Raw genomic sequence first — 57,671 nt, 5'->3', positions numbered from 1 at the left:
ATATTGTGTGCCGATGGTGCAAGACTAGCTGCTGAAATGATTTGTTTCACATCAACGGTTGGAATTTTTTTACCGTCAAAAAACTTGACTGCATGACGAGATTTATTAAGCTTTACATAGTCCATGATTTCCCTCTTCTCATATACTAAATCCAACAGGATTTTATGCCACAAGTGTCCATTCGTTCTACCTCCGCTTCGCTACACTATTGATTTCACTAACCGACTGAGTGGAATAACTAGCATATCCGTAAAACAGCTATCCTATCGGAAGTTCAAATCGCAATCTGCAAAAGCAACAAGATAAAATGGCTAATGGCAACTGTAATTGGCGTGTCATGGCAATATTTTTGCGCCATGAAGTTGTGGAGCAGCATCAATCCGTTATTGATTTTTACGACGGATTAGCTATAGTATTTAGTATTCTGCCTTTATTTTAGCAAATTTTTCTTATTTTTGCATGGGAAACCCCATTTATCAAGAAAAGGCTTTCTTTTGATTACCATTTTGAGATAATAGTTTATCTAATTTCTAAAATATCCTGTTGGGGTAAACGATAACTTGCTTGCCCTTTCTCATCAGATGAGCCAAGTGTAATCAGAAGTTCAGGAATATAACGCGGATTAATATCCAAAATTTCATTGATTTTCTTTGAGCGATTAAAACCAAGTAAAATATTTCCTTCATAGCCTATATCTTTTATTGCATACATCAGATTCATTGTAACCAAGCCAGAATTAATCGCCATATATTCAAGCATATATTCTTTGCTAAATGTTGAGACATAAGCTGGATAGCGCTCTAAAAGACGCTCACGCTCAATATCAGAAGCTTCATCTCCCATCCGTTCTGCAATCAAATGCAATCTGGATGACCAGTTCGTATCTGCAAATAACATAACGACAGCGCCAGCTGTTTCTACTTGTTCTCGATTGCTTGGATTGACTTCCAAAAGAAGCTTTCTTCTAGCTTCGTCACTTTCAACAATTACAAAATGCCAACTTTGAATATTGATACCACTTGGGGCTAGTGCTGCAGTATCAATGATTTGACGTACATCTACTGTCGGAACTTTTTTACCATCAAATTTTTTTACAGCATGGCGACTCTTGGTTAATTTTTGAAATTCCATAAGATTGGCTTCTCCTATTTCTACACTGAACTTATAAATATTATTAAAACTCACATATTTCAGATTATTTTTAATAGTTATATTCTATCAAAAGTAGTTTATTTTGTCATAGCTGTGAATTACAAGAGTTTCACTTTCAAATAAGATTGTGAAGTCAAACTCGTTCTGCTTTTGACTGCGAACCTAAATTAAATTCGTCGTAAACGCCAAATGCTTGACAGGGATTGCGTATGAAGCAAACGAAGCTTGTATCAAGACGTAGGGCAGAGCTGACTTCACGCGTCTAATATAAAATAATCTCCACCCACCGTTTTATCAATAACAAAAAATTCTGTCAGCATACTGACAGAATTTCATTGGCTTTACGCAAGTTTCACTTTATCTTTTTTAATTTGTTTTGAACGCAATTGACCACAAGCAGCATCAATATCTGTTCCATGTTCTTGACGAACAACACAATTGATTCCATTTTTCTTTAAAACGTCGTAAAATTTCGTCGTATCATCTTTGGTGGAGCGCTCATACTTGATATGTTCAGCAACAGGATTATATGGAATCAGATTGACATAGGAAAGTTTATTTCTTGGTTTAATCAAGTCTGCAAGTTCCTGAGCAATCTCTGGGCTATCGTTTTCCCCAGAAAGCATAATATACTCATAAGTCACACGACGATTTGTCGTTTCTGTATAATAATCAATCGCATCAAATAATTTTTCCAGTGGTGCGTTACGAGTCACACGCATCAACGATGTCCGTAACTCATTATTTGGCGCATGAAGTGAGATTGCTAAATTAATTTGCAAATTTTCATGAGCAAACTCACGGATTTTTGCTGGCATAAAGCCACAAGTTGATACGGTAATGTGCCTTGCACCAATCGCCAGACCATTGTCATCATTGATAACACGCAAAAAGTTCATCAAATGCTCATAATTATCAAAAGGTTCACCAATCCCCATGACAACCACGTGTGACACTCGTTCATCTAGTCCGCGCTCATCAAAATATTTTTGCACCAGCATGATTTGACTCACGATTTCTCCTGCTGTCACATCGCGCTCTTTTTTCAGAATCCCTGAAGCACAAAACGTGCAACCCATGTTGCACCCCACTTGTGTAGTCACGCAAACAGACAGACCATAAGATTGACGCATCAATACTGTTTCAATCATCATACGATCAGGTAGCATGAAGAGATATTTAACTGTTCCATCGGCAGATTCTTGTACGACAACCTGCTCCAGTGGGTTCAGGATAAAATTCTCATTGAGTTTCTCAATAAATCCTGCGGACAGATTTGTCATTTCTTCAAAAGTTTGAACACGTTTACGGTAAAGCCAGTCCCAAACTTGTGTCGCACGAAACTTCTTCTCACCATGCTCAATTGCCCATGCAATCAATTGTTCACGCGTTAAGCCATAGATTGAAGGGCGCGTTTCTTTTTGGATATTTTCAGTCATTTTATCTTTCTTTTATCACAGCCAATTTATCTCATTCTACTTTTCATTTGGCAATGACTCATTCATTTTTATCAAAAATTTTTTCTATCAGTATACTGACAGATGCTAATAAATACACTGACAGAAATCTGTCAGCACACAAGACTCTATTTTAATCTAAAAATTTGAATTTGACAAGAGCAATTCATTCCGTCAGTAAAATTTTTGAGTGCAATCACTTTCTATAGTTAATCCATTGTAAAAATCGGCAACGGATTGACGTTGCGGTCTAACTTCCTAGCGCCTAGCGCAGAAACATTTCCATGACACGCTACTTGTGGTGACCCCTTTAAACTTCAACGGGATTTTAACGTGGAACAAAACTACTCTTTTTTCCCACGTGTACGAATGACAAAACCTTGTCCTACTTGCTCTTTACTCTTCACTTCAGATTTAACTTTTGGCTTTGTACGATGATTCACTGTAAATTTACTATCAGTATGTGATTTTCCTGATGTTTGCTGACGAACAGTTCTGTCAGTAGATTTTGTCGCTCTGTCAGTAGATTTTTCACGCATTTTAAAACCTTTTCTGCGTTCTTCAGGCTTTTCAATACGATTTTCCATTGTGTTGATTTTTTCCGAAATTTGTCCATCACGTGCTCGATTTTTATTACGATTGCGTCTGCGACGTGGTTTATCAAGTTTTTGTTTAATCTCTTTTTCAGTAAAAATCTTTTCAGACGTAAAAGCCTCTGTCCGTTTTGCATCACGCGTACGAATACGGCGCAGAACAAAATAAGCACAACCATAATTACAATACTCGTTGATATAATCTTCAAGATGGTCAATTTTGTTATCGGCTTCCATTTTTTTCCGACTGGCAGAGAAAAAACCTTTTAACCTTAATTGCTCAAAGCCCCAATCTCCCACAATATAATCATACTTATCTAAAACATCAGAAAACCGTTGTTCCAATTTTTCCGTATCAAAAGCTTCACGATAATTCCGTACGACATGAAAGGTCTTGTCTCCGACCAACACCACATCACCACTAGCGATTACGTGCTCGCCAGGATACTTATTATAGTTTAATTTACTTTCGTCTATTTCTTTAGGCATCTACTTTTTCTCTTCTTTTTTTAAATGTTCAGCTACAATTTCTCGCAAAAAATATGGGAATAAAATTTCTGATTGACCTAATTTTTTAAGTAAAGGGAAATACCAAGCAAACAAATACTGGTCTGGCATGGCGACTTGATAAATTTTGTCACGCTCTAATCTCGCACCCTGTATAAAAAATTCACCATTTTTAAAATCAATTCCCTCAAAAATCAACTGTCCGAAAATTTTCCCACGGAAGCCCATACCTTGTATTCTTTGAGTCACGAGAAAAGCTGAAACATCAACCATCTCAGTTAACACTAGCTCAAGCTCCGCTCCAGTAAAACTAAAACGGACTAAACGAATAGAGTGAGGCAAAAATTCATGCAAATTATCTAAAGTTAAGCGTGCAGGCAATAAATCAGTAACAAGCAAACCCGAATTCATCACACAAATCCCAGTTTGGGCATAATCAGAAAAAATCTTCGCAAAGTACCTACTCCCTGCAAAATCAGGAGATTGGTTCGTTAATGGAGACTCTAACTCCACTACCTGCGTTCCTTGCAAAAGCTTATGACCGCGTAATTCCCAGCCATATATCTCCACAGCATCCGACTTACGACTAGGTAAGGTATTCGTTGCAATTGTTTCAATCTGCGCATCCACAAGGCGATTTTGCTCATCAAAAGCCAAGTCAATTTGTCCAATATGTTCCCCATATTTCCCTGCTGCAGCAAGTAATGTTTTATTAACCTGTGCGCCATGTTCAAACAAATGATGCGTATGACTGCCAATAATCAGATCAATATCATAGCACTCCGCAATTTTTTCGTCAAAATTCTTCCCTAAATGTGACAACAAAATTGTAAAATCACAATCCACAGGTAAAATCTTATCTAAAACATCAAAAGGATTAGACAATTTCCACCCAGCAGAAGGATAAGCTCGCTCATAAGGTGCCGTCATTCCAATCAAACCAATGCGCAACCCAAATGAAGTCGTCACGATCAATGGCTTAGAAATTGCAAAATCCGTCTCCAAATTTGCCAATAACACAGGAAAATTTGCCTCATCATATAAATGCGACAACATCTCATGCGTCAATCCCAAACCTTCATTATTCCCCACTGTTGCTGCCGTCAAATCCAAACGATTCATCAACTCAACATTAATATGTCCCGCCGTTGCTTCAGTAAGTGGATGCACACGGTCAACATTATCCCCCAAATCAAAACGTAAAGTTTCTACATTTTCTTTAGATTTTTCGGCAAAAAAACGCTCAATTACTGGAAATTTTTCCAAGTGAGAATGTAAATCATTCAAATGGAGAAGACGCAGATTATTCATAGGTCTATTATAGCACATTTCACCGACCACTCATCCCCCATTTCCCAAAAAATTACTGACAAAAAAGCTGTCAGCATACTGACAGCACTCATTCTTTGATTATGACTCATTTTTCACAAGTAATTTAACCAAATTATACACCGGTAGAACCAAATCCACCTGAACGGATACCTTTTTCAACATCATCATCGCCATCGGCGACTAAGAATGGCATAAATACTCCTTGCACGATGCGCTCCCCTTTTTCAACAACGACTTCATGCTCCGTAATATTACGCATTTGCATGAACATATGCCCTTCATTCTCAGGATTATTATAGTAATCTTTGTCAATAACACCAACAGAATTAATCAAGATCAAGCCCTTTTTTCGAGGATTACTTGATCGGCTATACATATAAAGTACTTCACCAGTTTGCATATAGGTCTTTAGTCCCGTTGGAATCAATTTGATTTCACCAGCTGCTAGAGAAACTGTTTCTGCCGCCTCAATATCATAACCTGCCGAATGTTCAGTCGAACGCTTAGGAAGGTTAATTCCTTTATTTTCATAACTGCTGACAATCTCAAAACCACGTGTTTTCATTCTAAACCTCTCAAAATCTTTTTATCTATTATAACATAAATCAAAAAAGCACCCCTAGGTGCTTCATTCTTCTTAAATCTCATCTCCATTAGTTTTAATCACGTGTTGATACCAATAATAAGAATCTTTCGGAATGCGTTTTAAGCTTCCTTGCATCGTCTCATCTTGGTCAACATAGACAAAGCCATAACGTTTTTGATAACCATTAAGCCAAGAAAGAAGGTCTGTATAAGACCAAGTATGATACCCAATCACAGTTGCACCATCTGTAATTGCTTCTTTGATTGCTTTCACATGGCTTTCAAGATATTTGATTCGATAATCATCATGGATTTTTCCATCTTCAAGTTTGTCATACTCCCCTAAACCATTCTCAGTAATCATGACTGGAATACGATAGCGAGAAGTAATCCGGCGAAGCGCAATTCGTAGACCTTCAGGGTCAATTTCCCAATCCCAGTTTGTACGTTCGACAAAAGGATTTTGCACTTTTTTATGCAACCCTGGAACACCTGATTCTTGGGTTGTTCCTTTTTTACCTGTCGTATTAAATTTCGCAGCACCAACACCACCGTCTATTGGATTCCATGCATTAGTTGCTGTTTGATAGTAATTAATACCGAGGAAATCTGGTTTTGCTGATTTTAAAAGTTCAGCATCCCCTTCTTCAAATTCAGGAGCCAATCCTTTTTCACGCAAATAAGCCATTGCAGCAAGTGGGTATTCTCCATAAAGATAGACATCCATCCAAAAGTGACTATAAAGTTCTTCGGCATTTTCAGCTGCAAGAACATTCAATGGATCAGAATCTTTAGGATATTGTGGTGTATATGCAAAAGATGGTCCAATTTGTCCTGGAATCTCCAGTTCATGAAATTTATTAATGACTGCTGCGTTGACCAGATTTGCAATATGATTGACTTGATAAAATAACTTAAGGTCTGTTTTCCCTGGTGGGTGTGTCGCAATCGCCCATCCTTGATTCGTAAAAATATTTTGTTCATTTAGAGAAACCCAATATTTGACTTTACCCTTAAAGGCTTTAAACAAAACTTCAGCATAGTTTACAAAATCACCGATGATTTCGCGAGATTCCCAGCCTCCATACAAATCCTGCAAGGCTTGCGGCAAGTCCCAATGATAAAGAGTAACAACAGGCTCAATGTCATTTGCAATCAACTCATCAATTAAATTTTCATAAAAAGCAAGACCTGCAGCATTCACTGCTCCGCGTCCATCAGGAATAATCCGTGTCCAAGCAATTGAGAAACGGTAAGATTTTAATCCCATTTCTTTCATCAAGGCAACATCTTCTTTGTAGCGGTGATAATGGTCAACTGCTACATCACCATTGGTTCCCTTGAAAGTTTTACCTGGAATACGTACAAAGTTATCCCAAACACTTGCTTTTTTTCCATCCTCAAAGGGTGCTCCCTCAACTTGGTAGGCAGCAGATGCCGAACCCCAAAGAAAATCTTTAGGAAAAGCATTCAATTTTTCATGTTCCATCTTCTACTCCTTTTTTATATTAGTCGTGTAAAGTCAATTTTGCTAAGAGTAGCTCAAGCAAAAGTAAAATATATGGCTTCACAAGCTTAGCATTTCTTTTATTATAACACGTTGGAAACGTTTTCTAGTGTTACATATTGCGGAACTTGTTTTTAATTTATCTATACAACGTTCGGAAGAATTTGAGGTAGGGGATTTCATATATTATTGCAACATCCACTAAAAAAAGCGACTCTTTTGAAAGTCACTTTTTATAAATTATTTTCTTGATTTTATTTTTGTTTCTTTATGCTCTTGTAGCTTCTCTTGTTCCAACTTCGCTGCTTTCTTTTTATTATTACGCGCTACAATCATCATCACAGCGCCTAATATAATAACCACCAAGCCGAACCAATTTCGATAAGCTGTGAGCAAAAGCCCTAAGCTAATAAAAGCAACTCCCCATGTACTCATGCGACTACCACGTTGAAATAGAGCACTGGCCCCCACTCTGTTCCCTTGATAAGTGCTTTCACCTCAACTGCCGCAGCATTCAGGTCTTCTGTTCCTTCTGGAACTTCAAAAGAAAGCTTAATGCCCTGTTTTTTTACAAAATGGTATCCTTTGGATTCCAAAAGTGCGATAATTTCTTCTTGTCTTTGAGCGAGATTTACAATAATCATAATAATTTCCTTTCTGCGGAGTTTTTTACCGCTAACTAATAAATTGATTTAGTTTTTATTAAATATGATAAGGTTTTATCAAAATCTTATCATATTTAATAAAAAATGTATAGAGCAAGGAGATTCCTTGCTCTATAACAGAGTTCAAATTAGTCAAGTTCTGCTTCTTCCATCTTGTTAGCAGCAATAACAAATGGTGCCCAGATGAAGAAAGTAATTGCCAAGTTGATGACAGCAATGATAATCGCACGCCAGTCAAAACCTGTCGCCATGAAGGCATTCATGATTGGTGGTGTTACCCATGGTACTGCAAGTACGACAGGGTTAACCAGTTGAAGCGCTGTTGCAACATATGCAACGACAACAGCTACAAGTGGAGCCACAACGAATGGAATAGCAAAGATTGCATTCAATACAACTGGTAAACCAAAGAGAACTGGTTCATTGATATTGAAGAGACCTGGTGCAAGTCCTAGACGACCAACGATTTGGTAATCTTTACGTTTAGAGAAGATAAGGATAGCAAGAACAAGGGTAATTGTACCACCTGAACCACCAAACCATGCGAAGGCATCCCATGAACCACGGACCCAGATGTTCACATATTCACCATTGATAGCGTGCGCACGTGAAGTTGCTCCATTAGCAACCAAATGTTGGATACCTGATGTATGAATCTTGTTCCACAAGTTCATGTTGTCAAGTCCAAGAGGTCCCCAGATACCATCAAGTGCTGGTGACAATACATTTGGACCATGAATTCCGAAGAACCAGAAGATTGATACAAAAATCGTGACAATCAGCACGGAAATAATGTTTTGTGACAAGATTTGGAATGGTTGAGCGATATATTTTTGAATTAGGAAGACGAGTGATTCGCCTGAAAGTGTATTTACAATGTAGTAGATAATACCTGCAATATAAAGTGCTGCGATTGTAGGAATGATAGCCAAGAAAGCTTTTGCTACTGCAGGTGGTACTGATTCTGGCATTTTGATTGTGATGTCGGCAAGCATTAATTTTGCATAGATGATGACTGCGATTGCACCCATAATCATAACAGTGAAATATGCTCCAGCATCAAGTTGCCCAGCCGCAAAACCAGGTTTCCATGTAGCGATAAATTGGTTTGACAATACAGTGTTGACAGCATCATTAGCTTTTGAAGCACCTGTTGCTTTATCCATTCCACCAATATTAGCAAGTGCTGTAGTGAAACGACCAAATTGGTTTGGTAAGCCCATCATCAATGTTGCTGTTGATACAATACCACCAGCCAAGTCATTGACTCCATAAGCACGCGCCAAGTTGTAACCCAAGAAAAGGCAAAGATAAGACCGATAACTGTTAGGGTACCTTGGTTAACAAGTCCTGAGATGTTGTTTAACTCTTTGAAAACAGGTGTATTTGCCAAAGTCCACCCTGTACCAGCTGCTGCTGAAGCCGCTGCCTTAGTTGGTCCTTGAATCATCTGTTGAAGAGCTGATGGGAATGTTGTAACGATAGCTGAGATTAACGCAGCCATTGCACCAGCAAGTGTTGCTGGCAACATTCCAATGAATGAGTCACGCAGCGCAACCAAGTGTTTTTGAGACCCGATTTTTGCCGCAATTGGGACGAGATATTTCTCCATCCACGCAGTAATTCCGTTCATGGAATTTCCTCCTTTGAAATTAATAATAAATTACTCAAAAAATATTTTTGAACGAGGTTAAGTTTCTGTCAGTACTGACAGAAAGAGATAAGGGACTGTAAGTATTTCTCTTTTGCTTTGCAAAAGAGAAAGGGTACCCTTTCAAGTTTTATAAGAGCCGTCAATACTGACAGCCAACTTTGAAGATGGTTCACAACTTATTTTGAAATTCAAAACAGATTTAGTTGGTGAAACACTTTATTTTCTAATTACTTTCGATAAATTTGAAAGAACTCCACGGTTTCAAGAAATCAAGTAAAAAGAGCTCATCATCAGAAATACGTCCCACAACATTCACACGTCCATCATTTTCCATTTCACGTAGAGCAATTTGGGTTTCACCTTTATATTGCCCATAACCATTGTTGTCAACAATAACATCGCCTCGTTGAATGGTGTAATTATCATGTGGTGGAAAATCAAGGTCTTTATAAATAACACGTGTCATGGTGGAGCGAAGCATATAGGCTGATTTATCACCACGGTAGCTGTGAGTCGCTTCGTAAAGACATTTACGTTCTGCTTCAGTAATCGTTTCACGTGGAACAACTTTAAGTTCTGGCATGGCAGCATTAAATGCTTCGCTCATTGCTCTCAGTTCTTCTTCACTTGCATAAGCATTAGCGATAGTGACGTCATTAATCCCTCCGAGAAGTTTGTAATGCTTCACTTGTGTTGCAATGTCAAGGTCGCGGTGATCTTCAAGGGTACATAGTCCATCTTGAGTTGGCCACGGTCCAAATGTTGCTGCGTGAGAATTAACAAATGCCATTGTATTGAGATTGTAGCCATTAAACTTCTCTGTACATTTCACATAGTGATTAAACTCAAGTCCTGTGTAACGATGTGGGTAGAAGTTGTGACTGCCAAGAAGTTTTTCTGTATCAGGAGAATAATCCATAATACTATCAACATAAGTTGTTCCTTGACTCATATTGATTTCAATCTTGATGCCATAAGGATTACGTGTCATGCGCGCTTCCTCAGCTCCTGTAAATCCGATGTCAAGACGAACACCGTCTGCCCCCATCTCATGGAAAAAGCTCAGGTCATCATAGCTGATATCAAGCTGTTTAAATAGACTCGGATTGATGTCAACCATCACTTCCATATCAAGTCCATTCGCGTAATCTACAACTTTTTTAAAACTTGCAAGGACAGTATCTTTATCACCATCAATCTCAAGTAATGAAGTAAAAACACGCTTGAAGCCATATTTATGAGCAAGATCAAGATAGGCTTTATCTGCTTCAAAGGTTGAACGTTCTGGATAAACGGAAACTCCTAATTTTCCCATTTTTTCTCCTTTTCTTTAAGCTGTAAAGAGCGTTTGCCCTAACGTCATGAAAAATAGAAAACCGTAAACTCATACTTCCAACAAAAGTCTAAAATTTATCTTTTTTTCGACCTCAAACACCCTGAAATCAATTATAAAATCTAATGTATTTTTTATTTCATTTTTAACCTGAAATAAATCTTAATTCTATGATAAGGTTTTCAAAGCAAAATTGCAAGCGTTATCCATGCCAAAAAAACATGTTTCTCAAATTGAAACAATACAGCAAAAATCTTATTTTTATATAGGTTTAGCGCTTTCTTCTTGAGCTTCCTAATCTTCAACGAAAATCTGACTATACCAATATCGTTTGGTAATATACTTGTAATAATGTAAAATTAGACACTTTTCAATAAAATCAGTTTCTTATTTTTCTCGCTCGCCAATTAAAAAAATTCTTCGCTCAAACAGCAAAGAATTTTTCAATTTTCGAAATTAATTAAAATCCTGAATTTGTCAATAAAAAAGTTGATAGTTGCTAATTAAAAATATTCACGAAGAATGGCATGATTTTCGCGTAATACTTTTGCTGTAAATTCACCTATTGTCATTTTCTCTGGGTGTCCTGTTCCTACAACTTGATTATTTTCTGGGATAAGTTCATCTACGATTTCTGCGGCAAAATTTGGCTGACCATTTATCTTCAAAAATTCATGCAAATTTACGATACGCGCCTGCATATAAGGAATAAGCTGGATTGTTGCACGCGCTGGCTCTGGCATATCGTACTCAAGTTGAGTATCGCTGGTAGCAACCCACGACACCTTATCAAAACTTCCTGCATGACTATAAACAAAATGGTATAAGCCTTGCTTTGCGGATTCTGTCAAAAAAATCAATTCACGAATAACAAAAGTCATTTCTGAAAACTCATAAATAAGGTAGCCCATAGCCTTCCCCTCTTCACGATAGATTGCAAAATACGGCTGAGACTTGTGGTTGAAATAATAATCCCATAAATGCGGTGGACGAATGAGTGAGCCTTGATTGTAAGCTTGCTGATGAATTTCTGTCAGTACTGACAAAAGCGAATCAGCAGAATCATCACTAATAGCAGACTCTGTCAGCATTTCTCTCTTCATTTCACCTTTTGTTTTTTGACCTTTAGGAAAATCTACTGCTTTCATCATATAAGATTTTTGGTCAAAAGCATATGAATAACCGAATTTACCATAAAATTGATAAGAAAATGGTGCAAGATAAGAAAGAGCCGTGCCAGCTTCATAATTTTCCTGCAAAAGTTGGGTCATTAACTGACGAATAGCCCCATTCCCCTAGCTTCTGGATAACTTGCGACATAACCAACTCCTGACATTTTGAGTTGTTGCTTTTTCCAAAAAACTTCAAAGTGCGTGTCAATGACCATTGAGGTCAGTCGTTCACTTTCACGGTGCTGATAAGCTTTTGAAAATTCTAGGAGTTTGTAGAATGCTGCCTCACGTGCTGCTGTCAAAGGCTTATGGAAAGCATAAATCGTCAAATCTAACAGTTCTTTTTTTTCTTTTGTATTCGTATTCATAAATTCATTTTAACACAATATTTTGCCGATTAAAACTCTTCCTCGGTATAGCTAAAAAATAATAACCAGTTCCAAAAATAATCTTTGGACTGGTCATTTCTATACAGGTATAATTTTAAATTGTAATTTCGATTTCATTTTTTTCTGGATCAAGCACTACCGCTTCATAATAACCATCACCTGTTGTTCTCGGACCTGATTTTATCGTAAAACCATCTGTTTGAAACTGCTGGGCAAGTTGATTGACACGATCTTTTGACCCCACAGAAATAGCCAAATGTGCATAACCCGTGCTGACAACATTTCTGTCAGTACTGACAGAATTCTCTTTTGTACCAATTTCCAATCTTGCTCCATCAGCAAAACTCAAAAAGTAAGATTGAAAAGTAGTTTTAGGATTATGATATTTTTCGCCTGCGCTCGCCTCAAAATAATGCTCATAAAACTGACGCATCTTTTCCAAATCCTGAACCATTAATCCAATATGTTCTATTTTCATTGATTCAAAACCCCTTTACCGTGTTGTTCCTCCATTGTAAGCCCGATTGATATTATCCAAAACCGCCAACATTTGACGCTTTTTCAATCGTCCAAGAATTAGTCCAACAAATTTATCATTTATCATCTGTATTGTACCGTTTGAGCTTTGAGTTTCCTCAATGATAATATCTGTGCTACGGTCATCAATCTTGTGCAGTTCCCAACGTGTTTTAAAAGTATTACGATTCGTTTTTGTCGTAAATTCATAGATACTTGGGTCAGTTAATTCATTGATTTTAATCGTTCCCTTTTGATTTTTTCCGAAGGTTTTCGTATATTCATAACCACTTAGGCTGCGAACTTTTGGACGTTTCCCCGTATTTTTTTCAATATCATAAAGACAAGAATCAATGATTTTTTCAAAAATAAATTCTCGTGGTGCATCTACTGTTTTATTAATTTTCATAACTTTCTCCATACTTTTAAGCAACAATGAAATTGCTGTCATGATGCAAAGCTAACGTCACAATATGTTAGTTAGCACTCATTATACTTACTGCGTTTTATAGAATAATTTTAGCAAGATTAGAATCGCATTGCAAGCACTTTCATGTTTTCCTCATCGAAATAAGTTTTTTATAACTAATCCCTTGTAAAAATCAACAATGGATTGACGTCGCTTCGCAAACTTCACAGTGCAGAAACAGCACCATGATGAACAATTTCTACGCTTTACACTCGCTACACTATCCGTTTACTGCAGCTCCTCCAAGAGTAAAAGTCATACTTATTAAAATCGCCACTAACAAAATCCTAACGGATGTTAAAGCAGAACTCATATATCATTCAGCCTCAGTAATATCCCCTTATCTTACAAAAGGAAGACCAACAAAGGCAATAAGCAAGAAAGCAAAGGCAATCACCGAAAACCAGCGATAATGCTCTGGAATTGAAGGTCTGAATGCTTTTGGAGGAAATATAGCAGAAAGAAGAGCCCCACCCAGCGCTCCGCCAATATGCCCCCAGATATTGATAGTGCTCAAATCAAAAGTATTAAAAAGTAAATTTGCCACAATCAACACAGCGAAAGTTTTCCCGATTTGTCTAAGAAAAGGATGCCCTGTAAAAAAGCCTAACCCTGCCACAGCAGCGAACAAGCCAAAAAGAGAGGTTGATGCACCTGCTGATAAAGTATTTGGTGTGAGTAAAAAAGTCATCGCATTTCCGAACACACCTGCCAAAATGTAAATCGCAGTAAATCGTAAAGAGCCAAAAATTGTCTCAATCTGCCGACCAATAAAGATAAGTGTCAACATATTCATCAGAAAATGCATCCAACCAATATGAACAAAAATTGGTGTCACTAGTCGCCACAATTGAGTCGGGTCTTGCACAATTGCAGGTCCAAATAAAGCGCCAGCATTAAATAAATTAATCCCAGAAGTTGCCGCTGAGTCAAAGCTTATAAATTGCCAAAGCCAAACAATTGTCGTAAATAAAGCGAGAATATAGGTCGCTTTATAGCGAGTTACATCGCGTTTAAAGTCATTTAAATTCATTATTTTTGTATTCTAATCCTTTCTTGCAGCGGTAAAAACTTCATGAACTGCAATATCATGCACTTCTGGTGTAAAATCTACTTTTTGAAAATCATAAATCACAGACACTGTTGAGCCCTCAAATCTTGACAAATAACGGTCATAGTAACCTCCACCAAATCCAATACGATACCCCTGCTCGTTCCATGCCAAACCAGGAACAACAATCAGGTCTGGAATAACTTCGTCCATTGAATCTGGCTCCATTAGTCCAAAATTTGAGTGAACCAAATGTTCCGTGTCATACTTTGCAAAAATCATCTGGCGTTTAGGCAAACATTTAGGAATCAAAATTTCCTTGTCAGTTACCTCAAACAGTCTTGACAAATCAAATTCCATCGATGTTGCCATGTAAAGTGCGATTTTATCAGCATTTTGCCATGTTTTTGAAGCCATCAATACTGATAAAATCTCATCAGTTTGCCGCTTTTTTTCGTCAATAGAAAAATTATTTAGTAAATTTATCATTTTTTTGCGAATTAACACTTTATTTTCCATACTAACTATGGTATCATAAAGCTGTAAGTTTTTGTTTTAGAATCATGATTGTAACATTTGTTCCATTCTTTTCCCAAAATAAGATTTATAATTTACAGAAAGGATGTAACAAAATGGCACAAGGAACTGTAAAATGGTTTAACGCAACTAAAGGTTTCGGATTCATCACTGCTGAAGACGGAAAAGACGTATTTGCACACTTCTCAGCTATCCAAGGCGACGGATTCAAAACCCTCGACGAAGGTCAAAAAGTAACTTTTGATATCGAAGACGGCCCTCGCGGACCTCAAGCTGTAAATATCGAAAAATAATTCTGATATAAGTAAAAGCTCAGACTTCAAATAATGAAGTCTGGCTTTTTTTGTTGTAATATTTATGACTAAACCCTAATTTCTCAGCTTTTATCAAGATAAGCCCTTGTAAAAGCAAACAAAATGGTCTAAAATAAAGAAATCATATTTAAACGCTTTCTCGGTGGATACGAGAAATTAGTAATTAGGGAAAAATGAAAGATTTAACAAAAGGAAATATCCTCAAAGGGCTCATTGCCTTTACCTTGCCACTACTTTTAGGAAACTTCTTCCAGGTCCTCTATAATACCGCTGATACGTTGATTGTTGGGCAAACACTCGGAAAAGATGCCTTAGCTTCCGTCGGAGCAACTGGCTCAATCAATTTCCTCATTGTCGGCTTTGCTCAAGGCATGACTGCCGGACTAACAATTCTGACCGCTCAGCGCTTCGGGGCTAAGGATAAAAACTCAGTCAAAAAATCATATATTACAGGGCTTTATTTTACAATTGCGATTTCTATTTTATTGAGTATCGTCTCTGTTATTTTTGTCGGCTCTCTTCTTGAGTTGATGCAAACTCCTAGTGAAATTTTTGCTGGTGCAAAGACATTTTTAACCATCATGCTTGGTGGTATGATTGCAACCAATCTCTATGCCTACCTCTCCAATGCCTTACGCGCACTTGGAGATTCCAAAACACCATTGTATGCTCTTGTTGTCGCTAGTATTTTAAATATTGGTTTGGAGTATTTTGCTATTCTTGTCCTCCATCTTGGGCTACTCGGTTCAAGTGCCGCAACCATTCTGGCGCAAGCCATCTCAGTTATCTATCTTTTTTGGCATATCAAAAAGAAAGTGCCAGATTTTCATCTTACTAAGGATTTATTGGGCTATGACCCAAAAGAGGTTCTACATCATGCAAGACTCGCTGTACCAATGGGTTTTCAATCCAGCATTATTGCCATTGGCTCAATCACTTTACAAATCGCACTTAATAAGATGGGAACAAATGCCGTCGCTACCCAAGCCATCGTGTCCAAAATAGACCAGCTCGCTATGCTTCCGATGATGTCTATTGGACTCGCGATGGCAACTTTTGGCGCTCAGAACTATGGCGCCAAACAATACAAACGGATTAATCAAGGACTTTCGCGCTCAATTGCTATCGCAGTGGGTTGGTCTATTGGCTTTGCCCTTCTTCTTAATCTCGCTCACTTTTACTTCACCACAGCATTCATTTCTGCAAGTCAGACTGCTGTCATCAAGATGGCTAGCCATTATTATCTTGTGAATGGTAGCTTCTATTGGCTACTTGCGATTCTCTTTGTGACCCGCTCGACGATTCAAGGTTTAGGAAATGCTAAAATCCCGACACTCTGCGGTTTTGCTGAGTTATTCATGCGTGCTGGAGTTGCAATTGTCGGCGTTCTCTTGCTGAATTACACCGTCATTATCTCAAGTAATCCAGCGGCTTGGATTGGTTCAACCTCTATTTTAATTCCCACCACCATTCAGATGGTTAAACGCTTCAGAAACAACCAAGATTTGTATGAAAAAGCGAAGCTCATACCAAAACGTAAAACCTTGCGTAACGTCTTTCATCATTAAAAAACTCTGAAAATTTTCAGAGTTTTTTATATTTTATAAGCTTCTGGAAGTATGAATTGTCCATGTTTTTCAAATTCCAACGCTAATTGTAAAAGTAAAAGCTCTGAATTTTTAGGCCCCCAAAGTTGCACTCCCTGTGGTAAATTCGTGGTTTCTTCTACATAGACAGGCAGAGAAAGTGCGGGTTGACCTGTCAGATTACTGATAAAATTGTAAGGTGTAAAGGTCAGTGACCTCTCAAATGCTTCTTCAATGATTTTTATCTGTTGTTCAAAATCATATTGCGCAATGTGTGTCATTTTTTCTAAGATTTCTGTCGACATCAACGCTTCACCAATTTTGGGAGCTGTTTTGGCTGTTGTCGGTGTAATAAAAAGGTCAAATTGATTAAAAATCTTTTCTTCAAAAGTTGCTGCCGCCAAATCCCATTCGTCCAAAGCATTGATATAACTGGATACAGGTGCTTTTCGACCAGCTTCTAAAAGTGCATAGGTAAGCAATTCAACATCATTTTTTGTGATTTTTCGTCCAGATGCTTTTTCCCATGGTTCAAGCATAGCAATCGTTTCAGCTGCATTCATGCGATAATACGACTGTATCAAGCCGCGCGCATCAAGCGGAAAATTAATTTCTGTCACTTCATGCCCTTGCTTTTCTAAAAAATTAATTGATTTTTTTAAGGCATTCTTTGAAGTTTCTGAGATTTTTATCCCCTTAATAGGGCTACCAAAGGAAATAGCAATTTTTAATCTTCTTGGTGGTACTGATAATTCTGTCAGTACCTTTTCATCAAGTAATTGTGCTGGATAAGGCTGCGCTTCTTGTAAAGTTTGCATTTCTGCAACAAAATTTGCCACATCACGCACAGAAACTGCCAGACTACCCGAAATAGAAGCTCCTTGCCAACCACGATAGCCCGATGGGCCTTGTGGCATACGTCCTCGTGTCATTTTCAGTCCAATCAAACCAGAAAAAGAAGCTGGAATTCTAATTGAACCACCACCATCAGAAGCTCCAGCCATCGGGAACATTCCAGAAGCTACTGCGGATGCTGCACCACCAGATGAGCCTCCCGAATAATAAGCTGGATTCCATACATTACGCGTATCACCATAAAGCCTAGAGTCCGAAATGTTTTTAAAGCCAAACTCTGGTGAATTTGTCTGACCAAAAGGTGTTAGTCCTGCTTTCATCAGAGCTTCCACATAGTTATCATCGCTACTAGCTACTGAATCTACAAATAGACAAGAACTTGCTGTAGACGGCAGCCCAGCATGATTTTGTCCAAGCATTTTAAGTGCGAATGGTACACCCGCAAAGAAACCCGATTGAGTGACTGACAAGTCTGACTTTGCTAAATCAATATTGTCAGCAACCACGGCATTATAAAGTGGATTGAGTTGTTCAATTTTATCTTTAGTCTTAGAGAGTAAATCTGCTGCTGAGATTTCTCCTATGCGAATCCGCTCCGCCCAATAAGTTGCGTCTTTAATCATAAGATATGAGCCCGACTGTTCTGAAGAGATGAAAAATGCCATTTGACTCTTTACGTATTAGCGTATAAATAAGCCAATAAATAATCGACACAGATTCTGAGCATAGCTCAGGCTCCATTTTATCTTTCTTCACTCCCTTCAAGGGGGACGAACTCAATTCCTTTCTATCTCCTTTGAGAAAAAAGCAGGCATCAGCCCACTTTTATTTTTTGTCAAAAATTATCTAACTCTTCGTAAAGTAATTTTTGTGCCACACTTGGATTAGCTTGGCCTTTTGTTGCTTTCATGAGCTGTCCGACAAGTGCTTTAGCAGCATTTTGTTTTCCAGCTCTATAATCACCAACAGATTTTTCATTATTTGCAAAAACTTCTTGGATAATTGGAATCAAAATAGCTGGATCAGAAATCTGCACAAGTCCCGCTTTTTTAACAAATTCTTCCGCTGAACCACCATTTTTCGCCAATTCAATAAAGACTTTTTTGGCAATTTTTGATGAAATTGTCCCGTCAGCTATCAACCGAATCATTTCAGTAAGATTTTCTGGAGTCAAAGCAATCTCATGCAATTCTTTTTTCTCACTATTAAGATATTGCGCTACTTCACCCTGAAGCCAGTTGGATACTAATTTAGCATCGGTGTCAAATTTTACGGCTTCATCAAAGAAGTCAGAGACTTCTTTGGTCGCAGTTAACTGGCGCGCATCATAATCTGACAAGCCCAAATCATTGATATAATGGGTACGACGTGCCTTTGCGGTCAAAGGCAGTTCAGCCTTCATAGCAGCAATCCACTCGTCAGAAATCTCAAAATGTGGTACATCAGGCTCTGGGAAATAGCGATAATCAGAGGCTCCTTCTTTAACTCGCATAAGGATAGTTTCACCCGTCTTGTCGTTAAAACGACGCGTTTCTTGGCGAATTTCACCACCGGTGCGCAAGATTTTTTCTTGTCTCGCCACTTCAAAATCCAATGCTTTTTTTACATTAGAAAATGAGTTCATATTTTTGACCTCAGTCTTGACACCAAAAGCTTCTTGACCGTAAGGACGTAAGCTGACATTGGCATCACAGCGCATAGAGCCTTCCTCCATCTTGACATCGGAAATACCAGTGTAAAGGATAGCTTCTTTAAGTGCCGTTAGATACGCATAAGCTTCTTCAGGTGTGCGCATATCCGCCTCAGAAACGATCTCAATCAAAGGCACACCCTGACGATTGAGGTCAACGTAAGAATAGCCGTCCGTGCCGTGCGTGTTTTTACCTGCATCTTCTTCGAGGTGAGCGCGTTCAATACGGATAGTTGCCTTATGTCCGTCTTCTAGCTCAATCTCAATCGAGCCATTATAGCCAATCGGCTCGTCAAACTGAGAAATTTGGTAAGCTTTTGGGTTATCTGGATAAAAGTAGTTCTTACGGTCAAAATGCATGGACTTATGAATATCCATGTTTAAAGCGAGTGCCGCCTTAATCCCAGCCTCAATCACACCTTTATTCATGACAGGCAATACCCCCGGTAATGACCAATCAATCACATTTGTATTGGTATTAGGGTCGCCACCGAATTTTGTGGAAGCTGGACTAAAGATTTTTGAGTTTGTATTCAATTCAACGTGGACTTCAAGTCCGATTACTATTTCAAAGTTCATATTATTTCGTGCCTCCAAAAATCACAGGCAGATGTTTGTGAAAGTCTGTCGTGGCTTCAAATGCGCTAGCGACTTGATAAATCGTTTCTTCGTCGTAACGTTTACCAATCAACTGCATACCGACAGGTAAACCGTCCACAAATCCAGCAGGAATCGAAATCCCAGGTAAACCAGCTAAATTAACTGGAATAGTCAATAAATCTGCTAGATACATAGCAATAGGGTCGTCGATGCGCGCCCCCAAATCCCAAGCAGGTGTTGGCGCAGTAGGACCTAAAATCAAATCATAATTCTCAAAAACCTTAGCAAAATCATTGATGATCAGCGTACGAACCTGTCCTGCCTTCTTGAAATGCTTATCATAAGAACCCGCAGAAAGACTAAACGTCCCCAGCATAATCCGACGTTGAACCTCCGGACCAAAACCTTCAGAGCGAGACTTGACATAAAGTTCCTCAAGATTATTAATATCTTGCGCACGATAGCCATAGCGAATCCCGTCAAAGCGTTGCAAGTTTGAGCTGGCTTCAGATGAAGCGATGATGTAATATACAGCGACTCCATATTTACTGTGTGGCAGACTGACTTCTTCAACAATAGCGCCCAATTTTTCCAAATGTTTAGCTGCTGCCAAAATTTGTTCCTTGACTTTTTCATCAATGCCTTCACCAAAATATTCTCTTGGCAAAGCAATCTTCATGCCTTTTATGTCTTGACCAATCTTGCTTGTAAAGTCAGGTACTGCAATGTTTGATGAGGTACCATCATTTTTATCAAAACCAGAGATAACATTTAGCAACTGAGCATTTTCTTCGACTGTTGGCGTAAGAGGTCCGATTTGGTCTAAAGATGAAGCAAAAGCAATGAGTCCAAAACGGCTGACCCGACCGTAGGTAGGTTTCAAGCCAACAATTCCGTTGAAAGCGGCTGGCTGACGAATTGAGCCACCTGTGTCTGAACCAAGCGATAAGCGAACCTCTCCAGATGCTACTGACGCAGCTGAACCTGATGAAGAACCACCTGGTACTTTTGTTTGATTCCAAGCATTTTTTGTTGGTTTTACCGATGAATTTTCACCTGAGCCACCCATGGCAAATTCGTCCATGTTAAGCTTACCAATAGTGATTAAACCATTTTCAGCTAATTTATCAGCCACTGTTGCATTATACGGAGGAATCCAACCACCAAGAATTTTTGATGCAGCCGTTGTCTCAAGTCCTTCTGTTACGATATTATCTTTGACACCGATAGAAATACCGTCTGTCAGTACTTCTGGATTTACTCCACGTGCATCAATCGCCGCAGCTTGTGACAAGGCTGCATCGATATTTACTGACAGAAATGCGTCAATGACAGGCTCACGTTTTTCGATGTCTGTCAGTACGGATTGTGTCAGCTCAACGACTGACAATTCCTTATTGAGCAAAAGTTGGTGTAATTCTTTGATTGTTTTGTTGTTGTATGACATTTTATGCATCACCTCCGTCAGAAAGCATGGCAGGGACTTTGATAAATCCGTCTTGTTTTTCAGGCACAGCAGCCATTAATTTGTCCCGATCAACACCTTCCTCTGCCACATCTTCACGCATAAAGTTCAGATTATCTGCCACATTCATAGTAAAAGAAATACCCGCAGTATCTACTTCATCCAGCATTTCAACCATGTCAATGATTTTTCCAAAAGTTGCCGTGAAATCTGACACTTCTTCTTCCGAGAACTCAAGCTTTGACAAAAGCGCCACGTGCTTGACTTGCTCCTCTGTAATTTGACTCATCTTTTAATCTCCATTTTCAAAGAGTATATTCTTGTTAATTATACCAAAAAATCCACAGTTTGACAGGTTTGTCAGTATGCTGACAAAGTAAAATTTTCTGTCAGCACTGACAGAGATATTCTTCTTAATCAAATAACAAAAAACTCTGACCATTTCAAGGCAGAGTTTTCAGATTTAAGCTTTAAGTTAGAAGTTACGTCCAGCAAGTTTATCAAATAAACCTGTGTTGAGAACTTTAAGGTAAGTTCCTTTCATACCTAGCGAACGAGATTCAATAACACCTGCAGATTCAAGCTTACGCAAAGCGTTGACAATGACAGAACGTGTAATTCCAATTTTGTCAGCAATGACAGAAGCAATAACGTGGCCTTCTTCACCGTCAAGCTCTTCAATAATCGCTTTAACAGCTTTCATCTCTGAATAAGAAAGCGTATTGACTGCCATTGTAGCCATTGTATCCTTACGGATATTTTCTTCCATTTGTTCAAGTTTGAGATTTGAAAGTTGAACACCAATAACTGTTGTTGCCAACTCAACCAAAATAAGGTCATCATCCGTAAACTCACCATCTTCACGCCACATGATAAACGTACCTAAACGCATACCAGAACCATAGATTGGTGCCAAAGTTGTCACTCCATCAGGGAAATTACTGAGCACTTCTTCTGGGAAAATCGCTAAAGGCTTGTCAACTGGAACATTTGCCATTGTATCATAAATACGAACCGCAGCCCGAACATATTCATCAGGTAACTTACGGTCATAGAAAAATTGGTCAACACGTTCGTTATTAGTATTGTAAGGTAGTGAGTAACCAAGTAACTCGCCCTTCGTATTAATCACACAGGCATTACAGTCAATGACATTTGCTAAACGTTCAGTCATGCTATTGTATGGAAGTTCCTGCTGCAAATCAGTCACTCCATCTTGCAAAATCGCAGTGATTTTACGTGTTTTTTCAAGTAATGTAGCCACTTTGTTCTCCTAGTTTTTTTAGATTCTTGTCTTTATACAAAATTTTTCATAATCAGTATAACATAAAACATAGATAAAAACAATAAAAATTTGTCAGAAAATTATCATCAATAAAAAAGACGTATGAATCTTTCATACATCTCATAATCGGCTTTCATCTTCTATATTGGTGCAAAAAACGTTCCATTTTTTCTTGAATTTCTGCCAGTTCATCAACTCTAGGCAAATAAACAATCCGGAAATGGTCTGGTTGATTCCAGTTGAAGCCTCGCCCGTGTACTAACAAAATTTTCTCTTGTTTCAAAAAATCTAGTACAAACTGTTCGTCATTGTCAATTCGGTACATTTCACGGTCAATCTTTGGGAAGATATAGAATGCAGCTTGTGGCTTGACTGCCGATAGTCCAGGAATAGCATTGATAGCGTTATAAATAAATTCACGCTGTTCATAAATACGTCCACCAGGTAAAAGTAACTTATCAACAGACTGAGTGCCTCCGAGTGAAGTCTGAACAACAGACTGTGCCAAAACATTTGAACAAAGTCGCATTGAAGCAAGCATATTCAGCCCTTCAATATAACCCTTAACATGAGATTTATCACCTGATAAAACCATCCAGCCCACACGGAAACCTGCAATTCGATGGGATTTTGAAAGACCATTCATTGTGACCACGAAAACATCTGGAGCAAGACTTGCAATCGGCACATGAGTAGCACCATCCATCACTAATCGGTCGTAGATTTCATCAGAAAAGATAATCAAATCATGTTCACGAGCAATCTGCACAATTTCTAGTAATAATTCTTTAGAATAAAGCGCGCCTGTCGGATTATTGGGATTGATTAGGACAATCGCTTTTGTATTGTTTGTGATTTTTGATTTAATATCATCAATATCTGGGAACCAGCCTGCCTGCTCATCACATACATAATGCACAGCTTTACCACCAGCTAAGCTAACCGATGCTGTCCAAAGTGGATAATCAGGCATAGGAATAAGCACTTCATCACCTGTGTCAAGCAAACCTTGCATACTCATTACAATGAGTTCAGAAACACCATTTCCCGTATAAATATCATCAACATCAACATTTGGAAAGCCTTTAATCTGACAATACTGCATAATAGCTTTACGCGCAGAAAAAATTCCTTTTGAGTCAGAGTAACCCTCACTCTCCACTGCGTTTTGAATTAAATCACGAATCACCTCATCAGGTGCCAAAAAACCAAATTCTGCGGGATTTCCCGTATTTAGACGCAAGATTTTTTCACCATTGGCTCGCATTCTCTGTGCCTCATCAAGTACTGGGCCACGAATATCGTAGCTAACATTATCTAACTTATGTGATTTTTCGAACTCTTTCATGGTTAACCTCGATTCCAGATACTATAGCTAATTCGTTGTAAAAAGCAACAACAAATTAATGTTGCTATGCAAACTTTATGACGCTGTTTCTGACAAATTTTTCTGTCATTTTCGCACCTTTGGTGCTCGAATGTACGCTCTCGCTAAACGACTAAAGTCGCAAGTTGATTCGTAGTACTGACAAGTTCTTATTTCTTCTGATAAATAAGGAAATGCTTTCCTGCATAAGGTGCTATTTTGTAATTTGATGACAGTAATTGAGACAAATTTTTAGGTACAGCTCGCCCAGCTTCAATGATGATGTACTTATCTTTAAGACTTGCAACCTTTAAGTCATAGTTCTGAGTAAATTTTATTGGATAATCTGCTGGGACATTATCTAGTGTGGCAACCTTTCTTGTCAAATTATTGATGTTTTTGTCAGCACCAAGTACATAGACTCTGTCTGTTGATTGACCGTTTTCTTGAATAAATTGAGCAATAGCTTTTTCTTCTGTAAAAATTGCGTTATTCAAATGGTGATAGGCAAATGGTGCAGAGATGATAAATAGTATCCCTAAAATTGGTGCAAACAACCGATTTTGTAGATACTTAAGAAAAACTTGTTCTGCATCCTTAACACCGAGTCCAGAGAAGACAACCGTAAAAGGCAACACCGCAAGAAGATTAGAGCTATCAAAAGTCTGAGCAAAGATAATCATCGTTGTCACAATGACTGTACCGACCAACAATGTGGCATACCAAATTGTTGCACGCCCTGCATTTTTTATTTGGATGACCCCTTGGACAAAACCTGTTACAATTCCAAAAATCAGAGTTAATACAAGTGCCTTAGCAATCGTAAGTAGAAGACTATCCGTTGGACCAAAATGAGTCAAAGGAATCAAAACAGATTGCTCAATCGAAGTATAGAGCGTTTGTTGATTAAGTGCATAATAAGCTACCGAATAGCCTATAATTGAAATCCCTAAAACAACTGCTAACATCTGATAGAAACCGTGCCAAAAGCGTCGATGAGAAACATTATAAATCAACAACGCAATTGCTGAAAAGACGAAGAACATTGTCATAATCGGTGAAATAACTAAGGTTACTGCACCAGCCATTCCAAAACGGATAAATCCTCTATCTGTTGAATCTTCTCGGAAATAATCATTCAAGAATTTAACTGCCCAAAGAGCAAAAGGAAGCGCAAATAATGTCGGAGCATCTCCACCTCTCGCCAAGCCAGCAACAATAATCAATGTGAAGTTTGAGATAATTGTAGCTGCATTTTGACTTTTAGTTTGATTAAACACGAGTTGGAAAGTTATAATGCCACTAATAAACAGGGCGACAACTTCTAATATCCATAAAATAAGGGTGCTTCCTGCAAAATTTCCAAGCCAGTTCAGAACATAAAATAACGTTCCACCCGTACCATAAAAATCATTAAAAGGAACCAATCCATGTTGCATGGCTAAACCGGAATAAAGATTTTGTGATTGAAGCGGTGTCGCAAGCTGATTCCAAAGCGGAAAAGCATAAAAGCTCAGCCCGAGAAGCAAGGATACCACAGCTTGAATAGCTATAGCTGTCACTGATAAGCCCGAACTTTCACGACTTACAGTGGTATGTCTAGAAATTCTCTCACGGCTTTGACCTTCTAGCTCGCCTAAATTTTCAGTTACTTTATCTGCCGTAGCTTCTACAATATCAAAATCTTTCCTCGCTCGGCGCGATAATCTACGCTCATGACGAGACGAGCGTGCTCTATATTCGTTTGACATGATGTCCTCCACTGCTTTTTTCAACTTTTTATAAATCGTTGAAAGAGGCAGCCCTAACTATTGTACTCATTTAATTCTAAAGATTATAAAATATTTATCAAGTTTCATGAGACTGCTTTAATATCAAAGGTGGTGGGAAACACCACTGTAAATGCTGAACTTTTATAACATTCACACAGTATTAGTAAATGAATTATATCAAATTTTTTGATAACACTCAATAAACTTGGAAAATTATAAACATAAAATACATAAAAAATCACTGGCAAAAGACTGTCAGTGATTAATTTTTCTCTATATTTTATCTGATTGTAACTTTATCAAAACAAGTGCGTGCTGACCTCCTCACCCAGACAGTGAAGGAGAAGCAACTCTACATTTCGAATTTCGTCCGACTAAATTTATTGGGAATTTCAACTCTCAATAAATAAGTCTTAATTTCATTTTTTAAATTTACCAACTAAATAGATGACAAGTGCAACTATCGCAATAAATATCCAAAAATGTGGATTAAAAAGAAGCATAATCCCAGCAAAAATGATTCGAATGACAAGTAAAACAAGTAGGATTGGCAAAATATATCTAAAGAAAATCTGTGTGGCAATGACGCCAAATACAACAAGCAGTATAGAAACAACCGCTACAAGAACAATCAATCCTGATAAAAAGCCTAAAAACATTATTCTTCCTCCCAACGCATACGCGCTCTATTTCTAATAGTAACGTCGTCCACCGCGACTAGCTTTAACTAACCAGATGATGAACGCCAATATAAGCACTGTCCCAATAAAATGTGGACTAAACAATAACATTAATCCGCCCAGAAACACGCGCAAAACCAATAAAATCAACAAGGCTGGCAATACAAAATGAAACAAACCTCTCACAAAAAGTAAGGCTGCCAAAAAGATAATCAGTACAAAAAACATTTATTTTCTCCTTTAGAGTATGTCGTGAGAAAGTTTAATTCTATATACTGCTCACAGTATCAGTCTTATCTTTCTATCACTCAATAGTTATTCTTTTATCAAATTTCTAATGTAATTTTTGTTATTTAAGATGATTCATTACCTAACTATTCTTACTATATTTTTATTATAACAGTAAAAAAGACCGATTTACTCGGTCTTTTGACTGATTTTTTATTACGGCAATTCTGTCAGCATACTGACAGGATTTTTATCCACTGATGAAACTGACAAATTTCTGTCAGTATCTATTTAGGACTGACTGTATTTACTGCTGTTCCATCAGCATAGTTAATTTTAGCGTTTGGTGCGTAATTATCAAGAACGACTACCGTTGCGCCACCATTACCTGTTTTTTCACGTCCTCCGCCCAACTTAATCGTTAAAGGCTGACCGTTTTTATCGATACCTACATAAGCCAAACGAATTTGTCTCGGCAAAAGTTCATTGCCTTTGTAAAGAGGAGTGACTTGATAATCAAGGTAATAATTAGGATGATTTGCAAGCCAGCTATCTAAGCGATTTTCGTAATATAACATACTAGCTGTATTACTATCATTCATCCCAGTATAGTTTCCACCATTAAACCAAGCTGTTTCAGGTACTAAATTCCGTGGTTCATCATTTAATCCTGAAAATTGATAACCCACGAGATGACCTCTTGCCATCAACCACATTTTACCGATTGAACCATCAGATTTTTTATAATAAAAGTCATAATTATGCCAACCAACAGGATTATAATTTAACGGCTCACGTGTCACATGAGGTTCTTGTGAATTTTTAAGTTGTATATGCGAATCCACCGCTCGACCAAGCGCATCGGTATTAGCCATTACCATCTGTCTTTTATTTTTAAAATCTAAAGGCTGCTGCTTAACACTCGTCGAAAGCACCTCGCTTGACGATGCTGCGGTGCTTGTTTGAGTAGGTGCTTGACCAATATTCAAATGTCCAGAGCCAAAATACCCTACTGCCAAAGCAATAATAATAACAACTAGACTAGTAAGAGCTTTTATTTGTTTCTTTTTCATAGCTTAATTATAGCATAGTGTTATAATAGAAATAGAAAAAATAACAAAGCTTTGATTAGCTGATTATGATTTGCACTATAAATTATTGGAGGAATCATCATGTACGAATTTGAAAATCCTAGTCAGGAACAACTTTTTGACTATCTCAAAAAAGCAAAAACAATCGCAGTTGTCGGTATTTCAAACAAAACTGACCGTTCTTCTTATCTTATCGCACAAGGACTGCAAAAAAATGGTTACAAAATCATTCCTGTTAACCCACTTCTTGAAGGACAAGAGTTACTCGGCGAAAAAGTTTATGCCTCTATCAAGGATGTTCCTATTCATATTGACATTGTTGATGTTTTCCGTCGAAGCGAATTTTTAGCAGATGTTGCACGTGACTTTGTAGATACGAATGCCGATGTTTTTTGGGCACAGCTTGGTCTTCAATCAAAAGAAGCTGAACAAATTCTGCGTGCCGCAGGGAAAAATGACATTGTTATGAACCGCTGCATCAAGATTGAGTATGCCTATTCTGGACTAGGAAAAAAGTAATGGTAAATTAGCTTAAAATCAATATCATGACACTCTAGTCAACACTCATAATACCCTATAAACTTTAACGTGGAAGCCAATACACAAATAGCTCAAAGTAGTCTATACAACATATTTACTCAGATTTTTGATAAAATAAAAAAGTCGAATTACACAAAACTCTCGTCCACGTACGAGAGTTTTGTCTGTTTTCATACAAAATGATTGCGCATTCACATTAAAATAACCCCGTGTTTCTAACTTGTAAAAGCATCTTATGAGCAGATTAATGAGGGATAGCGCCGTTTTGTGTTGTGAGCTTGTGCAGCAACGTTGATACGTTGCCTTTTTTCACAACAAAAAACCATGGTATAAAAAATTTATTATTTGAAAGGACTCTCTTCACTTGAAAGAAAAATTATGGACAATGACCTTTGTCATTAATATGCTACTAAACTTTATCTTTTATCTCGTCTTCTACTTACCCACCGTTGTCATCGGTTCGATGGCAATGACTGAATATCATGCCTCAGCCAGTATTGCCGGTATCTTATCTGGTATTTTTATTGTCGGTGGTTTCATTGCCAGACTCTGGACAGGGAACAATATGAAACGTTTTGGAGCAAAAAAACTTCTTTATATTGGTACAATTATTTATTTTATTCTTACTTTTGGTTATTTTGCTGTTCACAGCGTTGGTCTGCTCTTACTTCTTCGATTAATTCATGGTGTCGGATTTGGTATCGCCGCAACTGCCTCAGGAACACTTGCTGGAGCCATCGTCCCTGCTTCACGTCGCGGTGAAGGGATTGGATATTATGCTCTTTCTGTAACATTGTCTTCTGCCGTTGGACCATTTCTATCTATGTTTCTTTATGCAAGTTCTGGTTTTAACATCCTCATTATTCTGTCTGCTATTTTACTTTTTGTTGCTCTTATCGGGATTTTTCTCCTACATATCCCTAAAACAACAACTAACACTTCTGTCAGTACTGACAAAAAGAAAAAATTTGCTTGGTCAAATTATTTTGAGAAGAAGGCTCTGCCTATTTCACTCATCGCCTTTCTGATAGGTATTGCATATTCGAGTATTTTATCATTCATGGATGCCTATGCTTCATCTATTCATCTTGCACAAGCCGCTTCCTTCTTCTTTCTTGTCTATGCTGTCACCGTCCTTATTTCTCGTCCATTGACTGGTCGAATTTTTGACACTCACGGAGATAACTTTGTCATGTATCCGACCTACTTATTCTTCGCGATCGGGTTGTTCTTGATTGGCCTAGCACATTCTGGTTGGATGCTCTTAGTTGCCGCCATTTTTATCGGTTTAGGCTATGGCTCATTCTCTCCTTTTGGTCAGGCTATCGCGATTCGTACTTCTGGGTTTGAACGTTTAGGTGTCGCAACTTCAACTTTCTTTGGTTTAATGGATATGGGTGTCGGATTTGGTCCATTTATCCTTGGGCTAATCATGCCTTTACTTGGCTATCGCAATCTTTATTTTGCTTCTGCAATTTTCTCAATTATTATTGCATTTATTTATTACTTACTGCATGGACGACACGTCAAAAAGAATAGATAATTTTTCATCAGTACTTTTAAATTGAAGTCATTACAAAAAAGTTCTGTCAGTATACTGACAGAACTTTTTATAAGCGACCAATATTTTCATAATAAGCAACACGAGCCATATTAATATAAGGCATTGTCCAAAATCCCGCGAGTCCGCCAGAAATTCCGTACAGCACGTACCACCAGAAGAAGCTGAAACTAAACACAAAGTAATCGCCGCGCAGCCCTTTCATCATCGTCGCTGAATCTCGCAGAACATCCATCACTCCTGTATATTTGTCATGTTCCAACTGGTCAAACAAAATATATGTTGATTGCGACCAGCCCAGAGAAAGATAAATCCCAATCGCCCAACCAATTATTGGAATGAAAGCAAGTAAAATTAAAATCAGTCCTTTCACAACATTCAACAAAATAATCTTGCCGGCAGAACCATCATGAAAAGGTACAAAAACATTGTTAAACTGTGGATTAGCACGTTCTCCACGGAAAATCTTAATATAATTAAAAATCGCTCCAGTCGTTACTACTGTCACAAACAGAGTGATTGCAATCCCAATAATCACACCCAAAAGCCCAAAGAATGTTATCGCCACCCAAGCGGCATTAGAAAGTGTATCTCCATGCATATTTCCATGCTCTAAAGACGTACGAATTCCATTTCCACCACCTAAAATCCCCAAAACAATCGGGATGATAAATAGCAACATCTTCGCCATAAAGTTATCTCTTAGTGCTTCTTTAGCTTGCTCCTTTAATACTCTTCTTGGCATAAAATTTTCCTCCTCATCTTCTTATCCTGTTCTTATCTTAATATTATTATACCAGTAAAACTGTAAAATTTACTAAGACTTTCGCCTGATTTTTATTAAAGTTCCCCTATTAAAACATGGTATTTTTTGTTATACTTATAAGTGCTGATTTTTAGCTTAGCAAGTATCTGCTAAGCTTCTCACCAATGAAATGCCATCATTTCAACACTGCTTAATCTTTAAATCTCTCTTCCAAAGATTAAAGATTACAGATAGGAAAGCCAGCGCTTTTCTTAACCCTATGCAGCGATATTTTATATTAAAGAAAAGGAAGACAAGCTCATCTCATAAGAGATGACTTGCATAACATTATGGTAGAACACGCAATAAAATACAGATTAGTAAAAAAAGAAAAACATACGGGTGCAAGACTTGGTGAGATTATTACGCCACACGGGACTTTCCCAACACCAATGTTTATGCCCGTAGGAACTCAAGCGACAGTCAAAACAATGAGTCCTGAAGAGCTCAAACAACTTGGCTCAGGTATTATCCTCTCGAACACTTACCATCTTTGGCTCCGTCCAGGTGATGAGCTTGTTGCCAAAGCAGGTGGACTTCATAAGTTTATGAATTGGGATCAGCCTATTCTCACAGATAGCGGTGGTTTTCAAGTTTACAGCCTTGTTCAAAATAAAAAAAACATCACAGAAGAGGGTGTGAAATTCAAAAGCCACTTGGACGGACGTGAACTTTTTCTCAATCCAGAAAAGGCAATTGGAATCCAAAACAACCTTGGCTCTGATATCATGATGTCCTTTGATGAATGTCCGCCGTTCTATCAACCCTATGATTATGTTAAAGCTTCTGTTGAACGTACATCACGTTGGGCAGAGCGTGGTCTGAATGCACACCGTAGAGCGCATGATCAAGGCCTGTTTGGTATCGTGCAAGGTGCTGGTTTTGAAGACCTTCGTCGACAATCGGCGAATGATTTAACTTCAATGGATTTTGCAGGGTATTCTATTGGCGGTCTTGCTGTTGGCGAGTCCCATAAAGAAATGAACGCTGTTTTGGACTTTACTACACCAATGTTGCCTGAAAATAAACCACGTTATCTTATGGGAGTTGGAGCGCCTGATAGCTTGATTGATGGTGTCATTCGTGGAGTGGATATGTTTGATTGTGTCTTACCCACTCGTATTGCACGCAATGGAACACTGATGACTCATTTTGGTCGTGTCAATATAAGAAATGCAAAATATGAGCATGATTTCACACCGCTTGATCCGATGTGCAATTGCTATACTTGCACGAACTACACACGCGCTTATCTGCGACATTTAATCAAAGCGGATGAAACATTCGGTCTAAGACTGTGCTCATACCATAATCTTCATTTCCTCGTTAATCTCATGAAAGATGTCCGTCAAGCCATCATTGACGACAATCTTCTTGAATTCCGCGAAGATTTTTGTGAACGTTATGGTTATAACAAGCCTGATGCTAAAGACTTCTAGTTCTTGAAATTTAATATAAAAAGTTGTATCATAATGGAAGTGGATTTTTTCACTTTCACTATAATGCCGACTTAGCTCAGTCGGTAGAGCACTTCACTCGTAACGAAGGGGTCGTAGGTTCGATTCCTATAGTCGGCATTAAAATAAACCACTTTTATCTCTTGATAGAAGTGGTTTTCTTCTTGCCTAGTTTCGATATTTCTATAAAGTTTACGTTATAATAAGTTTATGATAGTCACATCTATAATCCCACGGGATTATATACCAAAACTATATTTTGTTCCATCAAAAATAGTCTAGTAGTATCAATTTGTTGTTGCTTTTTACAGTGGATGGATTGGTAAAGGTTATATACTATTTAAAATGTGAGGATACCAAATGAACTATAATGATTTTATGAAGAGTAAACACATTGCTGAGCGTTGGGGTGAAGCTCAAGGTACTTTTGAAAGTATTGATAATACGAGTGAGATGATTTATTATCATGAACTTCTGACAGAGTTTTATGATTATATTCAATATTTGGAGGGTCATTTTTTCGCTGATGGTTCAAGTGCACTGACAAATCTCTCAAAAAATACTGACAAAAATCCGTCAGTACTCACTGACACTTCTAATCACTTTAGTGAGATTTCAAGTACAGATAATAATGTTAAAACTGAATACTTTGCAACCAGTAATCTTCCTGAACAACTTTTTACTGCTGTTTCACCTATTATTGAAGCTCCTGATACTTCTCCTTTTGCTGCTAATCAAGAGATGCTCGCTGACGAAGAAGACCCTTGGTTCGGTTTTAGTCAATAAAGGCTCAGATATACGCTGACAAGATTCTTAAAAAATCTGTCAGTGCTGACAGAACGTTTCCCTTTCATTATTTATCCACAGAGTTTCAACCTTGGCTACTGCATCAAGTGATTAGCACTCTTATATCAATACACACTGATCGTGTTAGTGAGACTTGATTGGATTAATTAATCAGAACTTACAAATTTCGATAGTATAAAAATTTTACGCATAATTTTGACAAAATATAGTTTATTTCATTTTTATCATATTTTTGTTATGAAAACCTTTACAAAAATGATAAAATAGGTCTAGGATAATTGGACAAATTTGAGTGCGACATTTAATAAATGTATGAAGTCAACTTTACTTTTCTCAAGCATGGTCTGTTGCTTAACTCCAATAACGCAAAAATGTACCATACTGTTTAATTTCTAAAAGGAACTTTTAGAAATTAAAGTTTTCGTAAATGTAAACCATCTCTTGCGCTTGATGCAACGTGTCAAATATTGTGGATAAGAAAAGCAACGCTTTTCTCAATACAATATAAGCGCAGTTAAACTGCCAAATCTGCTAACGCAGATTTGATTTAGAGATGGACTAGTATGAAATTGACTTTAAATAATTATTAATTTCAACTCTATCTTAAAAAAGGAGGACATTATGCCTTTAAGTATTTTAGACTATGACCCTTACCTCGAACCCTTCAAAGAGGATTTATCTTTAAGGCTTTTTGAGTATGCACGTACAAAAAAGCGTTTATTGGGTACTGACGGTACTCTCTCTGACTTTGCAAACGGATATAAATATTTCGGATTCCAACAGGAAAAAAATCATTGGACTTTTCGTGAATGGGCACCTGCTGCTACTAAAGCTTGGCTAGTTGGAGATTTTAATAACTGGGAAAATAATTTTGAACTCAGGTCTGCCTATGGTGGCACTTGGGAAATTTCTACTCCTGGTATGCTCCCTATCGGTTCAAAAGTTAAAGTAAAATTACTCTTGAAAGATGGTCAAACTGTTTATCGTGTTCCGAGCTATATTATGTATGCTGTGCAAAATGAGCGTTATGAGATGGATGGTGTGATTACACACCCACAGTATGAATGGAAACACAAAGCACCAAGCCTCACAGAAGCACCTTTAATTTATGAAGCACACATTGGTATCTCCACAGAAGACTATCGGATTAATAGCTACAAAGAATTTACACGCGATGTCTTACCTCGCATCAAAAAAGATGGTTACAATACAATTCAATTAATGGCAATTATGGAGCATCCACTTTATGCTAGCTTTGGCTATCAAGTATCCAATTTCTTTGCAATATCAAGTCGCTTTGGTAAACCTGAGGATTTGATGGAACTGATTGATACAGCGCATGGTATGGGCTTACGAGTATTACTTGATGTTGTTCATTCACACGCTGTGAAAAATGTTGGAGACGGACTAAATCTCTTTGACGGCACAACTTCACAGTATTTCCATGAAGGTAATCGTGGCGAACATTCTGCTTGGAACACGAAATTATTTAATTATGGCAAAGATGAAGTCTTGCATTTCTTGCTTTCAAATCTGAAATTCTGGATAGATGTTTATAAATTTGATGGTTTCCGCTTTGATGGTGTGACTTCTATGCTTTATCACGACCACGGTCTGGGCACTGCATTCACTGATTATAGTAAATATTTTTCACTTAATACTGATGTTGAGGCAGTCACTTATTTGATGTTAGCAAACGAACTCATCCGTCAAGTTAATCCTGATGCTACGACGATTGCTGAAGATATGTCAGCGATGCCAGGTATGGCACTTCCTATCTCATCTGGTGGCATCGGCTTTGACTACCGACTCTCAATGGGTATTCCTGATTTTTGGATTAAACAACTTAAAGAAAAATCTGACGATGACCTTGACTTGATGGCACTCTGGTGGGAATTAACAACAAGACGACCTGGAGAGAAAAACATTGGCTATGCAGAAAGTCATGATCAGGCGCTTGTTGGCGACAAGACCATCATGATGTGGCTCGCGGATAGTGAGATTTACTGGAAAATGGATACAGGTAGTGAATCGCTGATTATTGACCGTGCAATTGCGTTGCACAAGCTGATTCGCCTCGTAACTTTCAGCCTTGCTGGAGAGGGTTATCTGAACTTCATGGGCAACGAATTTGGGCATCCAGAATGGCTGGATTTTCCTCGTGAGGGCAATGGAGATAGCTACCAGCACGCCAGAAGACAATGGTCTTTGGCAGATAATCAAGATTTACGTTTCAAATATCTCTTAGCATTTGATAACGATATGATTAACTTAGAACACCGCTTCAAGTTTATGGAAAACAGTGCAAGCTTGAAGCAACAATGGGTGCAAAATTCTGATAAACTATTAGCTTATCAAAAAGGGGATTTACTTTTTGCATTTAATTTTCATCCAAGTTATGAGCAACAGCTCCACCTTAACTTTGCAGAAAAACCCGAATTAATCTTTGACACTGATGATAGAAAATACGGTGGTTTTGGACCAAGAAGTAGCTTCGGTTGGTCAAAAGGAAAACTCAATATCATTCTTGAGCCTAGATGTGCAATGGTATTCAGAATCAAATGAAAATAGTACAATTAGCACATAAAATAAACCTGTCAGCATACTGACAGGTTTTTGTTATTGATATTTTTATTACTATGGCGCATTTATCATAAAAAGTCAACATGAGTGAGTTATAAAGTGGGTATAGCCGACTTACTCAAAACTCTTTTTGATAAGTGACCAAACATTTTCAAATTGTTCTTGAAAAAAGTTATCCCACTGTGGGGATATTTTCGGATGATGAAAATAAGCAAATGCTTGAATCAAAGCTCCTGCTTGCTCTGGTGTTGAAAGAGCGGCTGCACGCTGTAAGCTCTGAACCATTTCTAAAATGTGTTCCTGACTAAGCGTTTGATTTTCACTAACATAAGTAGTGTAAAGTGCAAACATCTCAGGTGTTTCCTGATGCGCATAAAATTTGGCACTTGCGACAGCCCAAAGCCAATCGTGGATAATATCGGCTCTTTGCGTATAGTTCGTCGTATCAAAAGGAAAAATCGCAGATAATGTCTGTTCGTTGAGAAATCGAAGAGCGAGGACGGTCAGCAACTCTTCCTTATTTTTAAAATGCTTGTAAATTGCGGGTTGACTGATATTCAACTTTTTAGCAATTTTTGATATTGTAAGTTTCTCTATCCCATTTTTTAGGATAAAATTTTCAGTTTCTTGGAGAATTTTTTCTCGTGTTGTCATATTAAATGTGAGGACGACTACTTGAAATACTATGTCAAAGCTACCAAAGAGATTTTGTTTCGCAAAATTTCACTTGTAAGAGCGTAGAAAATTAGAAAAATGAGGCTTCCATTTACTCTTACTATTCCAGCTAACTGCTTTGACTTTTCTATTTTAGCAAATGGACAGTAGAGCCATCTATTTTCCTAACTTTTAAGAGTCCGAACTCAATTTCCTTTCTAATATTGTTTAACTTCCAAAATACTTTTAGAATAGTATAAAAACATTCTAACATAAGTTATAATTCTTGACAAATATAACTTCTGATAGTATAATCTTTTCATGAGTTATAAAAACAAAAAATTATAACCAAATAATTATTAAGTTCATTAGATTGTTCAGAAGCTCGTATTACTTCTGAACAACCTTATTTTAAAAACCAAATGAACTAATTTCTTGGAGGATAACAATGACTTTTACAGAACATACGATTTTGATTACTGGTGGCACATCTGGGATTGGACTGGGCTTTGCCAAACGATTTGCGGAGTTGGGCAATAAGGTAATCATTACCGCGCGAAATCAAGTGCGCCTAGATACAGTGTTGGCTGAAAATCCTGATTTTGCAGGTTTTACGAGTGATATTGATGACAAAAATTCTGTGCTAGAACTGGTCAATTTTATCAAAACGAATTTTCCAGAACTTGATGTTGTCATGAACTCAGCAGGGATCATGCGCGCGCTCAATTTGTTTGAGCATTCTGACGGTAATTTGTCAGCGCTGACAGAAGAAATTCATACCAATTTACTTGGTACAATCGCTGTAACTCAGGCATTCTTACCTCTTTTGGCTGATAATCACGGCACTGTCATCAACGTTTCATCTGGTTTATCCAACCTTGCAGATGGTGCACATCCGATTTATAACCTGACAAAAGCTGGCGTTCACTTTTACAGTGATGCACTACGTGAACAAGCAAAATATTTTGGTAAAAACTTGCGCGTTGTCGAACTTGTACCACCTCTTGTCGCAGAGACCAATCTTGAAGAACACGCTTCAACCGACAACCCAACCAACATGAAACTGAGCGATTTGATTAACGAAGCTTTAGTCGGTCTCGAAAACGATGCAGAGCGCATTGATGCTGGATTTGCGAAGATTTTACATCAAATGGGCAAATCTAACAGTGAAGAAAACACGAGTAAACTCTCTGCACAAATGCTAGGAAATTATTTTCCAAAAGAAAAAGGAGAAAGATAGAAATGAAAGCACTGATTACTGGCGCAAACAAAGGCATTGGTTTTGCGATTGCACAAAATCTTGGCAAGCGTGGCTACGACATCTTGCTCGGCGCGCGCGACGAAGCTCGCGGACAAGAAGCCGTCGCAAAATTACAAGCTGACGGGCTGTCAGCAACTTTTGTCAAAGTTGATTTGAACGACTTAGAGGGATTAGCAAGTCTGTCAGATTTGTCAGACATTGATATTCTTGTCAACAACGCAGGGATTGCGGGTAACATCGCGACAGAAAAAGGCGCGCTCGACATGAGCAAATCGCCCTTTGACTACACGACTGCCGATCTGCAAGAAACGCTCAACACCAACTTTCTCGGCACGCACGCGGTCATCACGAACCTCCTTGACAGCCTGTCAGCCGACGCAAAAATCCTCAACGTGACCATCCCCGTCTCGCAAAAATACTGGATGCCGCTCGCTTATGTGACCAGCAAAGCCGCGCAAAATGCCATGACTTTCGCGTTCGGTCATCAATTTGAAAAGGACAAATCCAAGCGCCAAATCTTCGGCATCATGCCGGGCGCGATTGCCACTGACCTTAATGGAGCAACAGCTGGCGAAGGCGGCATGGTCAGAACCCCTTACGAAGCCGCAGAGAACATCACAAGCTTTCTCTTTGATGGAAAAAATCATAATGCCGAACTTATCAATTTTGACGGTACTGTCATTGACAACTATGAACCTGGGCTGATGGGAAAAAATCTCAAAGACATCGCAAAAAATGGTTTAAAACGTAAGTTTGGTAAAAAATAAATAAATAAAAAATCGGATTTTTCCGATTTTTTATTTATCGAAGTAAATGCGTACGCTCTCCACCTTGCGTGCTTGCAGTCGCAACACCTCTACCTCATAGGTAGGGGATGAAACACATCGAATTTCGTCCGATTACCCTAGAGTCTTGGCATTTTAACGCTTAGACTTCAGAAACAGGGTAACCTCATACCTTTGATGTGAGGTTGTACCCTAAAATTCAGCGATGAGTTGACTCCCCCACTGAATAAGTCTTGACTTCATTATAGCAAAAACTCCATCTCTCGCCTCTGTGTCTTGAAACCATGATGTTCATAAAATTCCTTTGCGGAATCTGGCATTTCCCATACATTCAGCTCAACTCTAGAACAATGCTTCTCGCGTGCAAAATCAATCAAAACATCCATCAACCGACCACCTACACCCAATTTGCGTGCATTCTCATCCACACATAAATCATCTAAATATAGAACTTTATATGGAGCAAGCACAGTATGCTCTGTATTTTCTTTGACTTGACACATCGCATATCCCAAAACCTCATCACAATCAGAAACAGCTACAAAGATTGGTTTTGTTGCATCTGTCAGCATTTCCGACAAATCCGTCAGCGAATATTTCCCAGCATCAGCCCGAAAAACATCTGGTCTCCGCTCATAATGAAACCGACCAATCTCCGTCAGTAACACCAATAATTTAGGACAATCTTTAATCTCTGCTTTTCTTATTTTCATTCACTCACCTCACAAAATATTATACAATTTTAAGCTCAAAAAAGCTGTCAGTATGCTGACAGCTTTTATTTATTCATTCAAGAATGATATTATGACCACATCATAAAAGCAACAACGGATTAACGTTACATTCTAGTACCATCTGACAACCACCCAAAGCTTTGTCCAATCGTTGCAAGTCCGCTTATTTGCAGTCAGCCATTAATCTTCCTGTTCGTCCATGAAACTATTGAAAACTTCTTCAATCATATCCCACTCATCCTCAGCATCTTCTGGGATTGGTTGCAAATCACCTTCTGTCCCATCTTCATTTTCAGTGAAAGAGTAAGCTAGTACATCAATCAAGCCATCTTCATCTTCTTCAAACTCTGTGGGTTGAAGAACAACATAATTTTTACCAAATTCCTCTTGCCCATCAATGGTAATCAAAATTTGAAAAAGACTTTCATTTCCATTCTCATCAACTAATGTAATGTAATCAGCCTCATGATTATGTTCATGTTCGTGGTCATGTGTATGAGTCATTTTATTTCCCTTTTTCTTTGACATTTTAACTGACAAAACCCTATCAGCTCACTATGAACTAACAAATTTCTGTCAGCAAATCTTTTCCCGATAAAATACAGCACAAATGTACTGACAGAAATCTGTCAGCAAAATCTACACTCACCAGTGTAAAACTTACATTTTCAAAGCGTGTGCATCAAGATAATTCTGCAAAATCAGTACCGCTGCTAACTTATCAATTGATTTTTTACGGTCTTTGCGTCGCACCCCGCCATCAATCAACACCTTTTCAGCTTGAACAGTTGTTAGTCGTTCATCTTGATAATCAACTTCAATCCCAAATTCTTCAGTGATTTTAGTTCCATAATCTCGTGAAGCTTCCGCTCGAATTCCTTCATCACCATTCATATGCTTAGGAAGCCCTAACACAATCTTATTCGGCTTGTACTCATTAATCAATGCTTCAAGACGCACAAAACCAAGATTGCCAGCTTCACTGTCAATTTTAATCGTTTCTACAGGTTGCGCAGTCATACCAAGCAAATCACTCACTGACACTCCAACCGTTTTTGTACCAACATCAAGTCCTAAAATTCGTGCAAACATTATAAATTCACACCATGTGCTTTAAGATAATCCTTAATCAACTCTTCAACAATATCATCACGATCAAAACGACGAATTTTGTTTCTAGCATCATCATGACGAGGGATGTAAGCAGGGTCTCCTGACAAAACATAACCCACGATTTGATTGATTGGATTGTAACCCTTTGCTTCAAGCACGTTATATACATTGACAAGTGTTTCGCCAATTTCTTTCTTGTCCGAATCGCCAAATTCAAAACGGACTGTTTCATCTGTAAAGCCCATAAGACACCTCCTTTTAAATCATCTGGCAAAGCCAAATGCAACTATAAGCCCATTACAACGAATTAATTCATAACGCAGCCCACACCAATAAAACCATTCTACAGCTTTATGGTAAAACTTATATATCCAGCTTCTAAAAATCTAAGAATATCCACTTTCACAAGCCAGTATGAAAATTTTTAAAATGTTTAGGTGCAACAATCAGACGATCTATGCAAACCAAAAACCATCATTAAAAATTTCTTAGATATACGTTAATTATACGTTATTTTTTAAGCAAATTCAATTATTTCCACTGTAGCTAATTTACCCTACAAAAGATGCCACAGCACGCACTTCGTGCGCCGTTCTACGAACGGTCTACATTTATTACACCCACTAGTTGCCCGCTTTCTCTAGTCGGTATCCCCACTAAAATTCTCTTTTAAGGCAAAATATTTCCAGCAGCCATATACAAATCGTACCATTCTTCTCGACTCAGCACTACTTCCGAAGCCGCAGCTACTTCCTCAATACGACTCAAGGTCATTGTACCAATAATCGTTTGAATATTTGCTGGATGACGATTAATCCACGCAATAGCAATGCCAGTCGGTGTTACACCATATTTTTCAGCATAAAATTCCAGCTTTTTATTTAATTCTGGGAATTTTTCATTGCCAACGAACACACCTTCAAAGAATCCATATTGGAAAGGTGACCAAGCCTGAATTGTCATATTATTAATACGGGAATACTCCAACACACCATTATCATGAACAAAGCTACCCTCATCTGACATATTCACATGAATCCCAGCGTCAATCATCCCTGTATGTTTAAGTCCAAATTGTAGTTGATTAAACAACAAAGGTTGTTTCACAGCCGTCTTCAAAAGTTCTACCTGTCCTGGATTTTGGTTTGATACCCCAAAATAACGCACTTTGCCTGCCTTTTCAAGTTCATAAAAAGCCTCAGCTACTTCCTCTGGCTCAACTAGTGTATCTGGACGATGCAAAAGCAAAGCATCCAAATAATCTATATCAAGACGCTTCAAGCTTCCCTCAACAGAGTCAATGATATGTTCTTTTGAAAAATCAAACATTTTTCCAGGAACAATACCACATTTACTTTGAACGATGATATCCTCACGTTTTACCGACGACTTAGCAAGCGCACCTGCGAAGATAGACTCACACTCTCCACCACCATAGATATCTGCATGGTCAAAAAAGTTAATCCCATTTTCTACCGCTGTCTCAATTACAGCTACAGGATTTTTACCTTCTTCATTAATGCGCATACAACCCAAAATAATTTGAGAAGCCTCTAAATCACCAATTTTGAACTTTTTCATGAGAAAATACTCCTTTAAATATGAGTTTCTACCTCTTTAAAATCATGAATTTGTTATTCTGGCATAGCAGTTTATTTACCGCTAAACCTATCTCTGACTTCAAAAAGACGAGCTCAATTAAATTTTTAATGATAAACTCATTATATCATAATTTTTGAAATCGCTTAACTTAAACCTATGATATTTGAAAAACAAAAAAGCCAGCAAACGCTGGCTTTAATTTCATTTACAAATAATAACGGATATTTTGTTAAACAAAGCTCAATCCGTAACTTTAATCTCAGAATTCTTTTGATTAAACTGTAAGTGAAGCACGTCCTTTACGACGACGAGCTGCGAGGACACGACGTCCGTTTTTAGTTGCCATACGGCTACGGAATCCGTGAGTAGTCTTACGAGATTTTTTGTGTGGTTGGTAAGTACGTTTCATTATATAAGTCCCTGGGCTACTTCACTTATTAGGCGCAGCTCAACGATTTTTATTGTTTTTCCAAGAAAGTTTTATAAACACTCTTTTTATTTAAACAAAATTTCAAACCGCTCGCTTTTGCACCACTTATTTTGTAGAAAGTAGCTCCACCTTTTCGGTGTTCCTTTCATCTTAGTTTATCGCTTCAAAAAGCATACCTTACAATTCTACACTATGAGAGATTTTTTGTCAAGGCTAAATCTCTTTAGCGACAACAATATAACGATTATATTCTTGCCCTTCAGAGTGGCTTGAAACTCCATTCTCCTGTGCAATGATTGTATGAATAATTTTACGCTCATTAGATTGTAAGTCATTGATATAAACTGTTTCCCCACCACGAGCGCGTTCCGCTGCACGATGAGCCAAGCTGACGATATAAGCTTTACGCTTCTCATGATAATCCCCAACATTAACAGCAATATTCATCCGAGTATTGAGAATGCTGTTAGCATAAGCTTTCGCAAGAATTTGCAAACTTTGCAAAATTTTACCATGCTTACCGATTAGTAAAGCATCATGATCTGAAGTCAGGTTGAATACAGTAAGACTACCATCTCGTGAGACTGAAACACGCGTTGCAATTCCCATTTCTTGAGTAATCGTTGTTAAATAACTTGAGATTTTAGAAGCAACTTTTTCTTCTTCTCCTGAAATCTCTTTTTTAGATTTAACCTCATCTTTAACCGCCTCTACAACATCTGATAAGTTCGCTGTCGATTGACGATTTTGTACTACTGTTTTCTTGGCTGCTGCAATGATTGCATCACGCTCTTCTTCAGTGATTTCACCTTCTTGTTCTTTTTCAGCTGCACGTACAGCCTTTACAACTTGGCTGAGTTCAAGAGTTGCCTCCATTGCAGATTTTGCTTTAGGCACTCCAAGATTAATACTCTCATCGACTCCACGCTGAGCCAAATGATCCGCCTTACGAACAGTTTCTTCTTGGATTGCCTCAATATTAACGCGAGCACGTTTTTTTCCAAAACCTAAGAAACCTTTTTTTTCTTTTTGTTCAATATGAATATGAACATTTTCACGTTTGACACCTAATCGATTTAAACCACGCTCGATTGCGTCCTCAACCGTTTCACCAGTAAAAATAGCCATACTAAAACTACTCCTGTAATATGATAATTCCCGCTTGACAATTTTTATACTCGTTCAACTGATTATTTTATACAATAAAATAATTAGTCGAACTGCTTCTATACTACCGTGTTTCAAAATGAGAAAAACAAAATTTTCTTTGTTCACAGAATCATGCTAATCATTAAGCACAAGCTCTGTTCTCAGATGATTTCCCAAAAGTTAAGCAGTACCAGATAAAATTCCAATTAAAATAAAAATTGCCACAGGTCTTTTTATTTTTTTCTTGCCTTTTTCATTGCTTTTTCACGAGCTCTTACTTTATCTTTTTCGGCTTTTACCTTTGCCTCACGAGCCGCGATAATTTTATACGGATTAGCAAGCAACATTGTTTGGAATACTTGGAAAGCATTTGAAATTACCCAGTAAAGTGCAATACCTGCCGCAAAATTAACACCCATAATCAAGATAAAGATTGGCATAATATAAGTCATTGATGTTGTCATTGCATTTTTTTCTGGTGCAGATTTCATCATCAAATAAGAACTTAAGAAAGTAAAAATTGCCGCTAATATAGGTAAGATAAATGTTGGATCCTTTGCACCAATATCAAACCAAAGAAAAGTACCGTGTTTTAAGAAATCCACACGAGATAATGCTTGATAAAGTGCCCACAACACTGGCATTTGAACCAAAAGGGGCAAACATCCCATATAAGGATTAACTTTATTTTCTGCATAAAGTTTTTGAATTTCTTCGTTCATCAAACGACGAGATTCCACATCTTTGCTTGGATATTTAGCCTGAATTTTTTTAATTTCAGGCTGAATTTCTTGCATACGCTGGCTAGATTTGATTTGGACATTCATCAATGGGAGCAAGGCCGCTCGAATGATAATTGTGAATAGAATAATGCCGATACCGGTCAATCCGCCAAAAGACAAGAAACGAATGACTTGTGCAAAGCCATATACAACTTGGTCCCATAATCCGCTTGAGCTACTTGTTACCGCTTGTGTCCCACAGGCTGTGAGTAACAAAAGAGCAGCTCCCGTTATTCCGACCAAAGTAAGTTTCTTTTTCAATCGTTTTCTCCATCTACATAGATTTTTGATAACTTCAGGACGTGTTTTAGATTCTTCTTTACCTCATCAAAGCTAAGATTTTCAACACCACTTCTTGCAATGACTACAAAATCTTCATCTGTTAGAAAAGGTGCAAATTCAGCAATAGCATGACGTAGCAGACGTTTAACACGATTACGCTGAACGGCATGCCCTAATTTTTTACTTACTGAAAACCCCACACGAAAGTGAGGTTGACTAGCATCTAGTTTGTAAATAACGAATCTTTTATTGGCAAAGCTATGTTTCGCTGAAAAAATCTGGTCAAAATCTTTTGAGCGTTTCACGCGATATGTTTTTTTAATAGCCAAGCCACCCTCTCCCATCTTAGAAATTACCGTTTTAATTTTATCATAAAGTTGATGAAAAGTCACTTTCTGGTATGAAAACGCTATAATTTCATTAACTATTTTAATCTTTATGAAATAAAAATCTGTCAATAATGACAGGAGTTTTTGAATCTTATCAATTTATGGCTTACGTAAAGCTAAAGGCGCCAACAACTGGTTTACCATATAATCAAATGATTCCTCTTTTGAGATTGAACCAGAGTTTCGAAAATAACCAAGCTGAGTCAATGTAATAAAACCGTGCAAAGTAGATCTGAACATCCGACTGATATGAAAATTTTCATCCTCTGTTAAATTAAAATTATCAAGGCTACGTCGAACAAGACGAATATTTTCTTTCGCCAGAAACTCCAGCTCAGCATTGTTAGTCTGGTGAATGACATTAACTAACTCATAAACGGATTCATATTGCTCTGCAAATTTTTTATAACTTTCTGCATAAGCACGCAGAGCATCCAAGGGATTTAGTCCAACCATCGCATGAGTCAATTCATAGTTTAAAGCTCTTTGCAAATATACTGCTGTCGCAACACGTACTTCCTCCATATTCTTGAAATGATTATAAAGTGAAGGAGCTTTAATTCCAAAATATTCTGCTAGACGTGGGAAACTTACATTTCCTAAGCCAATCGTTCCAGCTAATTCAATCGTTGCTTGAACAATTTTTTCTCGTGTTAGTGCTATTCTCGCCATGATTCGTCCTTCCAAGATATTTTCATCTGATAATCATGAAAATTCAATGTCTTTAATCGTTTTTTTTAGTTTATTTGCAGTATACAAACGTTTAACGCCTGAAACATTAAACAATATTAGTATAAAACTATTTCAATTATTTTTCAAGCAACTATCTATCATTGACAAACTACGAATAATAGTTTTATAATAATATTAGATATTCTCAAGAAGGAAGTATATATTAAAAATGAAAGAAGCATGGAAAAAAAATCTAATTGTTTTGTGGTTCGGGACTTTTATGACCGGCATTGGCTCAAGTCTCATCTCACCATTTATCTCACTCTATATTGGGACTTTAGGAAACTATTCAAAAACTGAGTTAAACATTTGGTCAGGACTCATCTTTTCGTCGACTTTTGTCGTTTTAGCGATTGTTTCACCTTTATGGGGAAGATTAGCCGACCAGAAGGGAAGAAAGCTCATGCTGTTGCGTGCTTCTCTAGGCATGGCGATCTCCATTTCACTGATGGCTTTTGTCACCGCTGCTTGGCAACTGCTTGTTTTACGGATGCTACTGGGCGCTTTCTCTGGTTTCATTTCCAACTCAATGGCATTGATGGCAAGTTCAACTCCAAAGGAAAAATCTGGTTCAGTTTTGTCTTTGTTGACTACAGGCTCTGTAGCAGGAACCTTAATCGGTCCAATTTTCGGCGGAATTTTAGTTGGCTTTACTGGCTATCGCCATGTATTTACTGTAACTGGAGTTATCTATTTTCTTGTCTTTATCATGACTATTTTCTTCGTCCAAGAAACTTTCAAACCTGTCGAAAAGAAAAATATGTTAACTTCAAAACAAGTTTGGAAAGTCATTAGTCACCCTGCTGTTATTTGGGGGATGTTCTTGACTACCCTCATTACCAACATGACGAATCAGTCCATCAATCCTGTATTATCACTTTATGTTCAAGAGTTAATGCATGGACATGGAAACATCACACTTATGGCAGGTATTGTCGCTGCTGCTCCAGGTATCGTAACATTAGTTATTGCACCGTTTTTGGGAAGGCTTGGGGACCAAATTGGTCAAAAAAGAATCCTTGGGTTTGGGTTGGTCTTTTCTATGGTTGTTTTCTTGGCGACCGCTACAACTACAAATGTTTGGTTCCTGATAGGAATGCGCTTGTTAGTCGGTATTTCCGATGCAGCTATCTTGCCTTCTGTACAAGCTATCTTAGCAAAAGAATCCCCCAAGAGGTCACTGGTCGAATCTTTTCTTACAATCAATCTGCTCAATCAATTGGTGCGTTTGCTGGTCCACTCTTAGGCTCCGCGATTGCTGGATTTATTGACTACCGCTACGTATTCATTGGCTCTGCAATTCTTGTCATCTTCAATCTACTTAACTACTTCACACATACTAAAGAATTGCCAATAAAAAAAGAACTCCATGCTTAACCACAGCATATAACACAACGGAGTTGGCAAGTTTGTCAATCTGAATTGTAAAAGAACTTCAAATTTGAAGTTCTTTTTTTGCTTGTTCAATTTGTGATTTTACTGAATCAAAAGCTGTTCCACCAAGTGATGTTCTTCTGGCAACAGCTGTTCTTGATTTCAGAACTTCATAAACATCTTGTTCTATCAACATTGACAATTTCTGATAATCTTGTAAACTGACACCTTGAAGATAGATTCCTTTTTTAGTGCAATCTAATACCAACTTACCAACAATTTCATGCGCTTCTCGAAATGGAATTCCCTTTGTAGCTAAATAGTCTGCAAGTTCTGTTGCATTTGAAAAATCTTTCTGTGTTGCACTTTCCATGTTTACATCATTGACAGTCATTGTTGACAGCATTCCTGTCATTACCGACAGAGCTGTCAAGATAGTATCTGAGCTGTCAAACATCCCCTCTTTGTCTTCTTGTAAATCTTTGTTATAAGCAAGAGGTAAGCCTTTCATGACAGTCAATAATCCCATCAGATTTCCATAAACACGTCCTGTTTTTCCACGTATAAGCTCAGCCATGTCAGGATTTTTCTTTTGCGGCATAATCGAAGACCCTGTTGAATAGGCATCTGATAAAGTAACAAATTGAAACTCAAAACTACACCAAAGTAAAATTTCTTCACAAAGCCGTGATAAGTGCATCATCAGTAAACTCGAATTTGACAGAAATTCTAAAATAAAATCACGGTCGCTGACAGCATCCATTGAATTAGTGTAAACTTTGTCAAAACCGAGCAACTGAGTTGTCAGTGCTCTATCAATTGGAAAAGTTGTTCCAGCAAGAGCTGCAGCTCCTAAAGGATTCATATCCGTGTGTTTTATGTTGAACTCAAAGCGTTCAAAATCACGTGTAAACATCTGATAATAAGCCATCAAATGCTGCCCAAAAGAAATAGGTTGTGCGTGCTGTAAATGGGTATAACCTGGCATGATAGTGTCAACATGGTTTACAGCTAAATTGACAATGGTTTGACGAAGTTCTGTCAGCACTGACAAAACTTCTGTCAGCACACTTTTCAGATACAAATGCATATCTGTTGCCACTTGGTCATTTCTGGAACGAGCGGTATGAAGTTTTCCTGCTATGGTGCCTATCTCATCATGAAGATAAGATTCCATGTTCATATGGATATCTTCGTTTTCAATTTTGAATTCGATTTGACCACTCATAAGCTTTTGCTCAACTTCTGTCAGTCCATCTGCAATCTTTCCAGCTTCATCAGCAGAGATAATACCCATTTCCCCCAACATTTTCACATGAGCGAGTGAACCTTGTAAATCAAAAGGGGCAAGCCTTTGTTCAAATTTAATTGATGCTCCAAATTCTTCAGTTTGTTTATTTAAAGACGCTTCAAAACGTCCTCCCCAAAGTTTTTCTACCATTTTTCCACTTTCCAAAAGCTGTCAGTATGCTGACAGAATCATTTTGTATTGACTTGAGCGTTAACTTGAGTTGGCAGCCCCCAAAGTTTGATGAAACCAACTGCAGCAGCTTGGTCAAATTCATCAGCAGCAGTGTAAGTCGCCAATTTTTCATCATAAAGCGAGTTAGAGGACTTACGACCAATAGGTGTTGCAGAGCCTTTATATAATTTAACTTTTACCACGCCGTTAACTACCTTCTGAGTTTCATCAAGATAAGCAATCAAAGCTTTTGTCGCTGGGTTAAACCATAAACCATTATAAATCAAGTTAGATAACTCGTTTTCAATAACTGATTTAAAATGTGATAATTCACGAACAAATGTCAAATCTTCTAAATCTTTATGCGCTTTTAATAGTGTAATTGCACCTGGACACTCATAAAATTCACGTGATTTAATCCCAACCAACCGGTTTTCAATATGATCAATCCGTCCAATCCCATGTTTTCCTGCAATAATATTCACTTCTTTTATAATTTCATGCAATGGCATATTTTTGTCATTGAGCGCAATGGGAAGTCCTTCTTTAAATTCAATCTCGATGAATTCTGCTTCATTTGGTGCATCTTCAATAGAATTCGTCATGAAAAAGGCATCTTCTGGACAGGTATTCCAAGGATTTTCAAGCACACCTGCCTCAATTGCACGGCCCCATAAATTCATATCAATAGAATAAGGATTATCCAAATCAGCTGGAATAGGTACACCGTTTTGGTTCGCATATTCTATTTCTTCTTCACGCGCCCAGTGCCATTCACGGACAGGTGCAATCACCTCAAGCTCGGGCGCTAATGAATGAATAGCCACTTCAAAACGAACTTGGTCATTCCCCTTACCCGTACAACCGTGTGCAATCGCTGTTGCCCCCATTCCCTTTGCAACTTCAACCAATTTTTCAGCAATCAGAGGACGACTCAAGGCAGAAACCAATGGATATTTATTTTCATACATTAAATTTCCTTTAAGCGCTGCACCAACAAAAATTTCAGCAAATTCTGACTTACAATCTATAACCACAGATTCCACAGCCCCAACTTGGAGTGCTTTATCGTGGATAAAATTCAAATCTTTTCCCTCACCAACGTCCATACAAGCTGCAATAACATCAAATCCTTTGTCACTCAGCCATTTTACCGCAACACTTGTATCCAAACCACCTGAGTAGGCTAATACAACTTTTTTATTCCCCATCTTCTCATCTTCTTTCAAAATTAATATAAATACGATTATATGGCATATTTATTCATTTGTCAAGATTTTTGTATAAATATACGCTTTTATTTTTAGCAAAACAAGTGCATGCTAATCCTCCGACCTTTTAGGTCGGAGATACAGCAGCACTAAGCCTTGAATTTAGTCTTGACTTCATATTTTCTTATCTCGTATTACTTTAAGAAGCGAATTAACTATGGTATAATATAATTAAATAAAGGAGTGGAGCCATGGCAGAGTGGTAATGCACTGGACTCGAAATCCAGCGAACCGTGTAAAGCGGCGCAGGGGTTCAAATCCCTTGACTCCTTCTATATCACGGAATTATGAGATTTATATTTAATTAAAAACTCTTAATTTATTTCTATGAGTTACCAAAAGTTACCAGTTTTCTAAACTATACTAAACTTTGGGTTAACCATACTTACTCCTTTTCCTCCTGTTGTTTACCCTCAACAGGAGGTTTTTTTGTTTAAAATTAACCAATCTCGATTATTTTATTCACCCAATTCATCACCTCAATGCCCACTTGTCATCTTGATTCCCAAAATACCTATGATAAGCAATCCAACAAAAACCCATGTAAGTGCCGGTATTTCATCTTTAAATAATAAAACCCCAACTATAATTGTCCCTACTGCACCAATCCCTGTCCACAGAGGGTAAGCTAATCCTAAAGGGAGTTTCTTTAACGCAAGGGCTAGAAAAATAAAACTCGCAAACATTCCTAGTACAGTCATAACAGAAAACTTTATATTAGAAAAACCTTCACTTAATTTCATTGTGGTTGCCCACACTACTTCAAAAATACCTGCTAATAGTAAGTATAACCATGTCATTTTTTCTTCCTCCATATAAGAAAAAACGACTATTTGCATTTCTTCCAAGACCTACTGAAATGCAAATAATCGCTTTTACGATTTACTCCCGGTGGAGTTATTATTTATTTTCTATTATTCTAACACATTTTATCTAAAATATCTAATCACTATTTATTCAGCTGATTTGTAAAATAAAAATTAGACAAATATAGTATTTATGTCCAATTTCGTGTATAATAAGTTTCATGAAAAAATTGACAAAAAAACGGATATGGCAATGGTTAATCGGGATTTTCGCTCTACTTATCATCGCTGACATCGGAGCAACCTTATATTTCTACCGAGTAGCTTGTGTAAGAAACGACAGTCCTATCAGTCAGGTCAAAACGACAAGTCCCAACTATGCTCTAGTTAAAAACTTTAATATGTTACCCAAAACAACTGTGACGATTGAGAATGATAAACTAAAACTTGATGCTTGGTATGTACCTGCTAATAAAGCCACTGATAAAACAGTCATCGTCGTTCATGGATTTCGACAAGATAAGACAGCAATGCGTCAGTATGGTGAACTTTTCCATCAGTTAGGTTATAATGTCTTAATGCCTGATAATCGAGGAGCTGGACAATCTCAGGGAAACTTTATCAGCTTTGGATTTCACGATAAATATGATGTTATTGCATGGGCAAACTATCTGACAAATAAAAATCCTCAAAGCGATATAACCCTCTACGGTCTATCAATGGGCGCTTCTACTGTTATGATGGCCTCTGGTGAAAAAACACTACCTAAAACAGTCAAAAGTATCATTGAAGACTGTGGTTATGACAATGCTTGGGACGAGATTACTTATCAAGGAAAAGTTGGATACAATGTTCCAGCATTTCCACTTGTTTATAGTGTTTCACTCGAAAGTAAGATACGTCAAGGTTGGTTCTTCCAAGAGGCAAGCGCTACAAAATCTCTAGCTAAAGACAAACTTCCTATCTTATTTATTCATGGAAGTAAAGACACCTATGTTCCTACTCGCATGGTTTATGATAATTATAAAGCAGTCAAAAGTAATGTTCCTAAAAAATTACTTATTGTAAAAGGAGCAGCTCACGCAAAATCTTTTGAAACAAATCCAACTTTATATCGCTCTACTATCTCTAAATTTATGAATGAATACAATCCTATCAGTACTGGCCAATAAGACAATATAATCGCCAGTAACTTTCCACTTTATTCTTGACAGCTTATATCAAAAATGGTACTATATTAAGGTACTGTTTTGCGGTGGTGGCGGAATTGGCAGACGCGCAGGATTAAGGATCCTGTGACCGCTTTAGGTCGTGAGGGTTCAAGTCCCTCCCACCGCACTCGGATAACTCAGCTAAGGCTGAGTTTTTTTATTCTCTTTTTTATGATAAAATAGGAGGGTGTTGAAAACTTTTATTTTAACAAAAATTCCAAATGAGGTAAGATTCCCATGATGAATATGCAATCCATGATGAAGCAAGCTCAAAAGTTACAAAAACAAATGCAAGCTTCTCAAGAAGAAATCACAAATACTACCTTCGTTGGTAAATCAGCTCAAGAACTTGTTGTTGCTGAATTCTCCGGCGATAAAGTACTGAAGACGCTCAATATTAAAGCAGATGTGATTGACCCTGAGGATCCTGAAACTTTGCAAGATATGGTAACTGACGCAGTCAATGATGCGCTCTCACAAATCGAAAAAGTAACTGAACAAAAACTCGGAAAATTTACTAAAGGATTGCCTTTTTAATCTTATAAATTTTAATAAAAAGCTACCCGTTCTCAATGGGTAGTTTTCTTAGTGACCACCCAAAGCATGATGAAAGCTGTCAGTATACTGACAGCTTTCTGTTTGGATAAAAAAATATTATTTTGTATATTCTTCGACAAGAGTGACAACTTCTTCCAAAGTTGCACATTCTGTCAAAGCTTTATTAGACAACTCTTCCATTTTCTTAGAGTCCAAACGTTTCATCAATGAACGTGTTTGAAGCACAGAAGTTGCTGACATTGAAAATTCATCAAGTCCCATACCCATAAGAAGCGGTACCGCTGTTTGGTCACCTGCCATCTCACCACACATACCAGCCCATTTGCCTTCAGCGTGGGCCGCTTTGATAACATTGTTAATCAAACGAAGGATAGATGGATTATAAGGTTGGTAAAGATATGACACTTGTTCATTCATACGGTCTGCAGCCATTGTGTATTGGATGAGGTCGTTTGTACCAATCGAGAAGAAATCAACTTCTTTTGCAAATTGATCTGCAAGCATTGCTGCTGCTGGAATTTCGATCATAATTCCTACTTCAATGCCGTCCGCAACTGGAACACCTTCAGCAATCAACTTAGCTTTTTCTTCATCATAAATTTTCTTAGCTGCACGGAATTCAGTCACAAGTGCAACCATTGGGAACATAATACGAAGTTTTCCATGAACAGAAGCACGAAGCAAAGCACGAAGTTGAGTACGGAACATCCCGTCACCAGCTGTTGAAAGACTAATACGAAGTGCACGCCATCCAAGGAATGGGTTCATTTCTTTAGGAAGATCGAAGTAAGGCAAAGTTTTATCTCCACCGATGTCCATTGTACGGACAACGACTGGTTTACCATTCATGCCTTCAAGCACGGCCTTATATGCTTTATATTGGTCTTCTTCTGTTGGGAAATCTTGTGCATCCATATACAAGAATTCTGTACGATAAAGTCCAATTGCTTCTGCACCATTATCATTAACACCTTCAACGTCTTTTGGAGTACCAATATTTGCAGCAAGTTCAAAATGACGTCCATCTGCTGTTATAGTTTCGGCATCTTTAAGTGCTGCCCATTCAGCTTTTTGAGCCGCATAAGCTTCACCAGCTTTGTGGAATTCACCTTGTTGTTCAGGAGTTGGATCAAGAATAACCTCACCAGTCAAGCCTGAAACAGCCAATAACTGACCTTCAGATACAAGTTCAGTAATATTATTTGTACCAAGAACAGCTGGAATTTCAAGTGTACGCGCCATGATGGCTGAGTGAGAAGTACGTCCACCAATGTTTGTAACAAAAGCTTTAACGAATCTCTTATCAAGTTGAGCTGTGTCTGATGGCGTCAAGTCTTCAGCAACGATAATAACTTCTTCATTAATCAAAGCTGGATTAGGCAGATTTACTCCTAAAAGATGGGCTAAAACGCGTTTCGTCACATCCTTGATATCGGCTGCACGTTCTTGCATATAAGCATTGTCTTCCATGCCTTCAAAGATTGCGATAAACATATCTGTCACTTCTTTGAGGGCAGCTTCAGCATTTACAGATTTAGAATTAATTGTCGCTTTGATTTGGGCAGTCATATCTGGGTCTGAAAGAACCATCATATGTGCATCAAATACGGCTGCGGCTTCTTCTCCAAGGCTTTCTACTGCTTTGTCCTTAATGAGTTGAAGCTCGCTTTGCGACGTAGCAAGTGCTGCATCAAGGCGAGCTTCTTCATTAGCTGTATCAGTGATTGTCTTTGTTTCAAAAGACAAATCTGGTTGGACAAGCAAGTATGCCTTAGCTACTGCTACACCTGATGATGCAGCGATACCTTTAAGCATAGTTGTCATGATTATTCAGCAAGTCCTTCTTTAGTCATTGTTTCAGTGATTGTTGCGATAGCATCGTCAGCGTCTGCACCTTCAGCTGAGATAGTAACGTCAGCACCTTGACCAACACCGAGTGACATAACACCCATGATTGATTTAAGGTTTACTGATTTACCTTTGTATTCCAAAGTGATTTCTGAAGTGAATTTTGAAGCTGTTTGCACGAGCAATGTAGCTGGGCGTGCGTGGATACCAGTTTCTGCAACGATGTGGAATTCTTTAGATGCCATTTTTATGGTTCTCCTTAGGTTGTTTTTCGTTTTTACTGATAATATCTGAGGATATTTATCACTTTAAAAATTGTACCATAAAACGAAAGGGTTTGCAATAACTGCTTATGGTTTTCAAAGATTTTTTCATAAATTACTCTGTCTTTCCCCTCAACATCAGCATTCATCATGTGTTAAATTTAACAAACTTTATTTACAAAAAAATAATTCTATCAGTACTGACAGAATTATTTTTTAAATCATTTAGTAGTTATTCGATTCTGCATTATAAATTTCTTTAACCAAGTCTTCTGTTTTTTCCCAACCAAGACATGGATCTGTAATGGACTTTCCAAAAACATCCGGACGATCTTGACGTCCATCTTCAAGATAAGACTCAATCATAAAACCACGAACATATTTGTGAATTTTTTCATCCCAATCGCGATTGACCAAAGTTTGACGCACAATACGAATCTGTTCCATATATTTTTTCCCTGAGTTGTCATGGTTTGTATCAATCACAACAAATGGATTTTTTAGTCCCATCTTTTCGTATAAGTCTATCGTTTCCAAGAGATTATCTGTGTAGTAATTTGGATGATATTTTCCATTCTCATCTTGTCCACCCGAAGAATGATATGAGCTAATGGATTACCTGGAGTTTGTACTTCTGCAAGTCCAAAAAGAAAATCTTGTGGTTGTTGTGCAGCATAAACACCATTAAACATCACTTTTAAATTACCAGAAGTCGGATTTTTCATCCCCGTTGGCGCATCAATACCACTGGCGACAAATCGGTGCTGTTGATTTTCCACCGAACGTGCTCCTACCGCATGGTAGCTCACCAAATCATCTACCATTCTCAGATTTTCGGGATAAAGCATCTCATCTGCAGTCGTCAAACCTGTTTCTGTAATGACTTTATAGTGCAAATCACGCACCATCTTAATTCCATTGATAAGGTCAGTATGCCCATCTGCATCAGGTTCGTGAATCAACCCTTTATAACCATCACCATTTGTCCGAGGTTTTGCCGTATAGACACGCATCACCATAAAGATTTTATCTTTTACTTCTTCTTGCAGCTTTGCAAGGCGACGTGCATATTCAAGAACAGCTTCTTCATTATCTGAAGAACAAGGGCCAATAATTAAGAGAAGGCGCTCATCATCTCCTTTGATGATAGCTTCCAACTCCTTATCCCGTTTAATTTTTTTTGCCTGTTGTTCACTATTCAGATGACCCAACATTTTAATGGCATCAATATTTATTTTGGGACTTATCTCTTTAAAAGTCATAATTTTCTAAATCCTCTTTATTCAAATCAAGCGCCCCTAAGGGCGCTTCTTATTATTGTATCAAAATTTTTGAAAATACCTGCAAAACTAATATCGTCAGTACTGACAAAAAATCTGTCAATAACCTTTAAGCAATATGTGCACGTCCATGACAATTTTTAAATTTCTTACCAGAACCGCAAGGGCAAAGGTCATTACGCCCCACATTTGCAAATGGGTTTTCACCATTGTCAGTGCTGACAGAAGTAATATTTCCTTGTGATGCTGTTGTCATTGCACGAGGTGCCTCTTGACGTATTGCCGTTTGTGGTTGAATTTGAGCTTTCATCATCAAACGAGTAATCTCAAACTCAATCGCACCAATCATATCGTTGAACATCTTATAAGATTCTTCTTGATATTCAACAATCGGATTATTTTGAGCATAGCCACGCAAACCAACAGATTGACGCATTTGGTCAAGTTGGTCAATATGTTCCGACCAATTGTTATCAACAACACGTAAGATAACTGCACGTTGAAACTCTAGTTGACGATCAGCATCCGATAATTTCTCCATTTGTGAGGCATAACGAACTTTGACTTTCTCAAAAATCAAATCTTTCATAGCTTGCGCTGACAAACCTGTCAGTTCTGACAACTCAATTGCATCCTCTGGCAACATGGTATTTTGTACGGTTTGGAGAAGATTCATCAAGGTTTCTTCGTCTTTTAGGTTACCGGCAATCGCATGACCATCTACTTGTCGCTCAATTGCACGTTTAAACATACCCATCAATTCCGATGACATATCTTCTTTCGCCATGATAACGCTGTACCGTTGCGCATAAATCACTTCACGTTGCTCACGAATCACATCATCATATTGCAAAACTTGCTTACGACTGTCATAGTTATTTCCTTCGACACGTTTTTGCGAACTCTCGATTTGACGAGTAATCAAGCCGGACTTAATCACAGCATCTTCACCAGAAATTCTCATGCGGTCAAGGAAGGCCGAAACACGCTCAGAACCAAAACGTTTCATCAAATCATCTTCAAGAGAAAGATAAAACTGAGAAACACCAGGGTCTCCTTGACGACCAGAACGTCCACGCAACTGATTATCAATACGGCGACTTTCATGACGCTCCGTACCAATAACTGCAAGACCTTGAAATTCAGGGTCTGCATGGTCTATTACACCAGGACCAAGCTTAATATCAGTTCCCCGACCAGCCATATTAGTTGCAATGGTTACAGCCCCTTGTTGCCCAGCGTTCATGATAATTTGTGCTTCACGGAAATGGTTTTTTGCATTCAACACTTCATGCGGAATTTTTGCCTCAACCAATTTCTTAGAAATTAATTCAGAAGTTTCAACCGCAACTGTACCAATCAAAATAGGCTGACCTTCGGCATGACGACGTTTAATATCATCTACAACAGCTTTAAATTTAGACTCTAAAGTTGGATAAAGTAAGTCTGGGTGGTCCATACGCTTGACCGGTCGGTTCGTTGGAATTGGCGTAATTTGAATGTTATAAATTTCACGGAATTCTTCTTCTTCCGTTTTTGCTGTCCCTGTCATACCAGACAACTTCTTATACATACGGAAGTAGTTCTGAATCGTGATTGATGCCATCGTCTTAGACTCATCCTGAATAGGAACAGCCTCTTTTGCTTCGATTGCTTGATGAAGCCCATCAGAATAGCGACGTCCCGGCATAGTCCGTCCTGTAAATTGATCAATAATCAAGACTTCTTGATTTTCATCCACCATATAATCAATATCATGAAGCATGATATAGTTTGCACGAAGCGCATTATCCACAAAGTGAGTAAGTGCAACATTTTCCATATCATAAAGATTATCAATCACAAAGAATTTCTCGGCTTTATCAATCCCTTCTTCAGTCAAAGAAATTGTTTTAGATTGTAAGTCAATCTTGTAATCATCTCCTTCTTCGTAGTCAGAAGTAGCGATATTCAAGTTTTGACCTTTGAGTTGTTTTGCAAATTGGTCTGCACGATAATAAAGGGCAGATGAAGATTCCGCTTGACCTGAAATAATCAAAGGCGTCCTTGCTTCATCGACCAAAATAGAGTCAACTTCATCG

Annotated in this window: 53 protein-coding genes, 3 tRNA genes and 4 pseudogenes (2 of these 60 running past the window's edge); 15 read left to right on the top strand and 45 right to left on the bottom strand. The window is 37.9% G+C overall.

The annotated features are described in order from the left end of the window. The 16 genes and pseudogenes from D7I46_RS10950 to D7I46_RS10875 all read right to left on the bottom strand — a co-directional run. Positions 1-125, bottom strand: partial view of a nitroreductase family protein gene (locus D7I46_RS10950; protein ID WP_120772904.1) — the 5' portion only. Its footprint begins 487 nt before the window's first position; only the first 125 of its 612 coding nucleotides appear in the window; it begins with the start codon at positions 123-125; the stop codon falls past the left edge of the window. A 394-nt stretch (positions 126-519) separates the two neighbouring features. Continuing rightward, positions 520-1,131, bottom strand: a complete 612-nt coding sequence (locus D7I46_RS10945; protein WP_120772903.1) for a nitroreductase family protein — start codon at positions 1,129-1,131, stop codon at positions 520-522. A 362-nt stretch (positions 1,132-1,493) separates the two neighbouring features. Then, the gene (rlmN, locus tag D7I46_RS10940; protein ID WP_120772902.1) at positions 1,494-2,591 is read right to left on the bottom strand and encodes a dual-specificity RNA methyltransferase RlmN; all 1,098 of its coding nucleotides are present in this window, start codon (positions 2,589-2,591) and stop codon (positions 1,494-1,496) included. A gap of 362 nt (positions 2,592-2,953) precedes the next feature. Further along, positions 2,954-3,691, bottom strand: coding sequence for a YutD family protein (locus D7I46_RS10935; protein ID WP_120772901.1), 738 nt, complete (start codon positions 3,689-3,691; stop codon positions 2,954-2,956). Further along, positions 3,692-5,020, bottom strand: a complete 1,329-nt coding sequence (locus D7I46_RS10930) for a bifunctional metallophosphatase/5'-nucleotidase (protein WP_120772900.1) — start codon at positions 5,018-5,020, stop codon at positions 3,692-3,694. Positions 5,021-5,153: 133 nt separating this feature from the next. Then, entirely contained in the window at positions 5,154-5,606 is a 453-nt protein-coding gene (locus D7I46_RS10925) for a dUTP diphosphatase (protein ID WP_120772899.1), read from the bottom strand. Positions 5,607-5,678: 72 nt separating this feature from the next. Beyond that, a complete protein-coding gene (locus D7I46_RS10920) occupies positions 5,679-7,115 on the bottom strand; it encodes a glycoside hydrolase family 1 protein (protein ID WP_120772898.1) in 1,437 nt (478 codons plus the stop codon). 258 nt (positions 7,116-7,373) lie between these two features. Continuing rightward, the gene (locus tag D7I46_RS10915) at positions 7,374-7,568 is read right to left on the bottom strand and encodes a hypothetical protein (protein WP_120772897.1); all 195 of its coding nucleotides are present in this window, start codon (positions 7,566-7,568) and stop codon (positions 7,374-7,376) included. Further along, a complete protein-coding gene (locus D7I46_RS10910) occupies positions 7,565-7,777 on the bottom strand; it encodes a hypothetical protein (RefSeq protein WP_120772896.1) in 213 nt (70 codons plus the stop codon). Before D7I46_RS10910 ends, D7I46_RS10915 begins: the two co-directional genes overlap by 4 nt. Positions 7,778-7,926: 149 nt before the next feature. Continuing rightward, positions 7,927-9,431: pseudogene (locus D7I46_RS10905) on the bottom strand (PTS sugar transporter subunit IIC). A gap of 244 nt (positions 9,432-9,675) precedes the next feature. Further along, positions 9,676-10,767 carry a DUF871 domain-containing protein gene (locus D7I46_RS10900; RefSeq protein ID WP_120772895.1) on the bottom strand — a complete coding sequence of 364 codons (1,092 nt, stop codon included), beginning with the start codon at positions 10,765-10,767 and terminating at the stop codon, positions 9,676-9,678. Between the two features lie 521 nt (positions 10,768-11,288). Then, positions 11,289-12,325 (bottom strand): annotated as a pseudogene (locus D7I46_RS13815) (GNAT family N-acetyltransferase). A 115-nt stretch (positions 12,326-12,440) separates the two neighbouring features. Further along, positions 12,441-12,824, bottom strand: a complete 384-nt coding sequence (locus tag D7I46_RS10890; RefSeq protein ID WP_120772894.1) for a VOC family protein — start codon at positions 12,822-12,824, stop codon at positions 12,441-12,443. Between the two features lie 15 nt (positions 12,825-12,839). After that, positions 12,840-13,271, bottom strand: a complete 432-nt coding sequence (locus D7I46_RS10885; protein ID WP_120772893.1) for a DUF3284 domain-containing protein — start codon at positions 13,269-13,271, stop codon at positions 12,840-12,842. 400 nt (positions 13,272-13,671) lie between these two features. Continuing rightward, on the bottom strand, positions 13,672-14,364 hold the full coding sequence (locus D7I46_RS10880; RefSeq protein ID WP_120772892.1) for a rhomboid family intramembrane serine protease: 693 nt from the start codon (positions 14,362-14,364) through the stop codon (positions 13,672-13,674). Positions 14,365-14,376: 12 nt separating this feature from the next. Continuing rightward, complete coding sequence (locus D7I46_RS10875) at positions 14,377-14,889, bottom strand: 5-formyltetrahydrofolate cyclo-ligase (RefSeq protein ID WP_240424422.1); 513 nt, start codon at positions 14,887-14,889, stop codon at positions 14,377-14,379. A 125-nt stretch (positions 14,890-15,014) separates the two neighbouring features. Here D7I46_RS10875 and D7I46_RS10870 point away from each other — a divergent pair, with 125 nt between their 5' ends. Then, positions 15,015-15,212, top strand: coding sequence for a cold-shock protein (locus tag D7I46_RS10870; RefSeq protein ID WP_120772890.1), 198 nt, complete (start codon positions 15,015-15,017; stop codon positions 15,210-15,212). A gap of 194 nt (positions 15,213-15,406) precedes the next feature. After that, positions 15,407-16,801, top strand: a complete 1,395-nt coding sequence (locus D7I46_RS10865) for an MATE family efflux transporter (protein WP_120772889.1) — start codon at positions 15,407-15,409, stop codon at positions 16,799-16,801. Between the two features lie 26 nt (positions 16,802-16,827). Here the strand turns inward: D7I46_RS10865 and D7I46_RS10860 are convergent, their stop codons facing one another. The 10 genes from D7I46_RS10860 to D7I46_RS10815 form a co-directional block, all read right to left on the bottom strand. Then, positions 16,828-18,339: an amidase family protein gene (locus D7I46_RS10860; protein ID WP_120772888.1), complete on the bottom strand. Its 1,512-nt coding sequence runs from the start codon at positions 18,337-18,339 to the stop codon at positions 16,828-16,830. Positions 18,340-18,509: 170 nt separating this feature from the next. Beyond that, positions 18,510-19,943, bottom strand: a complete 1,434-nt coding sequence (gene gatB, locus D7I46_RS10855) for an Asp-tRNA(Asn)/Glu-tRNA(Gln) amidotransferase subunit GatB (RefSeq protein WP_120772887.1) — start codon at positions 19,941-19,943, stop codon at positions 18,510-18,512. A gap of 1 nt (position 19,944) precedes the next feature. Then, positions 19,945-21,411, bottom strand: coding sequence for an Asp-tRNA(Asn)/Glu-tRNA(Gln) amidotransferase subunit GatA (gatA, locus tag D7I46_RS10850; RefSeq protein ID WP_120772886.1), 1,467 nt, complete (start codon positions 21,409-21,411; stop codon positions 19,945-19,947). Between the two features lies 1 nt (position 21,412). Continuing rightward, positions 21,413-21,718 (bottom strand): Asp-tRNA(Asn)/Glu-tRNA(Gln) amidotransferase subunit GatC, encoded by a 306-nt coding sequence (gatC, locus tag D7I46_RS10845; protein ID WP_120772885.1) that lies wholly within the window; start codon positions 21,716-21,718, stop codon positions 21,413-21,415. Positions 21,719-21,904: 186 nt separating this feature from the next. Then, positions 21,905-22,693, bottom strand: a complete 789-nt coding sequence (codY, locus tag D7I46_RS10840; RefSeq protein ID WP_120772884.1) for a GTP-sensing pleiotropic transcriptional regulator CodY — start codon at positions 22,691-22,693, stop codon at positions 21,905-21,907. A 154-nt stretch (positions 22,694-22,847) separates the two neighbouring features. Further along, positions 22,848-24,062, bottom strand: coding sequence for a pyridoxal phosphate-dependent aminotransferase (locus D7I46_RS10835; protein WP_120772883.1), 1,215 nt, complete (start codon positions 24,060-24,062; stop codon positions 22,848-22,850). A gap of 188 nt (positions 24,063-24,250) precedes the next feature. After that, positions 24,251-25,831 carry a glycosyltransferase gene (locus tag D7I46_RS10830; protein WP_120772882.1) on the bottom strand — a complete coding sequence of 527 codons (1,581 nt, stop codon included), beginning with the start codon at positions 25,829-25,831 and terminating at the stop codon, positions 24,251-24,253. A 440-nt stretch (positions 25,832-26,271) separates the two neighbouring features. Further along, on the bottom strand, positions 26,272-26,511 hold the full coding sequence (locus D7I46_RS10825) for a hypothetical protein (protein ID WP_120772881.1): 240 nt from the start codon (positions 26,509-26,511) through the stop codon (positions 26,272-26,274). Positions 26,512-26,544: 33 nt separating this feature from the next. Continuing rightward, complete coding sequence (locus D7I46_RS10820) at positions 26,545-26,760, bottom strand: hypothetical protein (RefSeq protein ID WP_120772880.1); 216 nt, start codon at positions 26,758-26,760, stop codon at positions 26,545-26,547. Between the two features lie 287 nt (positions 26,761-27,047). Continuing rightward, positions 27,048-27,833 (bottom strand): DNA/RNA non-specific endonuclease, encoded by a 786-nt coding sequence (locus tag D7I46_RS10815; protein WP_120772879.1) that lies wholly within the window; start codon positions 27,831-27,833, stop codon positions 27,048-27,050. Between the two features lie 96 nt (positions 27,834-27,929). Between D7I46_RS10815 and D7I46_RS10810 the strand changes: the two genes are divergently transcribed. Together D7I46_RS10810 and D7I46_RS10805 are read left to right on the top strand one after the other, a co-directional pair. Further along, complete coding sequence (locus D7I46_RS10810; protein WP_205570836.1) at positions 27,930-28,370, top strand: CoA-binding protein; 441 nt, start codon at positions 27,930-27,932, stop codon at positions 28,368-28,370. 385 nt (positions 28,371-28,755) lie between these two features. Then, entirely contained in the window at positions 28,756-29,934 is a 1,179-nt protein-coding gene (locus D7I46_RS10805; protein ID WP_120772877.1) for an MFS transporter, read from the top strand. Positions 29,935-30,001: 67 nt separating this feature from the next. On the opposite strand, the gene D7I46_RS10800 is transcribed toward D7I46_RS10805, so the two are convergent. Continuing rightward, entirely contained in the window at positions 30,002-30,697 is a 696-nt protein-coding gene (locus D7I46_RS10800) for a DUF975 family protein (RefSeq protein ID WP_120772876.1), read from the bottom strand. A gap of 350 nt (positions 30,698-31,047) precedes the next feature. Here D7I46_RS10800 and tgt point away from each other — a divergent pair, with 350 nt between their 5' ends. The 4 genes from tgt to D7I46_RS10780 all read left to right on the top strand — a co-directional run bounded on the left by tgt (position 31,048) and on the right by D7I46_RS10780 (position 35,586). After that, positions 31,048-32,196 (top strand): tRNA guanosine(34) transglycosylase Tgt, encoded by a 1,149-nt coding sequence (gene tgt / locus D7I46_RS10795; protein ID WP_120772875.1) that lies wholly within the window; start codon positions 31,048-31,050, stop codon positions 32,194-32,196. Between the two features lie 65 nt (positions 32,197-32,261). Next, positions 32,262-32,334 (top strand) — tRNA-Thr (locus D7I46_RS10790). A 240-nt stretch (positions 32,335-32,574) separates the two neighbouring features. Then, positions 32,575-33,000: a hypothetical protein gene (locus tag D7I46_RS10785; RefSeq protein WP_120772874.1), complete on the top strand. Its 426-nt coding sequence runs from the start codon at positions 32,575-32,577 to the stop codon at positions 32,998-33,000. Positions 33,001-33,642: 642 nt separating this feature from the next. Next, positions 33,643-35,586, top strand: coding sequence for an alpha-amylase family glycosyl hydrolase (locus D7I46_RS10780; protein WP_120772873.1), 1,944 nt, complete (start codon positions 33,643-33,645; stop codon positions 35,584-35,586). 132 nt (positions 35,587-35,718) lie between these two features. Here D7I46_RS10780 and D7I46_RS10775 read toward each other — a convergent pair whose 3' ends face one another. Beyond that, positions 35,719-36,258, bottom strand: a complete 540-nt coding sequence (locus D7I46_RS10775; RefSeq protein ID WP_120772872.1) for a TetR/AcrR family transcriptional regulator — start codon at positions 36,256-36,258, stop codon at positions 35,719-35,721. Positions 36,259-36,706: 448 nt separating this feature from the next. On the opposite strand from D7I46_RS10775, the gene D7I46_RS10770 reads away from it, so the two are divergent. Both D7I46_RS10770 and D7I46_RS10765 read left to right on the top strand, forming a co-directional pair. Then, positions 36,707-37,498 (top strand): SDR family oxidoreductase, encoded by a 792-nt coding sequence (locus D7I46_RS10770; protein ID WP_120772871.1) that lies wholly within the window; start codon positions 36,707-36,709, stop codon positions 37,496-37,498. A gap of 2 nt (positions 37,499-37,500) precedes the next feature. Continuing rightward, a complete protein-coding gene (locus D7I46_RS10765) occupies positions 37,501-38,286 on the top strand; it encodes an SDR family NAD(P)-dependent oxidoreductase (RefSeq protein WP_120772870.1) in 786 nt (261 codons plus the stop codon). Positions 38,287-38,546: 260 nt separating this feature from the next. Here the strand turns inward: D7I46_RS10765 and D7I46_RS10760 are convergent, their stop codons facing one another. The 10 genes from D7I46_RS10760 to D7I46_RS10715 form a co-directional block, all read right to left on the bottom strand. Continuing rightward, positions 38,547-39,017 (bottom strand): GNAT family N-acetyltransferase, encoded by a 471-nt coding sequence (locus tag D7I46_RS10760; RefSeq protein ID WP_120772869.1) that lies wholly within the window; start codon positions 39,015-39,017, stop codon positions 38,547-38,549. 201 nt (positions 39,018-39,218) lie between these two features. Further along, entirely contained in the window at positions 39,219-39,542 is a 324-nt protein-coding gene (locus D7I46_RS10755; RefSeq protein WP_120772868.1) for a DUF1292 domain-containing protein, read from the bottom strand. A 156-nt stretch (positions 39,543-39,698) separates the two neighbouring features. After that, positions 39,699-40,130 carry a Holliday junction resolvase RuvX gene (gene ruvX / locus D7I46_RS10750; RefSeq protein WP_120772867.1) on the bottom strand — a complete coding sequence of 144 codons (432 nt, stop codon included), beginning with the start codon at positions 40,128-40,130 and terminating at the stop codon, positions 39,699-39,701. Next, positions 40,130-40,396: an IreB family regulatory phosphoprotein gene (locus D7I46_RS10745; protein WP_120772866.1), complete on the bottom strand. Its 267-nt coding sequence runs from the start codon at positions 40,394-40,396 to the stop codon at positions 40,130-40,132. Before D7I46_RS10745 ends, ruvX begins: the two co-directional genes overlap by 1 nt. Positions 40,397-40,820: 424 nt before the next feature. Beyond that, positions 40,821-41,732: an aldo/keto reductase gene (locus tag D7I46_RS10740; protein ID WP_120772865.1), complete on the bottom strand. Its 912-nt coding sequence runs from the start codon at positions 41,730-41,732 to the stop codon at positions 40,821-40,823. Between the two features lie 295 nt (positions 41,733-42,027). After that, positions 42,028-42,162, bottom strand: coding sequence for a 50S ribosomal protein L34 (gene rpmH, locus D7I46_RS10735; protein ID WP_003131818.1), 135 nt, complete (start codon positions 42,160-42,162; stop codon positions 42,028-42,030). 234 nt (positions 42,163-42,396) lie between these two features. Further along, positions 42,397-43,311, bottom strand: a complete 915-nt coding sequence (gene jag / locus D7I46_RS10730; protein WP_120772864.1) for an RNA-binding cell elongation regulator Jag/EloR — start codon at positions 43,309-43,311, stop codon at positions 42,397-42,399. Between the two features lie 254 nt (positions 43,312-43,565). Next, positions 43,566-44,375 (bottom strand): YidC/Oxa1 family membrane protein insertase, encoded by an 810-nt coding sequence (locus D7I46_RS10725; RefSeq protein WP_120772863.1) that lies wholly within the window; start codon positions 44,373-44,375, stop codon positions 43,566-43,568. Next, positions 44,372-44,725, bottom strand: coding sequence for a ribonuclease P protein component (gene rnpA / locus D7I46_RS10720; RefSeq protein WP_120773357.1), 354 nt, complete (start codon positions 44,723-44,725; stop codon positions 44,372-44,374). The genes D7I46_RS10725 and rnpA overlap by 4 nt, the downstream gene beginning before the upstream one ends. A gap of 159 nt (positions 44,726-44,884) precedes the next feature. After that, a complete protein-coding gene (locus tag D7I46_RS10715; RefSeq protein WP_120772862.1) occupies positions 44,885-45,457 on the bottom strand; it encodes a TetR/AcrR family transcriptional regulator in 573 nt (190 codons plus the stop codon). A 229-nt stretch (positions 45,458-45,686) separates the two neighbouring features. On the opposite strand from D7I46_RS10715, the pseudogene D7I46_RS10710 reads away from it, so the two are divergent. Continuing rightward, positions 45,687-46,894 (top strand): annotated as a pseudogene (locus D7I46_RS10710) (multidrug efflux MFS transporter). A gap of 58 nt (positions 46,895-46,952) precedes the next feature. On the opposite strand, the gene argH reads toward D7I46_RS10710, so the two are convergent. Together argH and D7I46_RS10700 are read right to left on the bottom strand one after the other, a co-directional pair. Then, positions 46,953-48,332, bottom strand: a complete 1,380-nt coding sequence (gene argH, locus D7I46_RS10705; protein WP_120772861.1) for an argininosuccinate lyase — start codon at positions 48,330-48,332, stop codon at positions 46,953-46,955. Positions 48,333-48,370: 38 nt separating this feature from the next. Continuing rightward, the gene (locus D7I46_RS10700) at positions 48,371-49,564 is read right to left on the bottom strand and encodes an argininosuccinate synthase (protein ID WP_120772860.1); all 1,194 of its coding nucleotides are present in this window, start codon (positions 49,562-49,564) and stop codon (positions 48,371-48,373) included. A 238-nt stretch (positions 49,565-49,802) separates the two neighbouring features. Between D7I46_RS10700 and D7I46_RS10695 the strand changes: the two genes are divergently transcribed. Further along, positions 49,803-49,897: transfer RNA gene (locus D7I46_RS10695), tRNA-Ser, on the top strand. 206 nt (positions 49,898-50,103) lie between these two features. On the opposite strand, the gene D7I46_RS10690 is transcribed toward D7I46_RS10695, so the two are convergent. Beyond that, positions 50,104-50,424 (bottom strand): DMT family transporter, encoded by a 321-nt coding sequence (locus tag D7I46_RS10690; protein WP_120773356.1) that lies wholly within the window; start codon positions 50,422-50,424, stop codon positions 50,104-50,106. 227 nt (positions 50,425-50,651) lie between these two features. Here D7I46_RS10690 and D7I46_RS10685 point away from each other — a divergent pair, with 227 nt between their 5' ends. The 3 genes from D7I46_RS10685 to D7I46_RS10675 all read left to right on the top strand — a co-directional run bounded on the left by D7I46_RS10685 (position 50,652) and on the right by D7I46_RS10675 (position 52,178). Then, positions 50,652-51,602, top strand: a complete 951-nt coding sequence (locus D7I46_RS10685; protein ID WP_120772859.1) for an alpha/beta hydrolase — start codon at positions 50,652-50,654, stop codon at positions 51,600-51,602. Between the two features lie 80 nt (positions 51,603-51,682). Continuing rightward, a tRNA-Leu gene (locus D7I46_RS10680) sits at positions 51,683-51,768 on the top strand. 110 nt (positions 51,769-51,878) lie between these two features. Further along, positions 51,879-52,178, top strand: coding sequence for a YbaB/EbfC family nucleoid-associated protein (locus D7I46_RS10675; RefSeq protein ID WP_120772858.1), 300 nt, complete (start codon positions 51,879-51,881; stop codon positions 52,176-52,178). A gap of 117 nt (positions 52,179-52,295) precedes the next feature. Here D7I46_RS10675 and ptsP read toward each other — a convergent pair whose 3' ends face one another. From ptsP to secA, 4 genes and pseudogenes are all read right to left on the bottom strand, one after another. Further along, positions 52,296-54,023, bottom strand: a complete 1,728-nt coding sequence (ptsP, locus tag D7I46_RS10670; protein WP_120772857.1) for a phosphoenolpyruvate--protein phosphotransferase — start codon at positions 54,021-54,023, stop codon at positions 52,296-52,298. Positions 54,024-54,025: 2 nt separating this feature from the next. After that, positions 54,026-54,292: a phosphocarrier protein HPr gene (locus D7I46_RS10665; RefSeq protein WP_120772856.1), complete on the bottom strand. Its 267-nt coding sequence runs from the start codon at positions 54,290-54,292 to the stop codon at positions 54,026-54,028. Positions 54,293-54,535: 243 nt separating this feature from the next. Beyond that, positions 54,536-55,572: pseudogene (locus D7I46_RS10660) on the bottom strand (3-deoxy-7-phosphoheptulonate synthase). Between the two features lie 127 nt (positions 55,573-55,699). After that, positions 55,700-57,671, bottom strand: partial view of a preprotein translocase subunit SecA gene (secA, locus tag D7I46_RS10655; RefSeq protein ID WP_120772855.1) — the 3' portion only. 617 nt of this gene lie beyond the right edge of the window; the window shows 1,972 of its 2,589 coding nt (coding positions 618-2,589); its start codon lies beyond the right edge, outside the window — the gene reads right to left on this strand; the stop codon is at positions 55,700-55,702.

The organism is Lactococcus allomyrinae (assembly GCF_003627095.1).
Lineage (GTDB): Bacteria > Bacillota > Bacilli > Lactobacillales > Streptococcaceae > Lactococcus > Lactococcus allomyrinae.
The sequence above is the reverse complement of the archived record's forward strand: the minus strand, read 5'-3'. Positions and strand labels throughout refer to the sequence as shown.

What these genes read in the sequence shown, in the direction of transcription:
- D7I46_RS10945 (WP_120772903.1), bottom strand. Translation starts at nt 1,131, where the DNA reads ATGGAATTTCAAAAATTAACCAAGAGTCGCCATGCTGTAAAAAAATTT.
- rlmN (WP_120772902.1), bottom strand. Translation starts at nt 2,591, where the DNA reads ATGACTGAAAATATCCAAAAAGAAACGCGCCCTTCAATCTATGGCTTA.
- D7I46_RS10935 (WP_120772901.1), bottom strand. Translation starts at nt 3,691, where the DNA reads ATGCCTAAAGAAATAGACGAAAGTAAATTAAACTATAATAAGTATCCT.
- D7I46_RS10930 (WP_120772900.1), bottom strand. Translation starts at nt 5,020, where the DNA reads ATGAATAATCTGCGTCTTCTCCATTTGAATGATTTACATTCTCACTTG.
- D7I46_RS10925 (WP_120772899.1), bottom strand. Translation starts at nt 5,606, where the DNA reads ATGAAAACACGTGGTTTTGAGATTGTCAGCAGTTATGAAAATAAAGGA.
- D7I46_RS10920 (WP_120772898.1), bottom strand. Translation starts at nt 7,115, where the DNA reads ATGGAACATGAAAAATTGAATGCTTTTCCTAAAGATTTTCTTTGGGGT.
- D7I46_RS10915 (WP_120772897.1), bottom strand. Translation starts at nt 7,568, where the DNA reads ATGAGTACATGGGGAGTTGCTTTTATTAGCTTAGGGCTTTTGCTCACA.
- D7I46_RS10910 (WP_120772896.1), bottom strand. Translation starts at nt 7,777, where the DNA reads ATGATTATTGTAAATCTCGCTCAAAGACAAGAAGAAATTATCGCACTT.
- D7I46_RS10900 (WP_120772895.1), bottom strand. Translation starts at nt 10,767, where the DNA reads ATGGGAAAATTAGGAGTTTCCGTTTATCCAGAACGTTCAACCTTTGAA.
- D7I46_RS10890 (WP_120772894.1), bottom strand. Translation starts at nt 12,824, where the DNA reads ATGAAAATAGAACATATTGGATTAATGGTTCAGGATTTGGAAAAGATG.
- D7I46_RS10885 (WP_120772893.1), bottom strand. Translation starts at nt 13,271, where the DNA reads ATGAAAATTAATAAAACAGTAGATGCACCACGAGAATTTATTTTTGAA.
- D7I46_RS10880 (WP_120772892.1), bottom strand. Translation starts at nt 14,364, where the DNA reads ATGAATTTAAATGACTTTAAACGCGATGTAACTCGCTATAAAGCGACC.
- D7I46_RS10870 (WP_120772890.1), top strand. Translation starts at nt 15,015, where the DNA reads ATGGCACAAGGAACTGTAAAATGGTTTAACGCAACTAAAGGTTTCGGA.
- D7I46_RS10865 (WP_120772889.1), top strand. Translation starts at nt 15,407, where the DNA reads ATGAAAGATTTAACAAAAGGAAATATCCTCAAAGGGCTCATTGCCTTT.
- D7I46_RS10860 (WP_120772888.1), bottom strand. Translation starts at nt 18,339, where the DNA reads ATGGCATTTTTCATCTCTTCAGAACAGTCGGGCTCATATCTTATGATT.
- gatB (WP_120772887.1), bottom strand. Translation starts at nt 19,943, where the DNA reads ATGAACTTTGAAATAGTAATCGGACTTGAAGTCCACGTTGAATTGAAT.
- gatA (WP_120772886.1), bottom strand. Translation starts at nt 21,411, where the DNA reads ATGTCATACAACAACAAAACAATCAAAGAATTACACCAACTTTTGCTC.
- gatC (WP_120772885.1), bottom strand. Translation starts at nt 21,718, where the DNA reads ATGAGTCAAATTACAGAGGAGCAAGTCAAGCACGTGGCGCTTTTGTCA.
- D7I46_RS10835 (WP_120772883.1), bottom strand. Translation starts at nt 24,062, where the DNA reads ATGAAAGAGTTCGAAAAATCACATAAGTTAGATAATGTTAGCTACGAT.
- D7I46_RS10830 (WP_120772882.1), bottom strand. Translation starts at nt 25,831, where the DNA reads ATGTCAAACGAATATAGAGCACGCTCGTCTCGTCATGAGCGTAGATTA.
- D7I46_RS10825 (WP_120772881.1), bottom strand. Translation starts at nt 26,511, where the DNA reads ATGTTTTTAGGCTTTTTATCAGGATTGATTGTTCTTGTAGCGGTTGTT.
- D7I46_RS10820 (WP_120772880.1), bottom strand. Translation starts at nt 26,760, where the DNA reads ATGTTTTTTGTACTGATTATCTTTTTGGCAGCCTTACTTTTTGTGAGA.
- D7I46_RS10815 (WP_120772879.1), bottom strand. Translation starts at nt 27,833, where the DNA reads ATGAAAAAGAAACAAATAAAAGCTCTTACTAGTCTAGTTGTTATTATT.
- D7I46_RS10800 (WP_120772876.1), bottom strand. Translation starts at nt 30,697, where the DNA reads ATGCCAAGAAGAGTATTAAAGGAGCAAGCTAAAGAAGCACTAAGAGAT.
- tgt (WP_120772875.1), top strand. Translation starts at nt 31,048, where the DNA reads ATGGTAGAACACGCAATAAAATACAGATTAGTAAAAAAAGAAAAACAT.
- D7I46_RS10785 (WP_120772874.1), top strand. Translation starts at nt 32,575, where the DNA reads ATGAACTATAATGATTTTATGAAGAGTAAACACATTGCTGAGCGTTGG.
- D7I46_RS10780 (WP_120772873.1), top strand. Translation starts at nt 33,643, where the DNA reads ATGCCTTTAAGTATTTTAGACTATGACCCTTACCTCGAACCCTTCAAA.
- D7I46_RS10775 (WP_120772872.1), bottom strand. Translation starts at nt 36,258, where the DNA reads ATGACAACACGAGAAAAAATTCTCCAAGAAACTGAAAATTTTATCCTA.
- D7I46_RS10770 (WP_120772871.1), top strand. Translation starts at nt 36,707, where the DNA reads ATGACTTTTACAGAACATACGATTTTGATTACTGGTGGCACATCTGGG.
- D7I46_RS10765 (WP_120772870.1), top strand. Translation starts at nt 37,501, where the DNA reads ATGAAAGCACTGATTACTGGCGCAAACAAAGGCATTGGTTTTGCGATT.
- D7I46_RS10760 (WP_120772869.1), bottom strand. Translation starts at nt 39,017, where the DNA reads ATGAAAATAAGAAAAGCAGAGATTAAAGATTGTCCTAAATTATTGGTG.
- D7I46_RS10755 (WP_120772868.1), bottom strand. Translation starts at nt 39,542, where the DNA reads ATGACTCATACACATGACCACGAACATGAACATAATCATGAGGCTGAT.
- ruvX (WP_120772867.1), bottom strand. Translation starts at nt 40,130, where the DNA reads ATGTTTGCACGAATTTTAGGACTTGATGTTGGTACAAAAACGGTTGGA.
- D7I46_RS10745 (WP_120772866.1), bottom strand. Translation starts at nt 40,396, where the DNA reads ATGGGCTTTACAGATGAAACAGTCCGTTTTGAATTTGGCGATTCGGAC.
- D7I46_RS10740 (WP_120772865.1), bottom strand. Translation starts at nt 41,732, where the DNA reads ATGAAAAAGTTCAAAATTGGTGATTTAGAGGCTTCTCAAATTATTTTG.
- rpmH (WP_003131818.1), bottom strand. Translation starts at nt 42,162, where the DNA reads ATGAAACGTACTTACCAACCACACAAAAAATCTCGTAAGACTACTCAC.
- jag (WP_120772864.1), bottom strand. Translation starts at nt 43,311, where the DNA reads ATGGCTATTTTTACTGGTGAAACGGTTGAGGACGCAATCGAGCGTGGT.
- D7I46_RS10715 (WP_120772862.1), bottom strand. Translation starts at nt 45,457, where the DNA reads ATGGCGAGAATAGCACTAACACGAGAAAAAATTGTTCAAGCAACGATT.
- argH (WP_120772861.1), bottom strand. Translation starts at nt 48,332, where the DNA reads ATGGTAGAAAAACTTTGGGGAGGACGTTTTGAAGCGTCTTTAAATAAA.
- D7I46_RS10700 (WP_120772860.1), bottom strand. Translation starts at nt 49,564, where the DNA reads ATGGGGAATAAAAAAGTTGTATTAGCCTACTCAGGTGGTTTGGATACA.
- D7I46_RS10690 (WP_120773356.1), bottom strand. Translation starts at nt 50,424, where the DNA reads ATGACATGGTTATACTTACTATTAGCAGGTATTTTTGAAGTAGTGTGG.
- D7I46_RS10685 (WP_120772859.1), top strand. Translation starts at nt 50,652, where the DNA reads ATGAAAAAATTGACAAAAAAACGGATATGGCAATGGTTAATCGGGATT.
- D7I46_RS10675 (WP_120772858.1), top strand. Translation starts at nt 51,879, where the DNA reads ATGATGAATATGCAATCCATGATGAAGCAAGCTCAAAAGTTACAAAAA.
- ptsP (WP_120772857.1), bottom strand. Translation starts at nt 54,023, where the DNA reads ATGACAACTATGCTTAAAGGTATCGCTGCATCATCAGGTGTAGCAGTA.
- D7I46_RS10665 (WP_120772856.1), bottom strand. Translation starts at nt 54,292, where the DNA reads ATGGCATCTAAAGAATTCCACATCGTTGCAGAAACTGGTATCCACGCA.